The organism is Aeromonas sp. S15(2024) (assembly GCF_041402265.1).
In the GTDB taxonomy this organism is placed as follows: Bacteria; Pseudomonadota; Gammaproteobacteria; order Enterobacterales; family Aeromonadaceae; genus Aeromonas; species Aeromonas dhakensis.
Window position 1 is genome coordinate 56233 of the sequence record NZ_JBGLQY010000014.1, and the last position, 56598, is coordinate 112830.

The following is a 56598-nucleotide window of genomic DNA, read 5'->3' on the forward strand; positions in this document are numbered from 1 at the left end:
GATGCCGACGATGAGCAGCACGAACAGGGTGAGCAGGTCGCTGTGGCTGGCCACGCTGAGGGAGAAGTAGGGGACGGTGAACAACAGGTTGTGGCCGACGAAGCCCAGCACGGCTGCCAGGATGGCGGGCATCAGGCTGGTGGTGAGCGCGGTGGCCAGCACTCCCAGCACGAACAGCATGGGCAGGGAAGCGGGCGGCAGCCAGTGGGACAGCCCCCAGACGGCGGCTGAGGTGGTCCCCATGATGGCTACCGCCAGCAGGCTCTGGCGAATGTCCTTGGGGTGAAGCGGCTGCCAGTTCAGGCCGGGTTTGCGCTTCTCTGTGTCCACCAGGGTGATCTCGAGCCCCTGTGCCTGCCTGAGCAGATGCTGCACCAGCGAGCGGCGCCACGGCGCCTTGTGAGGTTTGCCCAGCAGCAGTTGCGACACCTGCTGCTGCTCGGCCGTCTCCAGCAGGGCGTCGGCCACCGCCGGGCTGGAGAGGGTCAGCACCTTGGCACCCAGCTGGGAGGCGAGCGCCAGCGCCTGCTCCTGCTCGGCGGAACGCTGCCCCTTGCTGTCGACGTGCACCACCAGCCAGGGCAACTGGCGGCGCTGGGCGAAGCGGTGGCCGTAGCGCACCAGGGCGGCGCCGTGCTCGTCGCCGAGGCAGACCATCAGCTTGCCCCTCAGTGGCAGCGTGGTCTTGCCGGCGGCCTGCCACTGCAGTTGCAGATCCCCCTCCACGTGGCTGGCGGCGGTCTGCATCGCCAGCTCCCGCAGGGCGGTCAGGTTGTTGAGGGAGAAGAAGGACTGCAGGGCGGCCTTGGCCTGGTGGGGCACATAGACCTTGCCCTCCTTGAGGCGGCCGAGCAGCTCCTTGGGGGGGAGGTCGATCAGCACCAGGCTGTCGGCCTCCAGCAGTACCTGGTCGGGCAGGGTCTCCTTGACCCTGACCCCGGTCAGCTGCCACACCAGATCGTTGAGGCTCTCCAGGTGCTGCACGTTGAGGGTGGTGTAGACGTCGATGCCGGCGCCGAGCAGCTCCTCCACATCCTGCCAGCGCTTCTCGTGGCGGCTGCCGGGGGCGTTGCTGTGGGCCAGCTCGTCCACCACGGCGATGGCGGGTTTGCGGGTCAGCAGGCCGTCCAGATCCATCTCCTCCAGCCGTTGCTGGCGGTGCAGGTGCAGCTTGCGCGGCTGGATGGCGAGCTTGTCGAGCAGGGCCAGGGTCTCCTGGCGACCGTGGGTCTCCACCACCCCGATCAGGATGTCGACCCCCTCTCTGGCCTGTTCCCGCACCGCCTGCAGCATGGCGTAGGTCTTGCCCACACCGGGGGCGGCGCCGAGAAACACCTTCAGCTTGCCCCTGTGCTCCTGTTCCAGGCTCGCCAGCAGGGCGTCCGCCCTCACTTCATCACGCATCCCCGCGCTCCCATTGCATCGGCCGAACCGCGGCCGTGACCTCATTGCTCATGCTTGTCCCCGTTGTCGAAAGGGAGCCTTCCCGAACGGCAAGGAGCGCCCTCAGGCGCCCTTTTGATGATCGAGTTGCAGGTTCAACTGGAGAATGTTGACCACCCGCGGGCCAAGGATACCAGCTTGTGCCGCCGACTTGACCTGCTCCGTCAGCCGAACGGGATCCAGCCCTCGTTGCCCGGCAACCCGCTCCACCTGAGCCAGCACCGCATCGAGGGGCAGATGGGGATCGAGGCCGGAGGCGGAGCGGGTCAGCAGGGCGGGGACCCTGGCTTCCGGCTGCGCCTTTGCCGCCGCTGCGGCAAACTCGGCTCGCAGCGGCGAGCTCATCCCCAGGTTGCTGGCGCCGCCACCTATGGTGGCGAAGTCGCTGGCGGAGGGGCGGGAGTGGAAGTAGTCGGCCCGCTCGAACTTCTGGGCCAGCAGGGCGCTGCCGACCACCTGCTGCTTGTCATTGGTGAGCAGGCTGCCGTTGGCCTGCCAGGGGAAAATGAGCTGGGCCAGCCCGGTGACGGCCAGCGGATAAGCCACTCCCAGCAGCAGGGTCAGGGTCAGCAGGGTTCTGATTGCGATCATGATGTGGTTACTCCAAATGCGTTGAGTGGATACGGGTCTGCCCCGCATCCGGTAATGCCGTTACACCAGCCCCAGGCCGGTGATGACCAGGTCGATCAACTTGATTCCGATAAAGGGCACAATCAGACCGCCGACACCGTAGATCAGTAGGTTGCGGCGCAGCAGGCTGGCTGCCGTGCCCTGCAGGCTGACCCCGCGCAGGGCCAACGGCACCAGCGCGACGATGATCAGGGCGTTGAAGATGATGGCCGACAGGATGGCACTCTCGGGGCTGCCCAGCTGCATCAGGTTCAGCGCCCCCAGCTGTGGATAGGCGGCGATGAACAGGGCCGGCAGGATGGCGAAGTACTTGGCCACGTCGTTGGCGATGGAGAAGGTGGTCAGGGCGCCACGGGTCACCAGCAGCTGCTTGCCTACCAGCACCACGTCCAGCAGCTTGGTGGGGTTGGAGTCGAGATCCACCAGGTTGCCCGCCTCCTTGGCGGCCTGGGTGCCCTCGTTCATGGCCAGCCCTACGTCGGCCTGAGCCAGCGCCGGGGCGTCGTTGGCGCCGTCCCCGCACATGGCCACCAGCCGGCCGTCGGCCTGCTCTTGGCGGATGTAGGCCAGCTTCTTCTCCGGTGTCGCCTCGGCGATGAAGTCGTCCACCCCGGCCTCGGCGGCGATGGCGGCGGCGGTCAGCGGGTTGTCGCCGGTGATCATCACGGTGCGGATCCCCATGTGGCGCAGGATCTGGAAGCGGGCCTTGATGCCCGGCTTGATGATGTCCTTGAGGAACACCACCCCCAGCAGCTTCTCGTGGGTGCAGACCAGCAGCGGGGTGCCGCCCTGGCGAGCTATGCTGTCCACCGACTTGAGAATGGGCTCGGGCACCGCCTTGCGATCGAGGGAGAGGTAGCGCAGCACCGCATCCACCGCCCCCTTGCGATATTGATGACCGTTGCGATCCAGCCCGCTCAGCCGGGTCTCGGCGCTGAAGGGGATCAGGATGTCGCTCTCCAGCTGGCTCGGTCTGGTGTGGCTCTTGCCAGCCAGGGTCAGGATGGATTTGCCCTCCGGCGTGTTGTCACCGAGCGAGGCCAGCATGGCGGCCTGGGCCAGCAGGGCCGGATCGATACCGGGGGCCGGGATCAGTTCATCCGCCATCCGGTTGCCGAAGGTGATGGTGCCGGTCTTGTCCAGCAGCAGGGTGCGCACGTCGCCGGCGGCCTCCACCGCCCGGCCGGACTTGGCTATCACGTTGAGCTTCACCAGCCGGTCCATGCCGGCGATGCCGATGGCGGAGAGCAGACCACCGATGGTGGTCGGGATCAGGGTGATGAACAGCGCCAGCAGGTAGAGCCGGGGCACCTGGGTGCCGTTGTAGTCGAGGAACCAGGGCAGGGTGGCCACCACCAGCAGGAAGATCAGGGTCAGCCCCACCAGCAGGGCGTCCAGCGCCATCTCGTTGGGGGTCTTCTGGCGCTTGGCCCCTTCCACCAGCGCAATCATCCGATCCAGGGTGCTTTCGCCCGGATTGTTGCTGATGCGCACCCAGATCTCGTCGGAGACGACGGTGGTGTTGCCGGTCACGCCGCTGCGGTCGGTGCCCGACTCGCGGATGACGGGGGCGGATTCCCCCGTGATGGCCGCCTCGTTGACCGAGGCGATGCCGGCGACCACTTCGCCGTCGGCGGGGATCATCTCGCCGCTGCGCACCAGCACCAGATCGCCCTTGCGCAGGCTGGTGGCTGGCACCCACTCCCCCTTGTCATCCTGCGGATGGGTGACCCGGCGCGCCCTGAGCTGGCTCATGCCCGCCTTCAGGCTGTCGGCCCGCGCCTTGCCGCGCCCCTCGGCCAGGGTCTCGGCGAAGTTGGCAAACCAGAGGGTGAGCCAGAGCCAGGCGGTCAGCTGCCAGGCCAGCGAAGGAGCGACGCCGGAGACAGGCTGCCCCAGCAGCGACTCCACGCTGGCCATCACGGCCGCCAGCCAGAGGGTGAACAGGATGGGGCTGCCGAGCAGCGCCCTGGGGTTGAAGCGATAGAGGGCTTCCACCATGGCCTGCATGATCTGTGATTTCTGTTTCTTGCCCTTCACCTTGAGGGTGTCGGTGCTCATTGAAGCGGACTTGCTCATTGGAAAGCTCCCAGCATCGAATAGTTGACCACGGCGATCAGTGAGGTGTGCAGCATCAGAAGGCACCTCCCAGCAGGCTCAGGTGTTCCGCCACCGGACCCAGCGCCAGCACCGGCAGGAAGGAGAGACCCCCCATCAGCAGCACGGTGACGATCAGCAGGGTGATGAAGAGCGGGCCGCTGACGGGGAAGTCCCCCTCGCTTCGCTCCTGGCGCGGGGTGCGGGCCAGCTGGCCGGCGATGGCCAGCACCGGAATGATGTAGCCGAAGCGGCCGAGCAGCATGGCCAGCCCGATGGCGATGCACTGCCAGCTGTCGGCGGCGGCCAGGCCGGCGAAGGCGGAGCCGTTGTTGCCGGCGGCCGAGGCGTAGGCATAGATCAGCCGGGACAGGCCGTGGGGGCCGTCGTGACCGATGACGGTGGCGGAGTCCGGCATCAGCAGGGTAATGCCGCCGATAACCAATACCCCGACCGGCATTACCAGCATGCTGGCGACCACCCATTTCATCTCGGTGATGCCGAGCCGTTTGCCCAGATAGGTCGGGGTACGCCCCACCATCAGGCCGCACAGGAATACGGTCAGCAGCACGAACAGCATCATGCCGTAGATGCCGGAGCCGACCCCGCCGAAGATGACCTCGCCGAGCAGCATGTTGATCATGCCGACCATGCCGCCGAGAGGTGTGAAGCTGTCGTGCATGGCGTTGACCGAGCCGTTGGAGGCGCTGGTGGTCGCCACTTCCCAGATGCTGGAGAGCAGGGGGCCGAAGCGGCTCTCCTTGCCTTCCCAGTTGCCGGCCATGTTGCTGGCGTCAGTGGTGAGCTGGGCGAGGGCAGGGTCTGGTTTCAGCTCCTGGGTGATGGAGACGAAGAGCCCGATCACCATCATCAGGGTCATGGCGACGAGGATGGCACGGCTGTGGGCCAGGTCCTTCACGTAGCGACCCAGGGTGCAGACCATGGCGGCGGCCAGCGTCAGCAGGGCGACCATCTCCAGCCAGTTGGAGAGGGCGGTCGGGTTCTCGAACGGATGGGCCGAGTTGACGCCGAAGAAGCCGCCGCCGTTGGAACCGAGCTGCTTGATGGCGATCTGCGAGGCAGCCGGGCCGAGCGGCAACAGTTGCTCCTGGCCTTCCAGCGCGTGGAACGGCAGGTAGGCCGACAGGCTCTGGGGTACCCCCTGCCAGACCAGCAGCAGCGCCAGGATCAATGCCATCGGCAGCAGCACGTAGAGGCAGAAGCGCACCAGATCCTGCCAGAAGTTGCCGAGGTGGGTGGTCTGCTGGCGGGCGATGCCGCGAAACAGGGCGATGGCGACGGCGGCGCCGGTGGCGGCCGAGACGAAGTTCTGGGTGGTCAGCCCCACCATCTGGCTGAAGTAGGAGAGGCTGGCCTCGCCGGAGTAGGCCTGCCAGTTGGTGTTGGTCATGAAGCTGACCGCGGTGTTGAAAGCGAGTTGCCAGTTCAACCCGGGCAGCTGTTGCGGGTTGAAGGGTAGCAGCCCCTGCGCCAGCAGGATCAGGAACAGCAGACCGAAGCCGGCGCCGTTGAAGGCCAGCAGGCTGAAGGCGTAGGACTTCCAGTCCTGCTCGCGCCCGTCCGTGCCACAGCAGGCCAGGGTGGCGCGCTCGACGGGAGCCAGCCAGCGACTCTTGCCCTCAAATACCCGATAGAGGTAGTTGCCAAGCAGAGGCGCCGGCAGCAGCACCAGCAGTACGAACGCGACGGGATAGATGATCTCTTGCCACATATCCGGTTCCTCACTCATGGGTGCGCGCAAGGGCGCGCAGCAGATAGCCCGCGAGGGCGAGGACCAGCAGCAGATATAGCCAATTCATATCGACTCCATTGGTGTAATTGACGACCAAATGGTAGGAATAACCGGCGTAAAGGCGCCATAAAGCCGGATTTGGCAGGCGTAAAATCGGCGTAAAAAAGCAGGTGTGGGCGCTATTTGGGGGAGGGGAAAGATCGAAAAACCCGGCCTGAGCCGGGTTTGGTAGCAAGTTGCTGAGGCTGACCTGATAGTGACAGGCCAGCTTCAAACATGCTTATCGCATGGTCACAAACTCTTCCGCGCTGGTGGGATGGGGAGTGGGAACGCAGTGGCCGGTTTGACCTCTATGCCCTAGCTCCCTCAGCGCATGGTGACAAACTCTTCCGCACTGGTCGGATGGATGGCGACGCAGTTGTCGAAGTCCGCCTTGGTGGCACCCATCTTCATGGCGACGCCGAAACCCTGCAGGATCTCGTCCATGGCAAAGCCGATGCCGTGCAGGCCGACCACCTTCTCTTCCGGGCCGACGCAGACCAGTTTCATCCGGGTGGGCTGGCGATGCTGGGTCAGCGCCGAGTACATGGCGGTGAACTGGCTGCGGTAGACCTTGACCTGATCTTCACCGTATTCGGCGATGGCTTCCGGCTCGGTCAGCCCTATGGTGCCGATGGGGGGGTGGCTGAATACCACGGTCGGCACCAGATCGTAGTTTAGGTGCTCGTTCGGCTTGTTGTTGAACAGCCGCTCGGAGAGACGACGGCCCGCCGCGACGGCCACCGGGGTGAGCTGGATCCGGCCGGTGTTGTCACCGACGGCATAGAGGTTGGCGACGGCGGTATTCTGGAACTTGTCGGTCGGGATAAAGCCCTTCTCGTCAAGCGCGATGCCGGTGGCGGCCAGGTTGAGGTTGTCGGTGGCCGGGACTCGGCCGATGGCCCAGATCAGGCAGTCGACGGTGAGGTGGCGACCATCTTCCAGCTGCAGAGTCAGGCTCTCATCGGCGTTCTTGACCACGGCTTTCGGAATGGCGTGGGTGTGCAGCTTGGGCCCTTCCTGCGCCATGATCTCCACCAGGGTCTCGTGGATCATGGGATCGAAGTTGCGCAGCGGCGCGTGCTTGCGCACCACCAGGTGGGTCTCGGAGCCGAGCGCCTGCATCACGCCGGCGATCTCCACCGCGATATAACCGGCACCCACCACGGCAACCCGTTTGGGTTGTTCTTGCAACTCGAAGAAGCCGTCGGAGTCGATGCCCAGCTCGGCACCCGGAATGGCCGGCACTTCGGGGCGGCCGCCGGTGGCGATCAGGATGTGATCGGCGCTGTACTGCTCGCCGTTCACCTCGATGGTGTTGCTGCTGACGAAGCGGGCGAAGCCCTTGATGACGGTGATCTGGTTCTTGCCCAGCACGTTCTGGTAGGACTGATGAATGCGGCCGATATAGGCCTGGCGGGACTCGACCAGCTTGGCCCAGCTGAAGTGGTTGAGAGTGGTGTCGAAGCCGTAGTCGGCGCCATATTTCAGGGCATCGGCGATCTGGCCGGCATACCACATGGCCTTCTTCGGCACGCAGCCGACGTTGACGCAGGTTCCACCCAACTCTTTGGCTTCAATCAGGGCAACTTTCTTACCGTACATGGCAGCCCGGTTGGCCGAGGCGATGCCGCCGCTGCCGCCGCCGATGGCGATATAGTCAAAATGCTGTGCCATTGCGAGGTTCTCCGCTCATTAAGAATGCAATCACAGCATGATGGGGATAAAGCGGCTGGCTCACAAGAGCCAGTACTCAGTTATGTTGGATCGGCAGGCGAATATGGAACTGGGCACCTTGCTCCGGTTCGCTGATGCAGTTGATGCGACCGCGCAGCAGCTGCACTACCAGGTTGTAGATGATGTGGGTGCCGAGCCCGCTGCCGCCTTGGCCCCGCTTGGAGGTGACGAAGGGATCGAAGATGCGCGGCAGTATCTCGGGCGGGATGCCGCGGCCGTTGTCGCTGTAGTCGATCAGCAGCTCTTCACCCTGTTGCTCTACCTTGATGGTGATCTTCTTGGGTTTGTCCCAGTTGTCGAAACCGTGGTTGATGGAGTTGAGGATCAGGTTCGAATAGATCTGGGTGAAGCTGCCGGGGAAGGAGAAGATCGACAGCTTGGGATCGCACTGGATATCCACCTCGCACTGGGCCTTCTTCAGCTTGTGGCCGAGGGAGACCACTACCTGATGCAAGTTGTCGGCGAGGCTGAAGTTGTAGCGCGCCTCGGACGACTGGTCCACCGCCACCTGCTTGAAGCTGGCTATGAGCTCGGAGGCGCGGCGCAGGTTGCCCTGCAGCAGCTGCATGGATTCATCCAGATTGACGGTGAATTCGGTGAGATAGGAGCGCGACAGCTGCTTGGATTCGATGTGCTGCTTGAAGTCGGCCACCCGCTCCTGCAGGTAGGAGGAGGCGGTCACGCTGATGCCGATGGGGGTGTTGATCTCGTGGGCCACGCCGGCCACCAGGGAACCGAGGGAGGCCATCTTCTCCGACTCCACCAGGGTCTGCTGGGCCTGTTTCAGATCGTCGTAGGCCTTGCCCAGCTGGTCGTTGGCATCGCTCAGGCTGCGGGTACGCTCCACCACCTTGCCTTCCAGCTGTTCGTTGAGCTGGATGATTTCCCGCTCCACTTTCTTGAGGCGGGTGATGTCGTAGCCGAAGCCGATCAGATACTTGAGGTTGGGCCCCTCGTAGAAGGGGGCGAAGGTCCACTGCAGCACCAGCTCGTGGCCCTGCTGGTCATGCATCATGACCTCTTTGTCTTCGATGGAGCCGTGATCGGCCAGGGTGGCCGCCAGCTGGTCGCGCTGCTCCTTGCTGACGAACAGATCCAGCCAGTTGTGCTGCAGTATCTCCTGCTGGTGGTAGCCGGTCAGCAGTATGGCCGCCGGGTTGATGCTGGCGATGTTGAGGTCCGGCTCCATGCAGCAGATGACCATGTTGGCGGAGTTGATCAGGGTGGCGGAGAAGTCCCGCTCCTGCTGCAGCTGTTCGGCGGCTTGATGGCGCGCCGCAAATTCGTCGAGCAGCCGGGTGCGCATCTGGTTGAGGGTGGCGACCAGGGTGTCGAGCTCGTCAGGTTTCTTGCGGGGCAGCTGGCGCCCCTCCAGGGTCAGCTCGTTGGTGAGCCGGTCCAGATTCAACTTCTGGGCGTAGTGGGCGATGCGGTTGAGGTGACGCACCACCAGGTAATAAATGATGATCAGGATGCAAAACGAGACCACCAGGGTCTTGATGGTCTGGCTGACCATGATCAGCACGGATTTTTCGATGAGGCGCTGGTAGATCTGCTCCAGCGAAGCGGCGACGAACAGCTTGCCCACCACCTCGCCCTGATAGGTGAGGTTGAACTCGCGGGAGATGTCGTAGCTTTCCCGCTCCACTCCCTGGGTCAGCAGCGGCACTTCCGAGTTGCCGAGCATCTCCTTCACCATCACGAACTGCATGTTGGGCAGGTTCATGATGCCCTCGATCTGCACCTTCACCTGCTCTTCATCCAGGTTCCACAGGCTGGCGGCGATGGGCTGCAGGAAGGAGGCCTCGATCTGGCCGATGCTGTCCTCGATGACGGCCACGTCCTTGCGGTAATCCCAGGCAAGCTGCAACACCGTAATGATCATCGCCAATACGGTACTGCACACCAGAATGTAGGAGAGCAGGCGGTATGAGAGTCCGTTACGGCCGACGGCCCTAGCGGTCTTGGAGAAGAGTCCTGACATGGCGTCCTTGCGGTCTGGATATATTGCCATTTAGTTTAACTGCTTCATGCACTTATGTCGTGTTTCGTTCGCGTGATAAAAACAAGGCCCCGAAATGGGGCCTTGTTGATTCAAAAAGGTTTTTAATGACTCCCTTTCGCCTTGGGCGGAATGGATTCATCAAATACCGGCAGCGGTTTGTGTTCGGAGGCCAGGTAGGTGTAGATCACCGGCAGTACGAACAGGGTGAACACGGTACCTATGGCCAGACCGGCCACGATCACGATGCCGATGCTGAAGCGCTGGGCAGCCCCGGCCCCCGTGGCATAGAGCAGCGGGATGAGACCGGCGATCATGGCGGCCGTGGTCATCAGGATGGGGCGCAGACGCACCTTGGCTGCGGTCATGACGGCTTCTATCCGGTTGCGGCCGTGCAGCAGCTGCTCCTCCTTCGCCACTTCACAGATCAGGATGCCGTGCTTGGTAATCAGGCCGACCAGGGTGATCAGACCCACCTGGGAGTAGATGTTCATGGTGGCGGCACCCCAGGCCAGGGCGATCAGTGCCCCGCTGATGGCCAGCGGCACGGAGACCATGATCACCAGCGGGTCACGGGCCGATTCGAACTGGATCGCCAGCACCAGGAAGATGATGGCCAGCGCCAGACCGAAGGTGGCGTACAGGGCGCTGCCCTCGGTCACGAACTGGCGGGCCTCGCCCATGAAGTCGTAACGGTAGCCCTGCGGCAGCTTCTCGTCCGCCGTGGTGTTGAGCCAGTTGATGGCATCACCCATGGTGGTGCCAGGCATCAGCACGGCACCTATGGTGGCGGAGTTGAGCTGGTTGAAGTGGGGCAGGGAGCGCGGTTCACCGATCACCTCGATGCTGATCAGGCTGCCGAGCGGGATGGATTTGCCATCGGCCGCCCGCACGTAGTAGCCCTTGATCGACTCGGGGTTGAGGCGGTATTTGCGCTCGACTTGCGGGATCACCTCGTAGGAGCGGCCATCCAGGTCGATGCGGTTGACGTAACCGTCCGACATCATGGTGCCCAGGGTGATGCCGATGTCCTGCATGGTGATGCCGTAGGCACCCGCCTTGTCCTTGTCGATCTTGATCTTCATGGTGGCGGAGTCGTACTGCAGGTCCAGCTCGGAGTAGACGAAGCGTCCGCTCCCCTGGGCTGCGGTCAGGATCTCGCTGGCCACCTGATAGAGGCTCTCGAAGTTGTTCGGCGTGGTGATGACGAACTGCACTGGCAGGCCGCTCGAGGCGCCTGGCAGTTCCGGGAACTGGAAGGTGGTGATGGACATGCCGGGCACGTCTTTCACCAGCCCGGCCACCCGGTCCAGCACCTCTTTCTGGCTCGCTTCACGCTGGCTCCACGGCACCATGGAGGCGATGCCGAACGCCTGGTTGGCGTTGAACACCCCGGAGAAGACCTGGGAGAAGGCCACTTCCGGCTGGGAGTCCAGCACCTTGTTCACCTGCTCCATGGTCCCCTGGATGTAGTCCAGGTTGACGTTGGAGGGGGCGGTCCCCAGCACGGCCATGACGCCCTTGTCCTCGTTCGGCGCGAGCTCGCTCGGGATGAACTTGAACAGCATCGGCAGGCTGGCGAACACGATAACGGCGAACAGCACCACCACGATGCGCTTTTGCATCACGGCGTGCAGCATGGCGTCGTAGCGTACCGTCATGCGCTCGAGCAGGTGGTGTACCGTGCTTTCGAACTTGCCCGGCTCCTCGTTGGCCTTGAGCATCTTGGCGCACATCATGGGCGACAGAGTCAGGGCTATGATGCCGGAGACGAACACGGCGCCCGCCAGGGTCAGCGCGAACTCCTTGAACAGGGAGCCGGTGATGCCCCCCATCAGGGCGATCGGCGCGTACACGGCGGCCAGGGTGACCGTCATGGCGATGACCGGCACGGCGATCTCGCGGGTGCCTATGATGGCGGCACGGAACGGATCTTCCCCCTCCTTGACGTGACGATCCACGTTCTCCAGCACCACGATGGCGTCATCCACCACCAGGCCGATGGCCAGCACCATGGCCAGCAGGGTCATCAGGTTGATGGAGAAGCCGAACATCTGCATCACCATCACCACGCCGATCAGACTGAGCGGGATGGTGATAATCGGGATGATGACCGCGCGGAACGAGCCGAGGAACAGGGTGATCACCACCAGCACGATGGCGGCTGCCTCGGCGATGGTCTTGATCACCTCGTGGATCGATTCGTTGATGGCCACGGTGGAGTCATAGAGGACGTTGGCCTCCATGGTGCTCGGCATGTTGCTCTTCAGGCTCGGCAGCATCGCCAGCACGTCGTGGGCGATGTTGATCGGGTTGGCGGTCGGCGCCGCGTTGATGGCCAGTACCACGGCCTCGCGGCCGTTGGCGGTGGCGCGATAGGTGTCGTGGCTCTTCTCCAGGGTCACCTTGGCGATGTCGGCCAGGCGGATCACCTTGCCGTCACGGGTGGAGACCACCAGGCGCTCGAGCTCCTCGGTGGTGTTGACCTGGGTCTCGGCGTTGCCGTTGTAGAGGGTGAAGTAGCCGGTAGCCTGGCCGGTGGCGGACTGATAGTTGTTGCTGTTGAGCACGTTCATCACGTCCGCGGCGGTCAGATTGAACGCCGCCATCTTGGCCGGATCCAGCCATACCCGCAGGGCGTACTTGGTACCGCCGTACATGTCGACCTTGGAGACGCCGCCGACGGTGAAGAGCTGGGGCTTGATGACCCGCTCCAGGTAGTCGGTGATCTGGCTGGCGTTGAGCTCTGGGCTGGTGAAGCCGATGTAGAGCACCGCCGTGGTGGAGCCGGTGGACATGGTGACCGAGGGGTCTTCCGACTCCTTGGGCAGCTGCGATCGCACCGAGTTGACCTTGGCCAGAATGTCGGACAGGGCGGCGTTGGGATCGGTGTTGAGCTTCATGTAAGCGGTGATGGTGGAGCTGCCGAGCTGGGTGGACGACGTCATGAAGTCGATGTTGTCCGCCTGGGCGATGGCCTGTTCCAGCGGCTGGGTGATGAAGCCCTGGATCAGGTCGGCACTCGCGCCGTAATAGCTGGTGCTGACCGTGACGACCGTGTTGGTCATCTCGGGGTATTCCCGCACCTGCATCTTGAACACGGCCTGCAAACCCAGCAACGCGATCAGGAAGCTGATCGAGATGGCCAGGATGGGCCGTTTGATGAATATGTCGGTAAAGCGCATCTGTCTCTCCGCGTTTTACAGCATGGGAGCCTGGTCAGGAACCTTCAGACCCTGGTCCTGCACGATTTTTACCTTGGCGCCGTTGCTCAGGCGTACCTGGCCTGACATGACCACTTCGTCACCCGCCTTGATGCCGGAGACCACGTGGGCATCGTTGCCCTTGCGCTCGCTCACCTTGACCACCACCTGCTCGACGCGCTTCACGCCGTCCTGCTCCTTGACCAGGTAGACGTTCTCGCCGTACAGGGTGAAGGTGATGGCGGTCTGCGGCAGCACTATCTGGTCTTTCTGGGCCGGCAGCAGGATGCTGGCGCGGGCAAACATGCCGGAGCGCAGCAGGCCGTCGTTGTTGGGGATGTTCGCCTGCACCTGGATCAGGCCGCTCTGGTAGTTGACGGCCGGCTCGATGGCGCTGATGTGACCCTTGAACTGGCGGTTCGGGTAGGCATCCACGTTGATCCGGATCTCCTGATTCAGGCTGATGCGGGAGATGTCGGTCTGCGGCACTGTGAAGCGCAGGCGCATCACGCTGGTGTCTTCCAGCCGCACTATGTCGGTGCCCGGTTGCAGGTACTGACCGAGGAAGACGTTGCGCAGGCCAACCACGCCGGCAAACGGTGCGCGCACTTCGCGGCGGGCGATGGTCGATTTCAGGCTCTCGATGTCGGCCTCGAGGGAACGATAGGTCGCCTCGGCATCATCCAGCTGGTCGCGGGAGATGGAACCCTTGGTAAACAGGTTCTGGTAGCGTTCGTACTTGGCCTTGGCCGCCGGCAGCTTGGCCATGGAGGCGCGCAGGTTGGCCTTCTCGACGCTGGCGTCCAGGCTCAGCAGCAGCTGGTCCAGCTTGACGGTGGCGCCGGATTCGAAGGAGATGCTGTCGATGGTACCGGACTGCTCGGTCGACAGGGTCACCCCCTGATTGGGTTCGATGAAGCCGATCGCCTCGATTGTCGGTACCCAGTCACGGGTCTCCACCTTGTGGGTGGTGACCGGGAACTCGGGCTCCGGCATGTTGGCCATGTAGTTGGCTATCATCTTTTGCTTGAACAGGTTGAAGCCAATCACGCTGCCGAACAGGGCCAGCGCGATGAGCAACATGATGCTCATCCACTTTTTCATGAACTCTCGCTCCTGAGATATGAGTGCAATGTTTAAGGGGTCAAAATGGCTCGCCAGCTGGCCCGGATCACGGCTTCCAGCTGCTCTTGCGTCAGTTCGAATTGGTGCACCTGGCTTTGCAACGCCAGGTTCGCCACACAGTCCAGGCTCAGCACCTGCAGTACCCGAACGGGCAGGTCGATAAACAGGCCCTGTTCTATCCCCCGTTCGTAGAAGCGATCCAGCGGGGCCCAGGCGGCCTGGATGACCGGGTCCTGCTCCAGCTCCGCTCCCAGCGGGGATGTTTCATACTGCAATTTGCATTTGAGCGCGTTCGGTTCGTCGACAAAGATGGCGTGGATGTTGAGCCACAGCCGCCGAAATTGTTCGAACGATACCTCCTCTGTCTGCACGCCTTCCATGACCAGGGGATGACACTGGAGGATGGTGTGCCGATAGAGTTGACGGATGAGGTCATCCTTGTCGCTGAAATAGCGATAGATGGTGCCTGCCGCCACTCTGGCTTTCTTGGCCACCACGGCAATGGAGAGGCCGTGGAAACCCTGTTCGCCGAGTACTTCATGAGCCGCATCGAAAATGCGTTCTTTCTTGTTCATGATTGGATGATCACAACGGCTGAATGAACGTTCATTCATTCTAGGGAGGCTTTGAGGCAAGTCAAGTTTTGCCCATCGCTGTCAGCAAGATGGGGTGGGGGCAAAAGTAGCGGGGAGGGGGCGGAACTGGCCTGAATAACACAAAATCGCTTAAAAAAAGCCAGAAACGATGGAAAAACAAGCGGTTGATTCGGCTTGATAAAAAAAGGGTAGACAAGGTGGGCCCTCATCATTAATATTGCGCCCCGTTCGACAGCGTAGCGCCCGTAGCTCAGCTGGATAGAGCGCTGCCCTCCGGAGGCAGAGGTCACAGGTTCGAATCCTGTCGGGCGCACCATCAAAAGTGCGCCGGTTAAACGGGCGAGTTGAAGAACGAAAACAGCTGTGGTGGCTGTAGCTCAGTTGGTAGAGTCCCGGATTGTGATTCCGGTTGTCGTGGGTTCGAGCCCCATCAGCCACCCCATTTTACAGCTTGTCAGGTACGCGAAGGTGGCGGAATTGGTAGACGCGCTAGCTTCAGGTGTTAGTGCCCCCCGGGTGTGAGGGTTCGAGTCCCTCTCTTCGCACCATACTTGCTGTATAACGAGGATGACCGCATGGTCGTCTTTGTTTTTTGTAGAATCAAAATATTCTCGGTGATTAGCGCAGCCCGGTAGCGCATCTGGTTTGGGACCAGAGGGTCAAAGGTTCGAATCCTTTATCACCGACCACATTCTGAAAAACCTCGCTTCGGCGGGGTTTTTTGCTTTCCGCCTTGCCTATCATCCCGGCTTGCCGCGTCGCTGTAACGTTTGTTTACACTCTATCCGGGCAGTCTTGTCCCCCCTTCAGTTATCCTGCCAGCTGGAGTCCTTGGTGACCGGATGTCACAGACCTCTTTCAGGCTTTTTTATGCATAACAAAATCTCGATTTTCTCCTGCAGACCCGCAGTCATGGCCGCCCTGCTGCTGGGCGGTTGTACCCTCAAGCCGCCGATGGATGAGGTGATGAACTCCATGGTCTCCCAATCGCAGAGCGAGTCTGCCTCCTCCCTCTTGCTGACCTACAACGGCTTCTGTGTCGGTGTTGCCGGGCAGCAGGCCGTCACCCAGGTGTGCGGTGGCAAAGACACCAGGTCGTTTGAGTGGGCGCTGGGGGAGCTGAAGATGCAGGAGACATGCCTGCAGGCCAGAAGCGGCAATGAGCTGATCCTGGCTCCCTGCGATGGTCATGCCCAGTGGGTGTGGCGGGAGGACAAGCTGTTCAACAACAAGGCCTCCCGTTGTCTGGATGTCGCGGGGAGGCGTCATACCCCGAATACGCCCTTGCGTTTGGCAGAGTGCTATGGCGGTGCCAATCAGAGCTTCCTGGTCGGGGGGATTGAGTGATGCGTCCATCTCCTTTGATTGCCGCCTGTCTCTCGCTTTCGCTGGGAGGGTGCCAGAGTCTGGACTCTTCGGATTTTCTGCTGGGGGCCGTGGTGATCGGTGCCATAGGTGCTGCCGCCTACTACGACCACAAGCAGGAGAAGAAGGAAGCCCGCAAGCGAGAAGAGTCGGGGGGGCAGTTGCTGGCAGCCAATGGCAAATGCCTCGACATTGCCGGTGGCGTGCGCAATGGCAACCAGTTGCAGCTTTGGGACTGCAACGGCGGAGAGAACCAGCGCTTTCGTCTGGATGGCAAGGCGGTGAAGGTCGGCGGCAAGTGCCTGGACGTGGCCGGCGGCGATCGCGACACCGGGGCCAGGGTGATCGCCTGGGATTGCCATGGCGGCAGCAATCAGCAGTGGCGCTGGGAGCGGGATCGGCTGGTCAGCCGCAGCAGTCACCTCTGTCTGGACGTATCCAAGGATGGCAGTGCCAATGGTACTCCCCTGATCCTCTGGCAGTGCCATGGGGGCGACAACCAGCGCTTTCGAAGAAAATAACCCCGGATTGCCAATGCCAGTCAGCATCAACTGACTGGCATTGTTTTTTGGCGTGTCCCGGTGAACGGGGATCAGTAGTTGACTACTTTTTTGGCGTTCCACACAGTCATGGCGAGCAGCATGGAGACCACGGAGGCACCTAGCCAGAAGTACTGGGCACTGCTGAAGTCATAGTGGGTCACGCCGTCGATCTCGCTGGTCTTGATGAGGGCCGCGGAGACCAGCTCCTGGATGGAGGCGGCGATGTAGGAGCAGAGGCCGATGAAGCCTTTCACGGCCCCGACCGCCGTCTTGGGCATCAGGTCGCAGGCGGTCAGACCGGCCAGGAACACCACCAGACCACCGATGGCGTAGCCGATCAGGGCCAGCGCGACGGCATCCATCATGCGGCTCTGCGGGCCCCAGAACATCAGGCACATGCCGGCCACGTTGGCCAATCCGTACAGCAGGGTAGGAATGTGACGGTTGGCGTTGAATACCTTGTCGGAGATGATCCCGGCCAGGATGGCGCCGAGGAAGCCGGCGATGGGGTAGGCCGACATGGCGAAACCGGCGTCGATCAGGCTGTAGCCCTTCTGCTCCTGCAGGTAGAGCACGGCCCAGGAGCTCATGGCGTAGCGGGACATGTACATGCAGGCGCAGGCGGCGGCGATGAGCCAGACGACGGGCTGCTTGAGCACGAACAGCTGGGCGCGGCGGATTTCGGCCGGATCCACTTTCTTGGCGATCTCGGGGGCTTCACCAAAGGCGACGGCCGGCTCCGGCAGGGCATAGGTCTGCGGCCGATCCTTCAGTACCAGATACATGCACAGGGCGGCGATCAGGGAGGCGATGCCGGCGCCGATGAAGCCGGCCTTCCAGCCGAAGTAGCTGACGATGGTGGCGGTCAGGATCCAGGAGATGCCTTCCCCTATGTTGCGCGAGCCACCCCAGACCGAGTAGACCGAACCCCGCTGCTTGGGGGAGAACCACTGGAAGATGGAGACGCAGGAGGGGGCGGAGCCGACGGACTGGAACCAGCCGTTCAGGCCCCACATCAGCACCAGGAAGAAGGTGGCGGTGTTCATACCCATCAGGATGGTGCAGATGGACGAGAGCCCCAGCGAGACCGACATGAAGCGGCCTATGTTGGCGTAGTCGGAGAGGAAGCCGTTGGAGAACTTGCCGACGGCGTAGGTGAACAGGAAGGCGGAGCCGATGACCCCCAGCTCCTCCAGGGTCACCACGCCGGAGTCCAGCATGGGTTTCTTGACCACGTTGAGGCTCATGCGCACGACATAGAACATGGCATAGCCCAGTACCAGCCCCAGGAAGACCTGCCACTGGTACTTGCGGTAAATCGAGCGGATTTTATCGGGCGAGGCATCCATGACCGGCAGGTCGGCTCGCGTCTTGAAGAAGTTGAACATGGGGTTCTCCGTTTCTATTTTGGCAGCATGGTTTCAGAGGGAGCTCTGATAGCGGCTGCCATCATATGAAGGGAGAAATTCAGCCGGCAAAAAGCCGGATATGGGTCAACTCTGACTCAATCATGGGAAAACCATGAGTCAAAAATGACATATTTGAACTGTCCTATTGATATTCGATGAATAACAATAGCCGCGTGCCGAGGCATAATGAGTCAGAACTGGCTCATCCTCGTGAAAATAAAAATTACGGCATGTGCCGAATATTAGATGTACTGCACATATTCCTGAATTAACGCGCGAGTCGACCGATAGTCATGCACCTCTTTTGCCGCCGGCTGGCCCTGTTCATGGGCAGCGTTTTGTTGCCATTCAGCACCCTGCAGGCCGCTTCACTGACGGTGCTCACCTCGTTTTCGGAGGCGCCGGTCAAGGCGGTGATCGAGGGCTTTGCCGAACAATATCCCGGGATCCGGGTCGAAGTTATTTATCGGCGCACCATTCCCTCCCTGCGCTTATTAACGGAGGCCGATGCACCGCAAGTCGATATTATCATGTCCTCTTCGCCGACTTTTTTTAACACGCTGGACAAAGCCGGTTTGTTGGCGGCTTTGCCAAATGAAACTATGCCGCCCAAATGGCTCGCTCCCCATACCCTGGGGCTGGGCAATAAAGTGGCCGTGGTCGGTTATTCCAGCAGTGGCATCATGTATAACCGCCATTATCTGGCCAAATATCAGCTGCCGCAGCCCACCAGTTGGCAGCAACTGGCGTCCCCGCTCTTCATGGGGCACGTGATGATGAGCTCCCCCTCCCAGTCCGGCACCACCCACATGATGGTGGAGAGCGTGCTGCAGCAATATGGCTGGCAGCAGGGCTGGGCCCTGCTGATGCGCCTGGGTGGCAATCTGTCGGCCATCACGGCGCGCAGCTTCGGGGTGAGCGACGGCATCAGCCGCGGTCTGGCGGGGGCCGGCCCGGTGATCGACAGCTACGCCCTCACCAGCCAGGCCCGCTTCGATCATGTCGGCTTCAACATCATGCCGGACTCGGTGATCCTGCCGACCTACCTGGGGGTACCCCGTCGCTCGGACAATCCGCACAGTGGCGCCCTCTTTATCCAGTACCTGCTCTCCGACAAGGGGCAGGGGATCCTCGCCACTCCCGGCATGGCCAAGGCCACCCTGAGCCAGCCCAGGCTGGCCAGGCAGACCCGTTACGTCACCGACAAGGCGCTGCTCTATCGACGGGCAGGCCTGCTCAAGGCCCTGTTCGAGCAGGCCATCACCCAGCAGCTGCCCAGGCTGAAGATGACCTGGCAGGGGATCAACGGGTTGAATACCCATGGCGAGCCCTGGCGGGTTGCACTGCTGGAGCAGGCCGTCGCCAAGGCGAGCACGCCGCCGCTGAGCGAGCAGGAGGCGCAGGACCCGGCCCTGCTGGCGCTGTTTGACGGCCTCTATGACCGGGAGCAGGGCAATCCGCAGGCGGAGCGGGTGATGCACCAGTGGCGCCAGGCGACCGAGGCGCGCCTGAACGAGGCGCAGCGGCTGGTCGAACAGGCGGCCAGGCCATGAGCCGGCTGGGGCACCTGCTGGCCATGCCGCGCAGCCTGGGGCGGCGGCTCATCCTCGCCTTCGTGGCCATCACTGCCCTGACCGGCGCCATGGGCATGGCCGCCTATGTGATGTGGGATCGGCTGGGCCGGCAGATCCACCTCATCGTGGAGGAGAGCCTGCCCGCCATCGACAACGCCTATCAGCTGGAGCGGGCCAGTTCCCGCCTGTTGCTGCTGCTGGCCCAGCTGCGCGACACCCGGGATCCGGTGCAGTACCAGCGCCTCTCCCACGCGGTGTCGACAACCCTGCGGGACATCCAGCGCGCCTACCGGCTGGGCACCCCGGGGGATCAGGAGACACCCTTGCAACGCCAGGCGTTCGAGGAGCTGAGCGCGCTGGTGGCGGATCACGGGCGCTACCTCAAGCAGCAGATCGAGCACGCCGAAACCCTGCAGCAACTGCAAAAGCGCAGCAACTGGCTGCATCAGGATCTGGTGGACGATGCCGCCCCTCTGCTGCAGGAGGTGGAGTGGCACCTGACCGGCATGGTGGCCAGCCCGGACGACATGAGCGAGTTTGGCAATGTCATCAAGGAGTTCTCCGCCCTGCAGGATCTCACCTTCAAGGAGAACGAGCTGCAGTCCCTGGTCGGCGAGGTGATCGCCCAGCGTTATCAGCAGGATCTGGAGAGCGCCTTCCTGTTCATCGGCTACAAGATCGACGAGATAGACGAGCTGACCTCGCGGCTGGCGGAGTACCCCTCGACCGTGAGCTACCGCCAGATCCTGCAGGACATCATCATCCTGGTAAAGCCGGATGGCCCGCTGCACCGGCTGCTGCTGGCGGATGTGCAGACCCATCAGCAGCTGACGGCCCTGCGCCCCCGGCTGGACGACGCCGTGTCGCGCTATCACCAGAAGGTCAGCCTGATGGTGAGCGACGCCAACCGCTCCCTCAGCGCGCTGGGGGAGGACAGCAGCCAGCAGGTGGCGACCGGCAAGCTGGTGATCCTGGTGGTGCTGGCGCTCACCCTGCTGCTCAGCATCTTCGTGTTGGTGGTGCTGATAGGCCGCCGGCTGATCAAGCGGCTCGACTTGTTGGGGCAGGAGCTGGACAGGGTCGCGGTAGGCCGGCTGGACGTGCCGGTCAGCACCAGCGGCCGGGACGAGATCGGCCGACTGGGCGACAGCCTGCGCCACTTCAGCCAGCAGTTGCAGCAGATGGAGCGGGCCAATGCCCTCAACCTCATCAACAACACCCAGGCCTGTCTCATCACCTGCCATCCTGATGGCACCATAGAGTCGGTCAACCCGAGCGCGCTCACCCTGTTCCGGCAGACCGGCGTCGAGCCGGGCCGGCCGTTGTGGCAGGCCTTTCCGGCAGAGGCGAGGGCGATGCTGGCGGAGCAGTTCGGGGCGGACCAGCCGCTGCACCGGCTCGGCCACAGCGAGTGCACCCTGGCCTGCGATCAGGACGAGACGCCCCGTTTCCTGCATCTCAACCTGCGCCGCTTCGAACAGGGGCGCGGGTACAGATTCATCATCACCATCACGGATGTCACCCGCCAGGAGCTGACGGCCAGGGAGCTCAGCCTGCGGGTGGCGGAGCGTACCCGCGAGTTGACCGAGAACAACCGGCTGCTGGCGGAGGAGGTGGTGCAGCGCCAGCAGGCGGAGCGCACCCTGCTGCAGACCCAGGATGAGCTGATCCAGGCGGCCAAGATGGCGGTGGTGGGGCAGGCGATGACCAGCCTGGCCCACGAGCTGAACCAGCCGCTGTCGGCGATGATGACCTACCTCTACACCAGCCGGGCGGCCCTCGCCGCCGGCCAGCTGCAGGCGCTGGACCAGGACCTGGGCAAGCTCGACAATCTGGGGCGGCGCATGAGCCGCATCATCAATGCGCTGCGCCATTTCGCCCGCAAGTCGCCGGCCGAGGAGGTGCGGGTCCGGCTCGAGCTGGGGGCGCTGGCCGAACAGGCCGTGTTGCTGCTGGAGACGCGGGCGAAACGCGATGGCTGCACCCTCTGCAACGAGTTGCCGGAGGGGCTCTGGCTCGAGACCGACCCAGTGCTGCTGGAGCAGGTGCTGGTGAACCTGCTGGTAAACGGGCTGGACGCGGTGGCCGGACTGGCGCGGCGGGAGATCCGGCTGCAGTTGCTGGCGCAGAGCGACGCCCGGCTGCGGCTGGCGGTGGTCGACAGCGGCGCCGGCTTCGGCGAGGCGATCCTGCCCAGGCTGTTCACCCCCTTCACCACCTCCAAGGAGGTCGGGCTGGGACTGGGGTTGACCATCTGCCGCTCCCTGCTGGCCCGCTGCGGCGGGGAGATCATGCTGGGCTCGGCGCTGACTGGCGGCGCCATGGTGATAGTGGAATTGGCGGCGGTCGACCCTGCCGGGTCGAACGCCCATCAGAACGAGGAGAGTGCCATCTATGCTGTTGCCCGCTAACCGTCCCGCCAACGTGCTGCTGGTGGACGATGACGAGGACGTGCTGGAGTCCTATTGCCACCTGTTGCGGCTCTCCGGCTACCAGCCGAGGGCGACCACCTCCCCCCACGAGGCGCTGGAACTGCTGGCCGGCCAGTGGCCCGGGGTGCTGGTCTCTGACATCTACATGCCCGCCATGAACGGCATGGAGCTGTTGGCCCGGGTGCACGAGATAGATGCCGAGATCCCGGTCATCATGATCACCGGCCACGGCGACATTCCGCTGGCGGTGAAGGCGGTGAAGCAGGGGGCGTTCGACTTTCTGGAGAAACCGCTTCATCCCCAGGATCTGCTGGGCCTGCTGGAGCGGGCCTGCCAGCAGCGCACCGCCGTGCTGGCGCGCCGCAGCGAGATCCAGGCGACGGTGGATGACGAACTGATCGGTACCAGCCCGCAGATAGTGGCGATCCGCGGCCAGCTCAACCAGCTGGCGCAGACCGACAAGGATCTGCTGCTGGAGGGGCCGGCCGGCTCTGGCCGCCACACCCTGGCCCGGCTGCTGCACAGGATCAGCGCCCGGCGGGAGCAGGCCTTCCAGCTGCACGACTGCGGGTCGGCACCCAGCCTGGCGGAAGTGCAGGCCAGCCTGGCACTGGCGGGGCAGGGTACCCTGGTGCTGCAATCCCCGGCCCGCCTGAGCGCCGACTGCCAGCGCTGGCTCGGCAACCACCTGCTGGATCAGGAGCGCAAGGGAGGCAAGTCGCTGCGCACCATAGCGCTGTTCGAGGAGTCGCCGGAGGCGCTGGTGGAGCGCCAGCAGCTGATGCCTGAGCTCTACTACTTCCTCTCCCAGGTGCGGCTCAGGCTGCCGCGGCTGGTGGAGCGCAGCTGCGACATCATTCCCCTGTTCCGGGCCTTTCTGCGACAGGGCTGCAAGCGCATCGGCCGGCCGGTGCCGGCGGTGGATCGCGCCTATCTGGAGACGCTCAAGCGGCATCAGTGGCCCGGCAATCTGCGTGAACTGCGCAACGTGGCCGAGCTCTATGCGGTGGGGATCGTCAAGCTGGCCGGTGCGGAGCGGGCCATGCCGCTGGCGAGCGGCAAAGAGCCGCTGGACGATCTGGTGGAGGAGTTCGAGCGGCGGGTGATCGAGGATACCCTGTTCCTCTTCTCCGGCCGGGTGACCGACGCCGCCCAGTACCTCGGCATTCCGCGCAAGAAGCTCTACCTGCGCATGAAGAAGCATCAGCTCGACAAGGAGCAGTTCAAGCCGGCCACCTGAGGGGTTGCCGGCCTGCTCGTTCGGAGGATTATCCGGGTGGGAGCACGCCATGAGCCGCAGCGTGGCTCATGGTGCCTTGTCTCAGGCGACGTCGACGCCTTGCAGGGCGAACAGCTGCTCCAGATAGACGGCGACGCCGTCCTCGTCGGAGCTCAGGGTCTGCTCGTGGCTGGCCAGCGCCAGCTTGAGCCGGTCGTGGGCATTGCCCATCACCACGCCGCGGCCGACCATGCTCAGCATCTCGAAGTCGTTCATACCGTCGCCGAAGGCCACTGCCTGGGACATCTCCAGCCCGTGCTGCTCCAGCACGGCGCGCACCGCATTGCCCTTGTGCACCCCGGCGTGCATCACCTCGAGGCAGTCCGGCAGGGAGAAGGTGACGTTGAGCCGATCACCATAACGCTGGTTCAGCTCTGTCTCGATCTGCAGCAGCTTCTCGTGCTCGCCGATGTAAAACACCTTGTTGACCTTGTCCAGCGGGTGGCTGGCGAGATCGGTCAGGCGGTAGCTGAAGCCGGATTCATGATGGAACTGCAGCAGCCAAGGCATCTCCTCTTCTACCAGCCACTCGTCGCCGTAGTAGAGGTTGATATGGATGGAGGGGTCTCGCTCCAGCGCGATCAGCTCGGCCGCCACGCTGTCCGGCAGGGCCTGGTTGAAGATCAGTTGATCCTGCTTGTCGTGCACCACGGCGCCATTGGAGGTGATGAGATAGATGTCGAGCCCGAGCGTGTCGCGGATGCTGCGCACATCCACATGGTGACGGCCGGTGGCCACTACGAACTTGACTCCCTGATCCACCAGACGGTGCAGGGTATCGCGGGTGCGGGGGGAGATCTGGTGCTGCCCGTTGAGCAGGGTGCCATCGAGATCAGATACAACGACCTTATACATCATCACCTCGGGGTTACGAATGAAAGCGGGAGCAGTGTACAGCAACCGCTCCCACGACCCCATTTATTTAGGGATACAAAAAATAACCAGCCGCTAGTAGCGCGCGAAGAAGGCCAAGGTGGCGTTGAGTGCGGCCTGGCGCTGGGGATCGGCCTCCATGAACAGCTCGTGCCAGGCTCCTTCGATGCGCAGCGGCTTGCCCCCTTCGCAGCGAGCGTGCGCGCAGAAGGCGTCCTGCGCGGCGTTGTCCACCACGCTGTCGTCACCAGCCTGCAGCAGCAGCAGCGGCGTCTTGATGGCGCCGGCCCCGGCCACGGCGGCGTCCGCCCCCGTCAGCCCCTGATAGATCCAGTGGGCGGTGGCGCCCCCCAGCTTGATCTGCGGGCGCTGCTCATAGAGCTCGCGGAAGGCCTGATAGCGGGCTTCGCTGTGGCTCAGACCGTTGTCAGCAAAGGCGTGGCTCTCGTACGGGCCCTGACCCGGGCCGTAGGGAGGCTCGCCCAGCCAGCAGCCGACCGTGCCTATGGTGGCCGCCAGCCCCTTGGCCAGCCACTTGGGCAGGCCGCCCAAGTTGATGCCCATCATGGGGGAGGAGAGCACGGCCGCCTCGATGTCACCGGGCCAGCGCTCCAGATAGCGGGCCGAGATGGCGCCGCCCATGGAGTGGGCCAGCAGGAACAGCTTGGCGGGTTGGTCCGGGGCGATCACCTCGTCATGAAACTGCTTGAGATCGAGCACATAATCGTCGAACTGGTCGACATATCCCTTCTCCGGGTCGGCCAGCAGCCGATCGGACAAGCCCTGGCCGCGGTGGTCGATGAGGTAGAGGCTGTAGCCCTGACGCCACAGATCCCAGGCCAGCTCCTGATACTTGAGGTAGCTTTCGACCCGGCCGTTGACGATGAGGATGGCGCGATCGACCTTGGCCTGGCGCAGGGCGGCATAGCGGATGGTGATGCCATCCTTGCCCTTGAAGGCGCTTTCGACGGCGTGCTGGCGCCAGAAGTCGGGCAGCGTCTGCTGATGGAGGGTGGCGACGTCGGCTTCCGGCGTCAGCTGGTAGGGATTGTTCACGGCGAGGGCTCCGGCAGAAAACAGGGTCAGGGCCAGCAGGGCGGGCGATATCAGCTTCATGATGCCGACTCTTGCTGCCAGTGCTGGTAAAGCCCCTCGATGTCGCCCGAGCAGAGCAGCGGCATGGCCGCCTGCAGGCGCGGCAGCGGCCAGTCCCACCACCGCATCTCTTGCAGCAGGGCAATCTGCTCATCGCCGAAGCGGCGACGGATCGGCTTGGCCGGGTTGCCGCCGACTATGGTGTAGGGCTCCACATCCCGGGTGACCACGGCGCGGGTGGCGATAACGGCGCCATCGCCTATGGTGATGCCGGGCATGATCATGGCTTCCGAGCCGATCCAGACATCATTGCCGACCCGGGTATCCCCCTTGCGCTGAAAGCCGCTCTGCACCCCGTCGCCAAAGGTGGCCGGATCGAACGGGAAGGTGGATACCCACTCCATGCGATGGCCCTGATTGCCGGCCAGCAGGAAGGTGGCACCCGAGCCGATGGAGCAGAACTTGCCGATGAGCAGGCGATCCACCTCGCCCCAGATGCCGCTCTCCCAGGTCTCCCGGGTCGAGCCGTCACCCAGCAGATAGCGTACGCAGTGATCCTCGAACGTCTTGCCATGGTAGTAGCCGGAGTAGTAGCTGTAGTCGCCCGCCTCGATATTGGGGTTGCTGAGATGCTCCCGTATTACCTGGGACTCCAGCCAGCTGCCAAAGGGACTATTCATTATTATTGCTCCTGTAATTGCTCATCTTGCTGTGCTGCCCAGCCTTTGCGGGTCAGCTGCATCTGCTGCCACCACTGCTCGTCAGCCAGGATCTCGCCGGCCGGGCCGAGCTGGGGATAGGGCATCTCCTTCTCCTTGCAGAGCTGGGCATAGATGGGATAGCCCCCCTCGAACAGAATGCTGTTCTGCTCTTCCAGACTTAAGGGGCAGCCGCGTTGATAACAGCCGGCCAGCTCGCGTTGGCGCTGGGCCTCGTAGAGGATGGCGGCGGCGGCCACCGAGACGTTGAGGGACTGCACCATGCCCACCATGGGGATGACGATATGGTGATCGGCCAGGGCCAGCGCCTCTTCGCCGATACCGTGCTTCTCCTGGCCCACCAGGATGGCGGTGGGTTTGGTGTAGTCGATGGCGCGAAAATCCACCGAGCTGTCGGAGAGGTGGGTCGCCAGGATCTGCATGCCGGAGGCCTTGAGCTCGGCCACCGCGCTGCCGATGTCCGGGTGCAGCTTCACGTCCACCCAGTTCTGGCTGCCGCGGGCGGTACCCTTGCGCTTGTGGATCCAGCTCTTGGGCCAGATCGCGTGTACCCGGTGGATGCCGATGGCATCGGCGGTGCGCACGATGGCGGCCAGGTTGTGCGGCTTGTGGACCTCTTCCATGCAGACGGTCAGATCGAGCTGGCGCTGGGCCAGCATGTCGGAAATTCGTTTGAAGCGTTCAGGTGTCATGTCAGTTTCTATCGGGTGAGGCAGGTGCGCGCATCGCTTGCATGCACAGGGTCAAATCGGGCTGGCGCCGGGCCAGCATGTCTCTTGAAAAGCAGCAGGCGGCTTGCGCCGCCTGTGTTCAGTTTTTCTGCCGGCTCACCTTGAGCACGTTCGGCATCACCCGGATCTTGCGCATGATGTTGGCGAGGTGGATCCGGCTCTTGGTGGTGATGAGCAGGGTGACCAGATAGACCCGGCCATCTTTCTCTTCGGTGCTGATGGCGTGAATGTTGGCGCCGGTGGCGGCAATCACGTTGGCCAGCTCCGCCAGGGCGCCCTGGTGGTTGACGATCTCGATGCTGATGCCGGTACGGAACTCCTGTTCCTGCTCCTTGTCCACTTCCCACTGCACCGGCAGGTACTTGTCCGGCTCCTTGCTGTAGCCCTTGATGTTGCGGCAGGCTTCCTGGTGGATCACCAGCCCCTTGCCCGGGCTGATGTGGGCGATGATGGCGTCCCCTGGGATGGGGCGGCAGCAGTTGGCAAAGGTGACCAGCATGCCGTCGGCACCCTTGATCGGCATCTTCTTGCTGCTGGACTTGGGCTGCTCTTCCGGCGGCAGTTCATCCCCCAGCATGCGGCGCGCCACCATCACGCTCATGGCGTTGCCAAGACCCACGTCGGCCAGCAGGCCCTGCAGGTTCTCGTGCTTGGTGTCGGCCAGCACCTGCTTGATGCGCGGCTCGGGGATGTCTTCGATGTTCTTGGCGCCGAGCGCATGGTTGAGCAGGCGGCGACCCAGCACCACCGACTCCTCGGTGCGCAGGTTCTTGAGGAACTGGCGGATCTTGGAGCGGGCCTTGGTGGTCACCACGAAGTTGAGCCAGGCCGCGTTCGGGCGGGCCCCCGGTGCCGTGATGATCTCCACCGTCTGGCCGGAGTGCAGCGGGCTGCTCAGCGGATAGGGGTGGCGGTCGACCCGCGAGCCGACGCAGGCGTGGCCGATGTCGGTGTGTACCGTGTAGGCGAAATCCACCGGAGTGGCCCCAGCGGGCAGCTCCATGATGCGCCCTTCCGGCGTGAACACGTAGATCTCGTCGGGGAAGAGGTCGGTCTTGACCCCCTCGATGAATTCAAAGGAGCTGCCGGCGCTCTGCTGCAGCTCGAGCAGGCTCTGCATCCAGCGCTGGGCGCGGATCTGGGCGGTAGTACCCGAGCTGTCGCCATCCTGTTTGTAGGCCCAGTGGGCGGCGACGCCCTTGTCGGCCATCTGATCCATGAATTCGGTGCGGATCTGCACCTCCACCGGCACCCCGTGCGGCCCCACCAGCGAGGTGTGCAGCGACTGGTAGCCGTTGGTCTTGGGGATGGCGATGTAATCCTTGAAGCGGCCGGGGCGGGGCTTGTAGAGGCTGTGCATCTGGCCCAGCACCCGGTAACAGGTATCTATGTCCTTCACCCTCACACGAAAGGCGTAGATATCCATTACCTCATGAAATTGCAGCTCTTTTTTCTCCATCTTGTTGTAGATGGAGAACAGGTTCTTCTCGCGGCCGCTGACCTGGGATTCGATGCCAGCCTCACGCAGCCGGCCTTCAATCTCGCTCTGGATGGAGTCGATGATCTCGCGGCGATTGCCGCGGGCGCGCCGTACCGATTCGCGCAACACCCGCGAGCGCATGGGGTAGAGCGCCTCGAAGCCCAGCTCTTCCAGCTCGTTCTTCATGGTGTGAATACCGAGGCGGTTGGCGATGGGGGCGAAGATCTCGAGGGTTTCCCGGGCGATGCGGCGGCGCTTGTCCGGTCGCAGGGAGCCCAGGGTGCGCATGTTGTGGGTGCGGTCGGCCAGCTTGATCAGGATGACCCGGATATCCTGGGTCATGGCCATCACCATCTTGCGGAAGTTCTCGGCCTGGGCCTCCTTGCGATCGCGAAACTTCAGCTTGTCGAGCTTGGAGACGCCTGATACCAGCTCGGCGACGGCATCGCCAAACAGTTCGGCCAGGTCGGCCTTGGTGACAGGGGTATCTTCGATGACGTCGTGCAGCACGGCGGCCATCAGGGTCTCGTGATCGAGGCGCATGTCACCGAGAATGCGGGCAACGGCAACCGGGTGGGTGATGTAGGGCTCGCCGCTGGAACGCATCTGTCCCTGGTGAGCATCACGGGCCACCACATAGGCTTGCCTGAGCTTCTCCACCTGCTCGGGTGGCAGGTAGGAACTGGCTATTTCTTTAAGATTTTCAAATAAATACAAGACAGTCCCCGCAGCGGTGAAACGGCAATCCGTGGATATAGAGGGTATAGTCCTGAGTTTGCGAGGTTTTCGAGCGGTTGTAAATGGGAGAGAACAGTCGGCACCCGGGCGGGCGCCGACTATAGGAAACAGCTGACTTAACCGCGGCCTTCGGCGATGGCAGCAACGGCAGCCAGCTCGGCGGCTTCCTGCTCTTGCTGCTCATAACGGTCCTGGGTGTCCATCACCTGGTTGTTCACCAGACCCAGTTCGATCTCACGCAGGGCGATCACGGTCGGCTTGTCGTTCTCTTCGTCAACCAGGGGATCTTTGCCTTGAACCGCGATTTGACGGGCGCGGCGTGCGGCGACCAGCACCAGGTCAAAACGGTTACCTACCTGTTTTACAGCATCTTCTACAGTAACGCGTGCCATGCAGGACTCCAGTGTTTGGGCTTTCTCGGTTTAAAAAAGCGGTGTTTAAAAATGACGCAAAAGTTTACTTGTTTTTGGCCTATTCTGCCAGTAGCTGTTGCAGCAAGTTTTGTTGGGCCTGCTGCTGCTGGCGCAATTCCAGCCGTTGGCACTCGATGATGGCCCTGAGCTGGAACAGCGCCTGCTCAAAGTCTTCGTTGATGATGACATAGTCATACTCGTCGTAGTGCACCATTTCGGCAATGGCTTTATCCATCCGGCCCTTGATCACCTCGGCACTGTCCTGGCCGCGGCCGATCAGGCGGCGCTCCAGCTCTTCGCGGCTGGGGGGCAGGATGAAGATGGACTTGGTCGGCATCTGCTCGCGGATCTGGCGGGCACCCTGCCAGTCGATGTCGAGGAAGACGTCGATGCCCTGCGCCAGGCAGGCTTCGATGGCGGCGCGGGAGGTGCCGTAGTAGTTGCCGAACACCTCTGCCCACTCCAGAAAGTCGCCACGCTCGATCAGCGCCTTGAATTCTTCCACCTTGACGAAGTGGTAGTGTACCCCGTGCTCTTCACCGGGACGGGTGGCGCGGGTGGTGTGGGAGACCGACAGCTGCATCTTGCCTGCGCTGTTGTGCTTGGTCAGCAAGGCATTGAGCAGGCTGGATTTACCCGCTCCGCTCGGGGAGGAGATGATATAGAGAGTGCCTTGTTGCGCCATGTCTGTACCTTTAATCTAAACCCGTGTTTTGGTTGTAGCAGAGGCCGCCGTCTTGTGCCCGAAAGGGAGACAGCCAAATCCGAAACGCGGAAAATTCTTGAAGAAGAGGGATGTAAAGGCGGCGAATTTTAACAGAAGGCGGCGGATAAAAAAACGGCCGGAATCATATTCCAGCCGATCAAAGTATTCGTAGCTTGCTGCGGGAGCGTAACCCACATCAGCCCTCATTCTGCCTGCCGTTGCGGGGGCGGGCCAGCAGATTATCCCTGCCGCTGGCTTCGGGATTTCCGAGTTACGCGCATCATCAGCGCGGCAGTTGACGCTCGATGCAGAGGCGGTCGAAGGCGGCGATGACCCGTTCGCTGGTGATTTTGCCCATGGCGTCCGGATCCTTGAGGCGGGTGCGCCAGCCAAGCTCGGCCAGCGGCTTGCCGGTCTCCTGCTCAATCAGCTCCTGATAGACGCTGACCGCGTAGTCGCGGCACAGATAGGGGCCGGTACGATCCGGGTTGTGATGGGCATAGAGGCCGAGCACCGGCGTACCCACCAGGGTGGCCATGTGAGCCGGGCCGGTATCGGGAGCCAGCACCAGGCTGGCCTCCTTGATCAGCGCCAGCAGTTGCTTGAGGTTGGTCTGCCCCACCAGATCCACCGGCTTGCTGTGGCTTAAGCGCTGAATATTGGCGGCCAGATCCTGTTCCAGCTTGGCCGGCCCGCCACACAGATAGACCTGAAACCCCTTGCTGGCGGCGTGATCCGCCAGTGCGGCATAGCCGGCGGCAGTCCAGTTCTTGAAGGCCTTGCTGGCGGCGGCACAGATGAGCAGGGTCGGCTTGCCGCCGATCTTCTCCTTCGCCCAGGCCTGGTGCTCGGCGCTGATGGGCAGTTGCCAGTCAGGGGTCAGATCCTGGATGCCAAGCTCTTTGGCGAAGGCGAGGAAACCGTCCAGCACGTGAGGCGAGGCGGGGGATGGCACCTTGTGATTGGTGAACAACCACTGGCCGTCGCTGGCCCGTTCCCGATCAAACCCGAGCTTGACCTTGGCCTTGATGCCGAGGGTGGCGATGCTGGCCCGCATGGCCGCCTGCAGGTGCAACAGGGCATCGAACCTGCGCCCCTTGAGGGCCTGCCAGAGCTCGCGATAGCCGCGCCAGCCCTTGCTCTTGTCGAAGGGGATGACCTCGACCCCGGGCAGATCGGCAAACAGGGTCGCCTCAATCTTGCCGGTGATCCAGGTGATGCGGGTCTGGGGCCAGGCCCGCTGGATGACGCGCACCAGCGCCAGCGCGTGGCAGCAGTCGCCGATGGCGGAGAGCCGCAGGATGCAGATGGAGGAGGGCGGCGTTTGGAACAGCGGCATGATGTGGCGCAACGATGGCAAAATGGATGGATGGCATTATGCAAACTCCCCTGTGGATTGTAAAATTGCGCACGACTGGCAGCCGGCCCCACCGGGCCCCTGTTGCCCTGGCCCTGAGCGCCAACCCGTAGCGATGACCGACCGGAATGACCAAGATGCAAATTCAGACCGAACACAACCAGATCTGCTGGTATGCCGAAGGGGCGTTTCGCGACCCTTCTCCCGAGCTGTTTGATCCGGCCTGGTGGCAGAACAACCGGCAGGTGGTGGGTACCTCCATCGGCCGCGGTGTGACCTGGTTCGTGAAGGATGAATCCCGCCACCTGGTGCTGCGTCACTACTATCGCGGCGGCATGGTGGGCAAGGTGGTGCGGGATCGCTTCTGGTTCGAGGGAGTGGAGTCTAGCCGGGCCATGGCCGAATACAGCCTGCTGGCCAAGTTGAGCGCCCAGGGGTTGCCGGTGCCGCGCCCGTTTGCCGCCCGCATGGCCAAACAGGGCCCCTTCTACCGGGCCGACATCCTGATCGAGCGCATCCGCGGCGCCAAGGATCTGGTCGCCCTGCTCAAGCAGGGGCCGATCGCCGGCGAGGTGTGGCACAAGGTGGGCCAGACGGTGCGCCAGTTGCACGACGCCGGGGTCTATCACGCCGATCTCAACAGCCACAACCTGTTGCTCGACAAGGAGGGCAAGGTGTGGGTGATCGACTTCGACAAGGGGGCCATCCGCTCGCCCGGCAACTGGCAGCAGGCCAACCTGGAACGCTTGCTGCGCTCCTTCAACAAGGAGTCCCAGCTGCATACCAGTTTTCACTTCGTACCGGAGAACTGGCAGGCCCTGATGAACGGCTATCAAGGAAAAGCGAGCTGACCCTGTTGCTCGGCGCGAGAGCCAATGTTACTTATTGAGAAGGTCTTCAGATTCGGTGTCGAGGCGCTCGATGGACATGCTCAAGGCTCCCCTCAGGGAGGCAATTACCCGGTTTGATCTGGCGCTGATGGCGGATGCCATCGCCTTGCTGGAGGCAGGGCTCTGGAGCTGGAGTCCGCAGCAGGGCGTGCAGCGAGATCTCTCCTGTCTGCGGCTACTGGGATTGAACGAAGCCGGTCTGGATGATCTCGGCTGGCTGGAGCGGGTGCACCCCGACGATCTGGGGAGCCTGCAGGAGGCGCAACTGGCCTGCCAGAGCGGGCGGGTGGCCCAGATCCGGCTCGAATACCGGATCCTGCATCACGATGGCCACTATGTTCGGCTGGAAGAGCGGGCCAGGCGCGATGTCCACGGCCAGGTGCTGGGGGTGGTGCGTCTGCTCGAACCGCAGGCAGTGCAGGTGGAGGAGCGGCACGGTACCGATCCCCTCACCGGGCTGGAGAGCCGCAGCCGCTTCGAACAGCTGCTCGATGAGCGGCTGGCCAGCGCCAGCGGCAGTTTCAGCCTGCTGCAATTCACCGTCGATCACAGAGCCAAGATCCAGCAGCTGTTTGGCGAGGCGGCCTGCGACGCCATGCTGGCCAAGCTGGCCCGCATCGTGCGCCACGAACTGCGGCGGGAAGATCCCTTCGCCCGCTGGGACGAAGACGGCTTCATCCTGATGCTCTCCCAGACCGACCGACTGAGCGGCCTCGAGATTGCCGAGCGACTGCGGATGGAGATCGCCGATGCCAGCCTGTTGCCGCAACGGCCGGTGACCGTCAGCATCGGGCTGGTGCAGAGTCAGGCCGGCGAGCAGATCGATCACCTGCTGGCCCGACTGGCCACCTGTCACGGTCAGGCCAGACGGGAGCACAACACAGTCGTTGGCTGATTTTTAGTCAGCGTTCACTTACCCCATGACGCTGGCACACCCAGAGGGAGGCCAGCATCAGCAGGCCGCCCAGGCTGAGCCTGAGCAGGTCGGTATCCTTGCCCCACAGCACTAGGTTGACCAGAAGACCCGCCGGGATCAGGGCGTTGTTCATGATCGCCAGCACCCCGCTGCTGACCTGGGTCGCCCCCTTGTTCCACAGGAAGTAACCAAGGCCCGAGGCACCGATCCCCAGCCACAGCAATATGCCCCACTGCAGGGCGCTGGTGGGGTATTGCGGCGTGCCGAGCAGCCACCAGGCGGGCAGGGCCACAGCCAGGGCGCCCAGATAGAAGCAGCCGAACACCGCCAGTTGCGGCGGTTGCTGTTCCTCCCGCGCCAGCAGTACCTTGTAGCCCACCTGACCCAGGGCGAAGCAGACGTTGGCACCCTGCACCACCAGGAAGCCCAGCACGTAGCTTTCGGTCAGCCCGTCGAAGCGGATGACGGCCGCCCCCAGCACCGCCAGCAGTGCTCCCCACAGATAGACCGGCTTGAAGCGCCGCTCCAGCAGATCGTGGATCAGGGTGACGTAGATGGGGGTGAAGATGGTGAACACCAGAACTTCCGGCACCGTCAGCAGCAGGAAAGAGTGGTAATAGAACAGATACATGATGCCGAGCTGGGTGGCGCCGAGGGCCATCAGCTTGGCCACCAGGTCGGGCCGCAACCAGCGTCGTCTGAGAAAAGGCAGAAACACCAGGCTGGCGAGCACGATGCGGGTCAGCACCGAAAAGTAGGCATCCACCTGGCCGGCGAGATAGACCCCGATCAGGCTGAAGGAGAATGACCAGAGCAGGGTAACCCCTATCAAGTAGTTCATGTGGTTGATTTGTCGTCAGTTGTCAATTTTGAAGGGGGCTATGATGGCCGAGAAGGAAGCCTTGATCCAGCGTTTATGGCGCCAGTTGCCACAGATCGGAGCATTTGCCTTTAGCGCGAGCAACGGGGCAGGCTCCGCCACCGACTGGAGTGGCAGCGGCGAGGGGGAGGTGGTGGTGACCGATCACCAGGGCGGCTGGTTGTTTGTCGAGACGGGTCGCTATACCACGCCCCATGGCCGGGTGCTGACCATGCACAATCGTTTCTGGTGGCAGCGCGGCGAGCAGGGGATCCGGCTCTCCCATCTGCGCTATGAACAGCCGGTGGTGCTGTTCGAGCTGCTGCCTCAGACGGATGGTCGCTGGCTCACCGCCGAACCCCATCTGTGTGGCCAGGATCACTACAGCGCCGAGCTGACGCCGACCGAGGGCGGTTTTCTGCTCGGCTGGCAGATCACAGGCCCGCGCAAGAACGAGCGGCTGAGTTATCGCTATCTGGCGTGATGGGACGGCAAGGTTGCCAGGCGGGCATAAAAAAACCGGCGCAGAGCGCCGGTAGAGGGGACAAATCGGAGGTTTTTTTAAAACGGTCCCAAAAACAGGAGAGATACACTCTCGTCACACATTCAGAAACAGAGGTCAGGCGCTCAACGCATAGCTCAGCATGGCTTGCAGCTTGCTGTCGAAGAACCAGGGCAGCAGCACCATCAACAGCCCGAGCAGACCCACCAGCCGCTGGCGATACTGCCAGCCGGCGATCACCACCAGGCCGCCGCAGAGCGTGGTCAGGATGCCTGACATAGGGCAGCCTCCCGCTGGACGCGGCGCTGCTGGGCCCACTGGTTGAGGGCGACCGAGCCCAGGATCAGGGCCAGTGCCACGCCGGTGGTGGACTGGATCTGCTCGCCGAGGAACAGGGCACCCAGCATGACGCCGAACAGCGGCACCAGGTAGTTGCTGAAGGAGGCGAAGGTCGGGCCCGCCTTCTGGATCAGCGCCATGTAGAGGAAGTAGACCAGACCGGTACAGAACACCCCGAGCACCGCGACGGCGCCGATGGCCTGCTGGCTCGGCAGGGTGAGCGCGCTCAGATCGGTGACGAACGGTGCGGCCAGCAGCAGCTGGATGGCCGAGGAGATCAGGATGTTGCGTGCCACGACCACCGGGTGGTCCTTGGCGAAGCGCTTGATCATCAGCAGGCCGATGGCGAAGCAGCTGGCACCGAACAGGATGGCCATGGCGCCGAGCAGGCCGGCATTCATCCCGCTGGCCAGTTTCGGCCAGAACAGCACCAGTACGCCGACGAAGCCGATGATCACGGAGACGAGACCGCCCTTGGTGATTTTTTCACCGGAAACCAACAAGGGTGCCATCAGGATGGTGACAAACGGGATACAACCCATTACCACGGCGGCGATGGCGCTATCCACATACTGTTGACCCCAGGCCACCATGATGAAGGGCAGGGTGGCATCGAGCAGGGCGATCAACATGTAGGTACGCCACGGGGTGTGCTCGCTCTTGAGACGCATGAACAGGCAGAGCAGACCCAGGGTCAGGCTGCCACACAAGGCGCGACCCGCTGCCACCATGATGGGGGGCAATTCGGTCACGGCCTGATGCATGAAAATGAACTGGGAGCCCCACAACAGGCCAATCGCCAGCAACAACAGATAGCTACGCATTTTAATCTCCGATGTAATTCGCCTGCGCATTCTATGCAATCTGCTACTATGCCAAAAATGAATTGTCGTCATCCAACCATGGTCAATATCGATGGAACTGCCCCTTTCCCGCCTAGACCTCAACCTGCTCACCGTGTTCGACATGCTGATGCAGGAGCGCAACGTCACCCGTGCCGCCGAGCGGCTGCACCTCTCCCAATCCACCGTCAGTCATGCGCTGGGGCGGCTGCGAACGGCGCTGGACGACCCTCTGTTCGTGATGAGCCGTCGCGAGATGATGCCGACCGAGCGCGCCAAGGCGCTGGCCGGTCCGGTGCGCCAGGCGCTGGCCATGTTGGAGCAGGGGTTGCGGCAGGCCAAGGGGTTCGACCCCGCCAGTGCGCGGCGGATCTTTCGTATCGCCACCCCGGGCTCGGTGGAGCATGGCCTGGTGCCGGCACTGGTGGAGCGGTTGCACCGGCATGCCCCTCACTGCCGGCTGGAGGTGTGCGAGCTGGCCAATAGCGACTACGAGCGGGAGCTGGAGAAGGGGGAGCTGGATCTGGTGATCGGTTTCGCCGATGCCAACCACCTCTCGCCCCGGCTGTGGCGCGAACCCTGGTTCAACAACCCGCTGGTCTGTCTGTCGCCCCTTGGCAGCGAGCTGCCGGACGTGCTGGGGCCGGACGATCTGGTCAGCCGGCCCCATATCCACACTTCCAGCTGGGGTCACAGCCAGGCCATGGTGGATCTCTGGCTGGCCCGCTTCGGGGTGGAGCGGGAATTGGGTGTCCGCCTGCCGAGCTTTATGGCGGTGCCGCCGCTGATGGCCACCGGCCGCTATTTGGTGGTGGTGCCCGAGATGATCGGGCGCCACTTCTGCCGCTACTATCCGCTGCGGCTGCACCAGCTGGACCCCGCCATCCCCATCGTCTATCTGATGGCGGGCCACCCGCTCACCGCCCATGACGAGGCGATCGGCTGGTTCAAGGGGCTGTTGCACCGGCTGGCGTTCGAGCGCTACGGCGCGGATGCGCTCGGCAGCCCGGCGCAGCGCGGGGCGGATCAGTTCAATCCGGCGAAGTAGTCGAGCCCCATCGCTCCCTTCACCTCGGCCAGCACCTCGTCGGTCAGGGCGCGCGCCTGCTCGGTGCCCTGCTGCAACAGGCGCAGCAGCTGGCGCTTGTCGGCGATGGCCGCCTCGCGCCGTTCCCGCATCGGGGCGAGCAGGGTCTGCAGGCAGTCGTTGAGCACCTGCTTGCAGCGCATGTCCCCCAGCCCGCCGCCCTGATAATGGGCCTTCATCTCGGCCACCAGTGCCTTGTCGGGGTGGAAGGCATCCAGATAGGCGAACACCGTATTGCCCTCCACCTGACCCGGATCGCTCACCTTGAGGTGGTTGGGGTCTGTATACATGGCGAACACCGCCTGCTTGATCTCGTCGCTCGACATGCCGAGCTCTATGGTGTTGCCGAGGGACTTGGACATCTTGGCCTTGCCGTCGATGCCGGGCAGGCGGCCGGTGTCGCTCAGAATGGGCTGGCACTCGGTCAGCACCTCCTTGCCAACCAGAGAGTTGAAGCGGCGCACTATCTCGTTGGTCTGCTCCAACATGGGCAGCTGATCCTCGCCCACCGGCACATGGGTGGCGCGAAAGGCGGTGATGTCGGCGGCCTGGCTGACCGGATAGATCAGGAAGCCGGCCGGCAGGCTGCGCTCGAACCCTTTCTGCTGGATCTCCGCCTTGACGGTGGGGTTGCGCTCCAGCCGGGCGACGCTGACCAGGTTGAGGTAATAGGTCGTCAACTCGGCGAGGGCGGGCAGGGCGCTCTGCAGGCAGAAGGTGGTCTTGGCCGGGTCGAGGCCGGCGGCCAGGTAGTCGGCCATCACCTCCAGCACATGGTCGGTCACCTTGGCCGGGTTGTGGCCGTTGTCGGTCAGCGCCTGCAGATCGGCGATCATCACGAACTGACGGTAATTGTGCTGGGCGGCCACGCGCTGGCGCAGCGAGCCGACGTAGTGGCCGATGTGCAGTTTGCCGGTGGGGCGGTCGCCGGTCAGGATAACGGGGTTGTGCATGTCACTCTCTCCAGTTGGGTGAGCCGGGAGGCGACAAAGGGATGAAAACAATGACCGCCTCTCGGCGGTCACGGTGTTTTCTTTGGGAAATTTTACATAGAAAAGCAGTGCCGCCTGTTTAAGAGCAGCACCACCAGTAGTTGTGATTGAACGAGGTCATATTCATGGCAAATCAAACTACGCCTGTTCGGTTATTTCTGCAAGGGGACGACCAGCAGATCGCAGGGCACGGTATTCATCAGCTGGCGCGCACTCGAAGTGAGCAGGCTCCAGAAGCTCTGGCGGTGGCCGCACACCAGCAGGTCGATCTGATAATCCCTGACCGCCTGGTTGACCCGCTCGCTCAAATCGCCGCAGATCACCAGCTTCTTCTCGATGGGGTAGTCCACCGAGGCCAGGAAGGCTTCCAGCTTCTCTTTCGCCTCGGCGATCACCTGGTCCTGCACGTTGTCGATGTCGATATCGATCATCTCGGTGTAGAGATCCTTGAGGTCCACATCGACATGGATCACCGACAGCTTGGCGCCGTTGGAGCGGGCCCGGTCGACCGCCTTCTCGATCACCTTGCGGTTGTCTTCCGAGAGGTCGATCGCGGCCAGTATGTGTTTGTAATAGGTTCCATTCATGGGAGTTCTCCTCACTGATCCTGAGTCCACTATACCAATGTCTGCTGAAACTAAAATGGTGTCCCCGGCACAGTTTTGGGATTTAAAAGAGTGTCCTATGGAGCTTGCTGTCGATGATGGGCAATAAACTGGCGATAAATCGAACAGGAGTTTGAAGCAGGTCACACCCGCCGGCTTGCCCGTAGCCGGTGACAGGCATAGGATGTGCCCGTGTTTCGCAATGAACACAAAACAACAAAAAGCATCTGAATACCGCTTTGGGGAGCCTCGCGCTCCCTTTTGTTTTTCTGCCCTCTTCCCGCCGATATTCCGCCCGACATCAAGGTAATCCCGCCCCGCTTGGTTATGCTGTAGCCAGTTCCCTTGGCAAACCGTGGCGCGCCGCTGCGTCCCACGGTCGTTCCTGCTGTCGTGTTCCTTTCCCGGAGACTCCTTGATGATCATTCATCCGCAAATCCAGGGCTGCGTCGCCCGCAACTGTCACCCCATCGGCTGCCGCGCCGCCGTGCTGCAGCAGATCGCGCGGATCCGGGCGGCGGGCCCGTTCAACGGGCCGAAACGGGTGCTGGTGCTGGGGGCCTCGTCCGGCTTCGGGCTGGCGTCGCGCATCGCCCTGGCCTTCGGGGCCGGGGCCGACACCATTGGCGTGTCGTTCGAACGCGGCCCCTCCGACAAGGGGCTGGGCAGCGCCGGCTGGTACAACAACATCTGGTTTCGCACGGAGGCGGAACAGGCTGGCCGCGTGGCCATCAACCTGATCGGCGACGCTTTCTCAGACCAGATGCGTCAGCAGGCCATCGACGTCATCCGCCAGCAGCTCGGGCAGGTGGATCTGGTGATCTACTCGCTGGCGAGCGGCATCCGGGTACTGCCGGACGGTACTCAGGTGCGCTCCGTGCTCAAGACCACCGGCCAGCCATTCAGCGGCTGGGGGCTGGATCTGGAACAGGACACCCTGGTGCAGCAGTCGCTGGATCCGGCCACCCCGGAGGAGATCCGCGACACCGTCAGCGTGATGGGGGGCGAGGATTGGCAGCTCTGGCTGCAGGCACTGCTGCAGGCAGATTGCCTGGCGCCCGGCGCCCAGACGGTGGCCTACTCCTATATCGGCCCCGAATCGACCTACCCCCTCTATCGGGACGGCACCATCGGTTACGCCAAGGAGCACCTGCACGCCACCGCCGAGACCATCAACCTGCAGCTGGCGGAGATTGGCGGCCACGCCTGGGTGTCGGTTTGCAAGGCGCTGGTGACCAAGGCGAGCGCCTTTATTCCGGTGTTGCCTGTCTATCTGGGCTTGTTGATGGGGGTGATGAAGGAGCGCGGGGTGCACGAAGGCTGCATCGAGCAGATGCAGCGGCTGTTCGCCAGCAAGATATACGGCCCGCAAGGGGTGGTGGCTGACGGCAACCGACTGATCCGGATGGATGACCACGAGCTCGACCCGGCCGTGCAGGCCGCCGTCTCGGCGCTCTGGTCCAAGGTGACGCCGGACAACTTCCACGCGCTGGGGGATTTTGCCGGGCTGCGGCAGGACTTCATGCAGCTCAACGGCTTCGAGCTGGCGGGGGTGGACTATGGCGAGCCGGTGGATGTCGCCTCCTTCACCGAGTTGCAGCCCTGAGTCAGGGGAGGCTGTGGCTCAGGCCACGCTGCTGGCCAGTGCCTCCGGTTCTTCGGGGTTGCCAGGCTCCGCGGCCAGTATGGTCTGATTGCGGCCCTGGCGCTTGGCCTGATACATGGCCATGTCGGCCCGGTGGATGAGCTGGCCCAGCCCGTCATCGGCGGCCGAGCGGCCGGCCACCCCGATGCTGATGGTCATGCGCGGCTGTTCGATCTGGCCGATGCGCTGGCGCAGTTGCTCTGCCAGATACCAGCAATCCGCCGCCGGCAGCGGCACCGCTACCAGAAACTCCTCGCCACCCCAGCGCCCGACCAGCTGCAGGTCGGGTGCCCAGGATCTCAGCTCCCGCGCCAGCCGCTGAATAGCCCTGTCCCCTGCCTGATGGCCATGACGGTCGTTGATCTGCTTGAAGTGATCGATGTCGATGATGATCAGGGTGAGCGGTCCCTCCTGCTGCCAGCGGCTGGCCAGCCGCTCCAGCAGGGCACGGCGATTGGGCAGCTCGGTCAGCTGATCGAAGGTGGCCAGCTTGTAGAGGTGGCGTGAGCTGCGGTGCAGCCGATGGGTGGTGAGTCCGAGCAGCAGCAGGGCACCGGCCAGCAGGCCGACCAGCATCAGCTGGTAGTGGCGGGCACTCTGTTGATGCAGCAGCTGCTGGCGCTTGTTCTCGTTCTCCTGCTGCAGCACCCGGTTGCTGGCCTCGCTGCGGGCCAGATCCATCTCGGCCTGGAAGGCGGCGGCATGCTGGCTCAGGGTCTGGTTGAAGTGCTGCTTGTAGTCGCTCACGTATTCGCTGAGCGCCTGGTAGGCCTCCGGGTAGCGCCCCTGGTCCGCCAGCAGACTGGCCTGCAGCGCCTTGCTGGCGGCCCCCGCACTCCCCTGGCTGGTCAGCACCTGCAGCGCCAGCTGTTTCTCGCCGCTGCCCTGCAGCGCCCGGGCCCGGGTCTCCTGCAGGCGCATGCCGGCTTCCGGGTAGCCCAGCTGCCGATACAACGCCTGTGCCTCGTCCAGGGTGCGCAGGGCGCCGACCCAGTCGTGCTGGGCGTTGAGCGCCATGGCCTGATAGCCGAGGATGATGGCACGGTAATCCGGCGCCAGATCCGGGTTGCTGAGCAGATTGTCCAGCAGCCGCCTGGCCTGGGCGGGGCGATCCGTGTCTATGTAGAGCCGCGCCATGTTGGCGCGGATGATGATCTGGTTGTTGGGCTCGCCCAGCTGCACCATGCGTTGCAGCGCCTCCAGATAGTAGCCTTCGGCTTCCCGCGCTAGGTTCAGATCGGCATAGAGGTTGCCGAGGGTCATCAGCAGGCGGGCACACTGCAAGCTGGCGATGGGGGAGTCCGGTACCGATTGTTTGAGGCGAAAGGCGGTCTTGAGTTCGGCGATGGCCGGGCTCAGTTGCTGGGTGCGGTAGAGGGCGAGCCCGTTCAGGGCGTGCCACTCCGAGGTCTGTTGCGGATGGCCGGCAACGGCGGGTCTGAGCTGCTCCAGCAGGGTGAGCGCCTGATCCGGCGCCTCGGTATCCAGGGTGAGGGCGATCTGCTGCAAGCGGAAGTCGAGCAGGCGCAGGGTCTCCTGCTGGGCGCTGGCCAGCCCGCGGGCCCGGGCGTTGTCGAGCAGGGCCTGTGGATAGCGCCCCAGCGCGGCCTGGGCCAGGGACCTGGCGTAGAACAGTTCCATATCCTGCTGGGGACTGGCGTCGAGGCGCTGCAGATAGCCGACGGGATCGCGCGCCGCCTGCAATTCAGCCTCTTTCAGCAAGGAGGGAGCTGCCTGCAACTGGGTCATCCAGAGCAGCGCCAGTGCCATTATGAATCTCATTGAATCCTTTCCCCGACCACTGGCGCCATCATAATGGCTGAATCCGCTTACACCATGTTTCTTTGCTTCTCTATAACCGTATGGGGGATAGGATGAGGCGAAAAGCTGTCACAACTGGGATCTTCGGCCGCGCTATCTGGTTGCGTCGGGCTGCAACTGTGGCGACAATCGTGACCAAATCACAGTGGAGAATCATCATGTTGGCCAAAGCCATGATCGAGAAGTTGAACGAGCAGATTAATCTTGAATTCTATTCCTCCAACCTCTACCTGCAGATGAGCGCCTGGTGCGAGGACAAGGGCTTCGAGGGGGCCGCCACCTTCCTGCGCCAGCATGCGGTCGAGGAGCGCCAGCACATGGAGCGCCTGTTCACCTACGTGAGCGAGACCGGTGCCATGCCGCTGCTGGGTGCCATCGATGCCCCTCCCCACGAGTTCAAGTCGCTGGGCGACATCTTCCGCACCACCCTCGAGCATGAATACCACATCACCAAGTGCATCAACGGCCTGGCTCACGTGGCGTTCACCACTCAGGACTACTCCACCTTCAACTTCCTGCAGTGGTACGTGGCCGAGCAGCACGAAGAGGAGAAGCTGTTCAAGAGCATCGTCGATCGTCTGAGCCTGGTGGGCGAGGACGGCAAGGGCCTCTACTTCATCGACAAGGAGCTGGCCGAGCTGGCCAAGGGCGCCCCGGCCAGCATCATGGATGGCAACGCCTGATAGTCGTGGACACTTAGTGTTCAGCCAGTACAATGACGGCCCCTCTTAACAGGGGCCGTTTTCTGTTGCAAATGTCCTGCAACCGCTGGGCTGGTGTCTGCCGGGTACAATGACGGTCTCTCGTTTGAACAGGGGCCGTTTTTCTTTTGATGGGTGAGTGATGATGAAGCAGTTTGATGTGGTGGTGATCGGCGCCGGGGCGGCCGGCTTGATGTGTGCGGCCCAGGCCGGTTATCGGGGCCGCTCCGTGCTGGTGCTCGACAATGCCAAGAAGCCGGGCCGCAAGATCCTCATCAGCGGCGGCGGCCGCTGCAACTTCACTAACCATCAGGCCGGCCCCCACGCCTTTCTCTCGGCCAACCCCCACTTCTGCAAGTCGGCGCTGGCGCGCTACACCCAGCAGGATTTCATCGATCTGGTAGACCGGCACGGCCTGAACTATCACGAGAAGACCCTGGGCCAGCTCTTTTGTGACGAGAGCGCCAAGGAGATCGTCGACATCCTGCTGACCGAGTGCGACTGGGCGGGCGTGGCCCTGCAGTTCCAGACCGAGATCCTCACCGTCAGCAAGGGCGAAGAGGGCTTCGTGCTGACCACCAGTCAGGGAGAGATAACCTGCCACTCGCTGGTGGTGGCCACCGGCGGCCTCTCCATGCCGAAGCTCGGTGCCACCCCCTACGGCTTCAAGCTGGCGGAGCAGTTCGGCCTCAAGGTGCTGCCGACCCGTGCCGGGCTGGTGCCCTTCACCCTGCATCAGGCAGATAAAGAGGCCTTCGCCGATCTGGCCGGGGTCAGCCTGCCGGTGGCGGTGACCGCCGAGGATGGCACCTGCTTCAAGGAGGCCATGCTGTTCACCCATCGCGGTCTCTCCGGCCCCGCCATCCTGCAGGTCTCCTCCTTCTGGCTGGCGGGGGAGAAGATCCACATCAACCTGCTGCCGGAGCTCGACATCGCCGCTACCCTCAGGGAGTGGGCCCAGGCCCATCCGGCACAGGAGCTGAAAACCGTGCTGGGGCGCGAGCTGCCCAAGCGCTTCGTCGACAAGCTGGTGGAGCTGGGCCAGCTGGTCAGCAAGCCGATGCGCCAGTACAACGAGCGGGAGCTGGAGGCGGTAGCCACCCTGCTGGGGGATTGGCAGATCCTGCCGAACGGCACCGAGGGTTATCGCACCGCCGAAGTGACCCTGGGGGGAGTGGATACCAACGAACTCTCCTCCAAGACCATGGAGGCGCGCAAGGTGGCCGGCCTCTACTTCATCGGCGAAGTGGTGGACGTGACCGGCTGGCTCGGTGGCTACAACTTCCAGTGGGCCTGGTCCTCCGGTTGGGTCGCCGGGAAGTACTGCTGACCACCCCTTGTTCTCATCCACTTCAGACGCGGCCGCTCAGGCCGCGTTTTTTATGGGTTGCATTCCTCGCGGGGTGGCCCGCTATCCCTTTCTAAGAGTCGGCAAGAACACGGTCAGCAGGCCGATGAGCGGCAGATAGGCGCAGACCCGGTACACGGTTTCGATGCTGGTGGCATCGGCGAGCTGGCCGAGCAGAGCCGCCCCTATGCCCCCCATGCCGAAGGCGATACCGAAGAACAGGCCGGAGATGGTGCCGACCTTGCCGGGGACCAGCTCCTGGGCGTAGACCAGGATGGCGGAGAAGGCCGAGGCCAGGATCAGGCCGATGATGACCGAGAGCACCGAGGTCCAGAACAGGTCGACATGGGGCAGCAGCAGGGTGAAGGGGGCGACGCCGAGGATGGAGATCCAGATCACCCGCTTGCGGCCGATGCGATCGCCGATCGGCCCGCCGAGCACGGTACCTGCCGCGACCGCAAACAGGAAGGCGAACAGATAGAGCTGGGCGCTCTCCAGCGACAGGCTGAACTTGTCCATCAGGTAGAAGGTGTAATAGCTGCTGAGACTGGCCATGTAGAAGAATTTGGAGAACATCAGTAGGCCGAGGATGGCCAGCGACCAGCCGATCTGGCGGCGGCTCAGACCGTGACCGAGGTGCGACTTCATCCGTTTGTGGAAGTTGGCGGCGTGGTGGCTGGACCAGCGTCCGACCAGGCTGAGCACGATGACGCCGACCAGCGCGAACAGCGAGAACCAGGCCGCGCTGCCCTGGCCTTGCGGCACTACGATCAGCGCGGCGAGCAGCGGGCCTATGGCCGACCCCAGATTGCCGCCGATTTGGAACAGCGATTGCGCCAGCCCGGGCTGACTGCCGGCCGCCATGCGGGCGACTCGGGACGATTCCGGGTGGAACACTGACGAGCCGATGCCGATCAGCATGGCCGACAGCAGCACGGCACCGAAACTGGCCGCCTGCGACAACGACAGCAAGCCGATCATCGTAAAACCCATGCCGAATGGCAATGAATAGGGCATGGGCCGGCGGTCGGTGTAGAGGCCGATGAGCGGCTGCAACAGCGAGCCGGTGAACTGGTAGGTGAGGGTGATGAGGCCGATCTGGGTGAATGACAGGTTGAGGCCGAGCTTGAGCAGCGGATAGATGGCCAGCAGCACCGACTGCATCATGTCGTTCAACAGGTGCGAGAAGCTGATGGCGGCGATCACCGGATAGCTGGTGCGATTCAAGGCATCGTGCGCGGCAGCGGCGGCGAGTGGCTGATCGGTACTGAGGCTCTTTTCCATGAGGGCGGGTTCTGTGAGTCTGGGTATGGCTTAACATGCCTGATCCCGACGCGTCTGGACACCACAAAGTGGTGAGTGCGGGGATGTGCAGTCCAGATATGAACGGATCATTGCTCGGTGCTTGTGCTTGTGCTTGTGCTCGGCGGGCGGAGGATTAGTATAGAAACCTCGTCGTCGCATTATGTGGGTCGCTACCCGCCATGGAGGGATCATGTTTGAGAGCCTGGGAGTCATCAACGTCTGGACCTACCTGAGCTGGCTGTTTTCCAGGTCCAGAGGGGCGCGCCATGTTTGAGAGCCTGGGTGTCATCAATGTCTGGACTTATCTGGTCGGGCTCTTCTTCATCATCATAGCGCCGGGGCCCAACTCGATTTATGTGCTGCGCACCGGGGCTAGCCGCGGCGTCGGCCCGGGCTACCAGGCGGCCCTCGGTGTCTTCGTCGGCGACGCCATCCTGATCTTCTGCGCCTATCTGGGCATCGCCTCCCTCATTCGCACCACCCCCTTGCTGTTTACCCTGGTGCGCTACCTGGGGGCCATCTACCTGCTCTATCTCGGGGTGAAGATCCTGCACGCCAACTTTATCGCCAGGCGGGAAGGGCAGGCGTCCGTGGTCGAGCACGGCGAGCGCTACTTCTCCAAGGCGCTTACCTTAAGCCTCACCAACCCCAAGGCGATCCTGTTCTACGTCTCCTTCTTCGTGCAGTTCGTCGACTTCAACTATGCCCACACCTGGCTCTCCTACCTGGTGCTGGCGAGCATGCTGGAGGCCATGAGCTTCGTCTATCTGACCCTGCTGATCTTCGGCGGCACCCTGATGGCCCGCTTCTTTGCACGCAAGGTACGCCTCGCCAGACTCGGCAACGGCCTCATTGGCCTCTTCTTCATGGGCTTCGCCGCCCGGCTGGCCACGTTGTCATCCTGAACCCCGACAAGGGGAAGTCGCGGCCTTCCCTATCCGGTCGGCTGGGGTAAACTACTGCGCTTTATCATGAGGGGATCAGTCCCTCATGCTTGCCTTCCACGTGTCATGGCGAGAGATAATTCAGTTGTGTTCCCTGGTTGCAATCGGTCGGATGGTCTCATGCTCGAAAATCAGATGATGTTGTTGGCGGTGTTCGAACGGGCGGCGCTGATGCTGATGACCCTGTTCTTCCTGACCCGTACCCGGCCGTTCCAGCGGTTGTTCCAGAAGCGGGACCACACCCCGGCCGAACTGGTGCTGGTCGCCGCCATCTTCTGCCTGTTTGCGGTGTTCAGCACCTATACCGGCATCCCCATAGAGGGGGCGCTCATCAACGTGCGGATCATCGCCATCATCTCGGGCGGCATCCTGTTCGGCCCCTGGGTCGGCATTCCGGCCGGGGTCATCTCCGGCCTGCACCGCTACCTCATCGACATGGATGGCCACACCTCTATCCCGTGTCTCATCGCCAGCATCATCGCCGGCCTGCTCGCCACCTGGCTGCACCTGCGCTGCCGCAAGTCGCGGCTCTGGCTCTACGGCATCCTGGCGGGCATGGCCTGCGAGGGGCTGACCATGCTGCTTATCTGGCAGCTGACCGAGCCCCATGCAGTGGGGGTCGAGATCGTCAGCCACATCGCCTATCCGATGATCGCCGGGGCGCTCTGTATCGGCCTCATCATCAAGCTGGTGCAGGACCTGGACGACGAGAAGGAGCTGATTGCCGCCAAGCAGGCCAAGCTGGCGCTGGACATCGCCAACAAGACGCTGCCGTTTTTCCAGAACATCGATCGTCACTCACTGAGCCAGGTGTGCGCCATCATTCGCAGCGAGATCAGCGCCGATGCGGTGGCCATCACCGACACCCGCGACGTGCTGGCCTATGTTGGGGTGGGCAAGGATTACTACGAGCTGGACGAGCACCACGCCATCAGCGCCATGACCCAGCGGGCGGTGCTGCTGGATCAGATCATCATCAACAACGATCTGCGCCAGTACCACCTGGCCGATTTCCACTCGGTCATCATTATTCCGCTGCGGGAGAACGGCGCCGTCAGTGGCACCCTCAAGATCTACTACCGCCGCACCCACAGCATCACCAGCTCCCTCAAGGAGATGGCGGTGGGCCTCTCCCAGCTCATCTCCACCCAGATGGAGGTGTCGCGCATCGAGCAACTGAAAGAGATGACTCGCAAGGCGGAGTTCACCGCGCTGCAGAGCAAGATCAACCCGCACTTCCTGTTCAACGCCCTCAACGCCATCTCGTCGTTGATCCGCATCCGGCCCCAGCAGGCGCGCCAGCTCATCGCCAATCTGGCGGACTACCTGCGCTACAACCTCAACAAGGGGGACACCCTCATCGACATCCAGGAGGAGCTGCAGCAGGTGCGCGACTACGTGGCCATCGAGCAGGCCCGCTTCGGCGACAAGCTGGAGGTGGTGTTCGAGGTGGATGACGTGCACATTCAGGTGCCGAGCCTGCTGTTGCAGCCGCTGGTGGAAAACGCCATCCTGCACGGCATCCAGCCCCGCAGTGCGCCGGGCAGGGTCACCATCGAGGTGAAACAGCTGGCGGGCGGCATTCGGGTAGCGGTGCGCGATACCGGTTACGGCATCAGCCAGGAGGTGATCGATGGGGTCGCCGCCGGGCGGGTGGAGAGCCGCAGCATCGGCCTGATGAACGTGCATCAGCGGGTAAAGCTGCTCTATGGCGACGGGCTGCACCTCAAGCGGCTGGAGCCGGGTACCGAAGTGAGTTTCTATCTGCCGGATCAGGAGTCGATGCCATGCTGAAAGCCATCATAGTGGAAGATGAATACCTCGCCCGCGAGGAGCTCATCTATCTGGTAAATCAGCACAGCCAGATCGAGATAGTGGCGAGCTTCGAGGACGGGCTGGAGGCGTTCAAATACCTGCAGGATCACGAGGTGGACGTGGTCTTCCTCGACATCCAGATCCCCTCCATCGACGGCCTGCTGCTGGCCAAGAATCTGCACAAGTCGAGCCATCCGCCCCACATCGTCTTCGTCACCGCCTACAAGGAGTTCGCAGTGGAGGCGTTCGAGCTGGAGGCGTTCGACTACATCCTCAAACCCTACAACGAGCCGCGCCTCATCAGCCTGCTGCAAAAGCTCGAGCTGGCGGGCAAGTCGCAGACAGGGCAGGGGAGCGAGCCGGGCACGCCACACAATCGCACCGTCAACCTGGTGAAGGGGGAGCGCATCATAGTCACCCCCTGCGAGCAGATCTATTACGCGGAAGCCGACGAGAAGCTGACTCATGTCTACACCCGCGATGATCGCTACGTGATGACCATGACCCTCAGCGAGTTCGTCAGCCGGCTGCCCGCCGAGGGGTTCTTCCGTTGCCACCGCTCCTACTGCGTCAACATCAACAAGATCCGCGAGATAGTGCCCTGGTTCAACAGCACCTATCTCATCCGGCTCCATGACCTGCCGTTTGAGGTGCCGGTCAGCCGCAGCAACATCAAGGCGTTCCGTCAGCTGATGCGGCTCTGATTGTCATTCATTCCCGCCGATCTGCATTTCATGCCTTAATCGGTCGGCGGGAGTGGCGTCTTGCCTATAGTGGCCCCAGTTTCCTTAAGGCCATTGACCGAGACGCATCATGACCATCGATCTGAATCGCACCCGCTATCTCACCCTGTTGGGGACCATCATCACCCAGTTCGCGCTGGGATCCGTTTACACCTGGAGCCTGTTCAACGCCCAGCTCTCCGACAAGCTGGACGAGCCGGTCAGCCAGGTCGCCTTCGCCTTCGGCCTGCTCAGCCTCTCCCTGGCGGTGGCCTCCTCCCTGGCGGGCAAGCTGCAGGAGCGGTTCGGGGTGCGCAACGTCACCCTGGGTGCCGGCGTGCTGCTCGGCATCGGCTTCTTCCTCACCGCCCACGCCAGCAACCTGGCGATGCTCTACCTCTGTGCCGGCATCCTGGTCGGTTTTGCCGACGGTACCGGCTACCTGATGACCCTCTCCAACTGCGTGAAGTGGTTCCCGGAGCGCAAGGGGCTGATCTCCGCCTGTTCCATCGGTGCCTATGGCCTCGGCAGCCTGGGCTTCAAGTACATCAACCTGCTGCTGCTCTCCAGCAACGGCCTGGAGACCACCTTCCAGCTGTGGGGGCTGATCGCCATGTCCATGGTGCTGGTGGGTGGCATGCTGATGAAGGATGCGCCCAAGCAGGCCACCGCCGTGCAGCAGAGCGAGAGCCGCGACTTCACCCTGGCCGAGGCGATGCGCAAGCCGCAGTACTGGATGCTGGCGCTGATGTTCCTCACCGCCTGCATGAGCGGTCTCTACGTCATCGGCGTGGCCAAGGACATCGGCGAGAACATGGTGGGCCTGCCGGCCGTGGTCGCCGCCAACGCCGTCGCCATCATCGCCATGGCCAACCTGGGTGGCCGGCTGGTGCTGGGCATCCTCTCCGACAAGATGTCCCGCATCCGGGTCATCACCATCGCCCAGCTGATTACCCTGGCGGGCATGGCGCTGCTGCTGTTCGTGCCGCTCAACGCCAACCTCTTCTTCGTGGCGGTGGCCTGCGTGGCGTTCAGCTTCGGTGGCACCATCACCGTCTACCCCTCCCTAGTGAGCGACTTCTTCGGTCTCAACAACCTGACCAAGAACTACGGCGTCATCTATCTGGGCTTTGGTCTGGGCAGCATCATCGGCTCCATCGTCGCCTCCCTGTTCGGCGGCTTCATGGCGACCTTCAACCTGATCCTGGTGTTGCTGGTGGTGGCGCTGGTGCTCTCCCTCACCATCCGCCTGCCGGCGCCGGTATCGGTGGAGCGGGCCTGATCACCTTCTTACCGCAGCAAGCAATGAAAAGACCCGGGCCTGGCCCGGGTCTTTTTTTGTGCGCGGCTCAGGGCTCAGCGTGGCGGCAGCCCCAACAGCTGGCGCACCCGCTGGCAGGTCTCTTCCACCGTTGGCCAGTCGGCGGCGGTGATGGTGACATGGCCCATCTTGCGGCCGGGGCGGGGCTCTCCCTTGCCGTAGAGGTGCAGATGCACGCCGGGCAGTACCAGCAGGGCGGCCCAGTCAGGCGTGCCGTTTTGCCAGAGATCCCCCAGCAGGTTGAGCAACATGGCGGGGCGCACGGCGATCCGGGCGGGCAGCGGCAGATCGCACAGGGCGCGCACCTGCAGCTCGAACTGGCTGCACTCGGCGTTGTCGAGGCTGGGGTGGCCCGAGTTGTGGGGGCGGGGTGCCAGCTCGTTGACCAGCAGTTTGCCTGCCACCAGGAAGAACTCCACCGTCAGCACGCCGACGTAGTCGAGGGCGGCGATCAGCTGTTCGGCGATACGTCTGGCGTCGGCCTCCAGCGCTGGTACGTTGGCCGGGGAGCGGGTCTGATCCAGAATGCCGCCGCTGTGCCAGTTCTGCACCAGCGGCAGGGCACCGATGGCACCGCTCGGGCTGCGGGCCAGGGTCAGGGAAAACTCACCCTCCAGCGGCAGGCGCTTCTCCAGCACGCAGGGCACGCCGCTGGCGGCCAGCACAGCCGGCAGCTGGTCGGCGGCCTGAATGGTCCACTGGCCTTTGCCGTCGTACCCTTCGCGGGCAGTCTTGAGGATGGCGGGGAAGAGGTCGTTGGGCAGGGCCAGCAGCGGCTCGCCCGGCTGCAGGGTCTGGTTGGGGGCGACCGGGATGCCGGCTCTGCTCAGGAAGGCCTTCTCTTCGCGGCGATCCTGACAGATGCGCACGGCACCGGCGGCCGGTCGTACCGGCTTGTACTGCTCCAGCAGGGCCAGGGCGGTGGCCGGTACGTTCTCGAACTCGCAGGTGACGGCGGCGCAGCGGCTGGCCAGATCGTGCAGCGCCGTCGGGTCGTCATAGGCGGCGACAATATGGTGATCGGCAGCCGCACCGGCGATGCTGGCAGGATCGGGGTCCAGTACCGCCACCTTGTAACCGAGGCGGTGGGCGGCCATCACGAAGTAGCGGCCGAGCTGGCCGCCCCCCAGCATACCGAGGGTGGCGGGTGGCAGTATCATGCCGGGTCCTCCAGGGTGAGGGCCAGCACCCGGTCGCGTTCGTTGGCGCGAAAACCGTCGAGCTGCTGCTGGTAGCGAGGGGCATCGCCGTCTTGCGCGACGGAGAGCAGGGAGACCGCGAACAGGCCGGCGTTGGCGGCGCCCGCCTCGCCGATGGCGAAGGTGGCGACCGGCACCCCCTTGGGCATCTGCACGATGGAGAGCAGGGAGTCCATCCCCTTGAGCTGGCGGGTCGGGATGGGCACACCCAGCACCGGAAGGGTGGTCTTGGCGGCCACCATGCCCGGCAGATGGGCGGCGCCGCCAGCCCCGGCGATGATGGCGCGCAGGCCACGCTCACGGGCGCTGGCGGCATATTCAAACAGCAGATCCGGGGTGCGGTGGGCCGAGACCACGCGCGCCTCATAGGGGACGCCATGCTCCTTGAGGATGCGGGCGGCAGCCTGCATCACGGGCCAGTCGGAGTCGGATCCCATTACCAGGCCGATCAGGGGAGGGGTGTTCATGGCTATGACTCCTTGCAGTAAAACGTTTGTCTCTGGGTGGCAAAAAGAGCCGGCAAGCCGGCTCAGAATTTTTCGGGTCGGACGATCTCGACCGGTTGTAAAAAGGCGACCATGGCATAGTCGGGGTAGTAGCGACTCTGCAGGTGGGCGAGCAGGCGCTCCGCCTGTTCGCGGCTGCAGATCGCTTCCAGCCGGATGTTGCCGCTCTCGCTCCAGCTGGCGTTGCGCTCACCGTGGTCACCGCGGCCTCTGGCATCGGTGATGGTGTAGCCGCGCAGCCCCTCGCGGGTGAGGGTGCGCAGCAGGGTGGGTTCCAGGTTTGCTTCCGTGATGACGGTGAGCAGGGTGCGGATCTCGGTCTGCATGTGGCTACTCCGTGAAGTGGCGGGCCCAGCTGTGGTAGAGCGGGATCCCCAGCATGATGTTGAACGGGAAGGTGACCCCCAATACGGCGCTGAGCGACAGGCCCGGATTGGCCTGAGGCACGGCGATGCGCATGGTGGCCGGCACGGCGATATAGGAGGCGCTGGCTGCCAGGGTGGCCAGCAGGGTCAGGCCACCCAGGGAGAGCCCCATCAGTTGGCCGATCACCAGGCCGAGGCCAGCCGAGGCGAGCGGCATCAGCAGGGCGAAGCCGAGCAGGAACAGGCCATGGCGGCGCAGGTCCTGGCACTGGCGGGCGACGATGAGGCCCATCTCCAGCAGGAACAGCGCCAGCGCCCCCTTGAACAGGTCGACAAACAGGGGCTTGAGCGGGGCAATCCCGTCGGGACCGGCCAGATAACCGATGGCCATGCCGCCCAGCAGCAAGGTGACCCCCTTGCCGAGGAAGGTTTCATGGGCCAGTCGGCGCCAGCGGGTCTGCCGGCTCACTCCCTGGGCCAGTACGATGCCAACCAGGATGGCGGGGATCTCCATCACCGCCAGGAAGATGGAGAGCTGGGATTCGAAGTTGATGCCGCGTTCGGTGAGCCAGTTCACCCCGACCGCAAAGGTCGCCACGCTGACCGAGCCGTAGTGGGCGGCGGTGGCGGCGGCATCGACCCGGCTCATCTTGAGGCGCAGCACGGCGAACCCGGCCAGGGTCTGCAGCATGCCGAGCAGGATCACCAGCGCCAGCTGGGGTAATAAAGGTTGCAGGGATTGCTGCGCCAGACCGACGCCGCCCTTGAGGCCGATGGCCAGCAACAGAAAGAGGGAGAGAGTATCGTAGAGCGCGGGCGGCAGCTTGAGCTCGGAGCGCACCAGACCGGCCAGCAGACCAAACAGGAAAAAGAGTACAACAACATCCAGCATGGGAGTTCGCAGGAGGCAATTCACAGGGTGGTTGCATGCTAGAGTGCAAGATGTTTCGATAAAATCAGATTTTGATTGATGATTGTTCGGTAGAAACTGATAAGGGACCCGATGCTCAACTATAAACAGCTCTATTACTTCTGGCACGTGGCGCGCAGCGGTAGTGTGACGCGTGCCGCCGAACAGTTGCACCTCACGCCGCAGACCGTCAGTGGTCAGGTGGCCGAGCTTGAGCTCTCCCTCGGGGTGGCGCTGTTCAACCGGGTGGGGCGGCGGCTTGCCCTGACCGCCGCCGGTCGCCAGGCACTCGAACAGGCCGGCGCCATCTTCTCGCTCGGCGCCGATCTCGAGCATACCCTGCGCCATGCCAGCCAGGAGCTGACCATGCAGGTGGGGATCGCCGACTCAGTGCCCCGTACCCTGGCGTTCGAGCTGCTGGCGCCTGCCATGGCGCTGGCCACCCCGCTGCGCCTGGTGTGCCATGAAGAGCGGGCGGAACAGCTGTTCAGCGAGCTGGCCAGCCACAAGCTCGACATGGTGCTGATCGATCGCCCGCTTCCTCCCGACAGCGGGGTGCGCGGCTACAACCACGAACTGGGGCGCAGCCCGCTGGCGCTGTTTGCCAGCCCCGAGCTGGCTGCCCGGGCACGACAGGGTTTTCCTGCTTCCCTCGAAGGCTTGCCCCTGCTGATCCCCGGAGAGAAGTCGGCGACCCATGACAGCCTGCTGGCCTGGTATCGTCAGCAGGGCATTCATCCTCATCTGGTCGGCCAGTTTGATGACTCCACCCTGATGAAGTCGTTTGGCAAGGCGGGGATGGGGATCTTCCCGGCGCCGCTGGCCATGGCCGAGGAGATAGCGCGGCTTTATGGTGTCGAACGGGTTGTAACCCTGACCGAAGTGACGCTCTCCTACTATCTGGTGTCGGCTGGTCGTCATCTCTCCCATCCCGGTGTGCAGGCGGTGATGGCAGGGGCGAAGCAGAGATTGGCGGCATTGGGTGGCAAGAAATAGAAATCTGGATGGCTATACATCCACCTCTGCTCTGCCTATAATCCCTGCGCTTTGGCGCATCATGCTTAATAGGGAATCCGGTGAAAATCCGGAGCTGGCGCGCAGCGGTAAGGGGGAACGAAGCGACATCAGGGCACTGCCATCGGGTGGGAAGCCGTCGCCGTAGGCCATCAGCCCCCCAGCCCGAAGACCTGCCAAAGTTCGTATTTCGGGCCGAGAGAAACCGGCCACGAAGTAGATGCTTACGCGAACTTAAGGATCTCTCATGTCCAAGAAATTATTGGCGGCTGCCCTGTTGCCAACGGCGGCCTTTGCCCAGCCACTGACCATCCCCGTCAACCCCACCATGGTGGTGACCGCCACCCGTGTCGCCCAACCTGCCTCCAGCGTGCTTGCTCCCGTCAACGTGGTGGCCCGTGACGAGATCGACCGTCTGCAAGCCCAGACCGTGACCGATGTGGTCAAGACCCTGCCCGGCGTGGAAGTGGTGAGCAATGGCGGCCGTGGCCAACTGAGCTCGCTGCGGGTGCGTGGCGGCACCTCTTCCCAGACCCTGGTGCTGGTGGACGGGGTGCGTAGTGCCTCCCTGACTGCCGGGATGACGGAGCTCAACAACCTGCCGCTCAATCAGGTGGAGCGCATCGAATATATCCGCGGCGCGCGTGCCACTATCTATGGTTCGGATGCCATCGGCGGGGTGATCAACATCATCACCCGTCCCGATCCCGCGACCAACAAGCACAAATTCAATGTCGGTGCCGGCTCCCACAAACAGCGCCAGGCCGCCTTCAGCAGCGCCAGCCAGATCGGTGAAGCTGGCCAGCTCAAGGTTGCCGGGGGCTTCGATGACGAGACCGGCTACAACGTCCACCCCATCGCAGGGGTGAACGATGGCGACAAGCACGGTCACCGGGGCTATAACGCCATGCTGGACTATCAGCATGCGCTGACCGGCAACTGGGATCTGTTCGGCACGACCCGCTGGTTCCGCAACATTGCCCAGTACGACCGATCGTCCGCCGCTTCTGCCTGGGGCCCGGCCTACCATCAGCGCAACGAAACCTGGACCGAGAACCAGAGCTACCAGCTGGGGGCCCGTTATCATGACGAGCGTTACCTGAGCGAACTGCGCGGTGCCTTCTCCAAACAGGATGCCTACGACTACCCGGACAGCAGCGGCCGCGATCAGGCCACTGACCGGCTCTATACCCGTCAGTACACCCTGAACTGGGTCAACAACGTCAAGCTGGACGAGAACTGGACCCTGGGTGGCGGCGCCGACTGGCAGCGCGACATGCTGGATGCCAGTTCCCGCTCCTCCGGCACCGCCTTCCCGAGCGATGCCGACGAGCGCGACAACACCGGGCTCTATGCTCTGGCCCAGTTTGACAACCAGACGTGGCAGGCCGAGCTGAGCGGTCGCAGTGACGACAACAAGCAGTTTGGGCGTCACAACACCTGGCAGACCGGGGCTGGTTGGCGCTTCGCGGAGGATTATCGCCTCAGTGCCCGTTACGGCACCGGCTTCCGCGCCCCCTCTTTTAATGACCTCTACTACCCGAGCTCAGGCAACCCTGACTTGAAGCCGGAAGAGTCGAAGAGCCGCGAGCTGATGCTCGATGGCCAGACTGCCGGCGTCGAGTGGCGTGTGACCGGTTATCGCAACGACTTCGAGCAGATGATCCAGTGGGCACCCACTAATCCGAGTGATCCCAACAGTTTCTGGAGCCCTCAGAACGTTGGCAAGGCGCGGATCGAGGGTGTCGAGCTGGAAGGGGAATTTGACACCGGCTGGCTGAGCCACCGGGTCTCTGCCGAGTACAAGGATCCCAAGGACAAGGTGACCGACAAACAGCTGCAGCTGATCTCCCGCAAGGGGGCCAAGTGGGTGACCCAGGCACAGTGGCAGCAGTTCGATGGCTCCCTGAGCTGGATCTATCAGGGCGAGCGCTATGGCGATGCGGCCAACACGACCCAGCTGGGGGGCTACAGTGTCTGGAACCTGGCAGTAGGTTATCAGGTCGCGCCTTCCTGGAAGGTCTCCGGCAAGATCAACAACCTGTTGGACAAGGAGTACCAGACTGCGGTGGGTTACCCGGCCGACGAGCGTGCCTATTACGTGACGGTCGACTACTCACTCTGATCCAGACCGTGATTGTATAAATGAGGGGCCCCGCCATTGGTGGGGCCTTTTCTATTGGCGGTGGGCGGGAGTATGATCGCCGACTTGCACCAAAGGGGAGCTCAAGTGGCCAATATTCTCGTGTTCGACTCCGGTATGGGTGGGCTGACCATCTACCGCGAGATCCGCCGCGCATTGCCGGCACACAACTATCTCTATTGCTTCGACAACGCCAACTTCCCCTATGGTGAGCTGAGCGAGCCTGCCCTGATTGCTGCCTGCACCCGACTGGTCACTACCATGGTGGCTCGTCATCATATCGATCTGGTGGTGATCGCCTGCAACACCGCCAGCACCATAGCGCTGCCTGCCCTGCGCGAGGCTCTGGCTATTCCCGTGGTAGGGGTGGTGCCTGCCATCAAGCCCGCGGCCGCGCTCACCCGCAACGGTTGCATCGGTCTGCTGGCGACACCGGGTACCGTCAGCCGTGAATACACCCACGAGCTCA

49 protein-coding genes, 4 tRNA genes and 1 riboswitch (2 of these 54 cut by a window edge) are annotated in these 56598 nt (G+C 63.2%); of the genes, 23 read left to right on the forward strand and 30 right to left on the reverse strand.

Features of this window, described 5'->3' with window-relative positions:
• From ACB033_RS20480 to ACB033_RS20525, 10 genes are all read right to left on the reverse strand, one after another.
• Window positions 1-1404, reverse strand: the 5' portion of a protein-coding gene (locus ACB033_RS20480) for a sensor histidine kinase KdpD (RefSeq protein WP_139725596.1). 1185 nt of this gene lie to the left of the window's left edge; only the first 1404 of its 2589 coding nucleotides appear in the window; its start codon is at window positions 1402-1404; its stop codon lies off the left edge, out of view.
• Window positions 1405-1506: 102 nt separating this feature from the next.
• Window positions 1507-2034 (reverse strand): potassium-transporting ATPase subunit C, encoded by a 528-nt coding sequence (locus ACB033_RS20485; RefSeq protein ID WP_139725595.1) that lies wholly within the window; start codon window positions 2032-2034, stop codon window positions 1507-1509.
• A 60-nt stretch (window positions 2035-2094) separates the two neighbouring features.
• Window positions 2095-4152, reverse strand: a complete 2058-nt coding sequence (kdpB, locus tag ACB033_RS20490; RefSeq protein WP_139725594.1) for a potassium-transporting ATPase subunit KdpB — start codon at window positions 4150-4152, stop codon at window positions 2095-2097.
• A 55-nt stretch (window positions 4153-4207) separates the two neighbouring features.
• The gene (kdpA, locus tag ACB033_RS20495; RefSeq protein WP_139725593.1) at window positions 4208-5902 is read right to left on the reverse strand and encodes a potassium-transporting ATPase subunit KdpA; all 1695 of its coding nucleotides are present in this window, start codon (window positions 5900-5902) and stop codon (window positions 4208-4210) included.
• Window positions 5903-5912: 10 nt separating this feature from the next.
• Window positions 5913-6197 (reverse strand): hypothetical protein, encoded by a 285-nt coding sequence (locus ACB033_RS20500; protein ID WP_240041765.1) that lies wholly within the window; start codon window positions 6195-6197, stop codon window positions 5913-5915.
• Between the two features lie 92 nt (window positions 6198-6289).
• Window positions 6290-7639: a glutathione-disulfide reductase gene (gorA, locus tag ACB033_RS20505; protein ID WP_010635624.1), complete on the reverse strand. Its 1350-nt coding sequence runs from the start codon at window positions 7637-7639 to the stop codon at window positions 6290-6292.
• 76 nt (window positions 7640-7715) lie between these two features.
• Window positions 7716-9683, reverse strand: coding sequence for an ATP-binding protein (locus ACB033_RS20510; RefSeq protein ID WP_185450505.1), 1968 nt, complete (start codon window positions 9681-9683; stop codon window positions 7716-7718).
• 122 nt (window positions 9684-9805) lie between these two features.
• Window positions 9806-12886 carry a multidrug efflux RND transporter permease subunit gene (locus tag ACB033_RS20515; RefSeq protein WP_010635626.1) on the reverse strand — a complete coding sequence of 1027 codons (3081 nt, stop codon included), beginning with the start codon at window positions 12884-12886 and terminating at the stop codon, window positions 9806-9808.
• 15 nt (window positions 12887-12901) lie between these two features.
• The gene (locus tag ACB033_RS20520; protein WP_005307097.1) at window positions 12902-14008 is read right to left on the reverse strand and encodes an efflux RND transporter periplasmic adaptor subunit; all 1107 of its coding nucleotides are present in this window, start codon (window positions 14006-14008) and stop codon (window positions 12902-12904) included.
• Window positions 14009-14040: 32 nt separating this feature from the next.
• Entirely contained in the window at window positions 14041-14604 is a 564-nt protein-coding gene (locus tag ACB033_RS20525) for a TetR/AcrR family transcriptional regulator (protein WP_019839352.1), read from the reverse strand.
• Between the two features lie 260 nt (window positions 14605-14864).
• Between ACB033_RS20525 and ACB033_RS20530 the strand changes: the two genes are divergently transcribed.
• The 6 genes from ACB033_RS20530 to ACB033_RS20555 all read left to right on the forward strand — a co-directional run bounded on the left by ACB033_RS20530 (window position 14865) and on the right by ACB033_RS20555 (window position 16511).
• A tRNA-Arg gene (locus tag ACB033_RS20530) sits at window positions 14865-14941 on the forward strand.
• Between the two features lie 50 nt (window positions 14942-14991).
• A tRNA-His gene (locus ACB033_RS20535) sits at window positions 14992-15067 on the forward strand.
• A 20-nt stretch (window positions 15068-15087) separates the two neighbouring features.
• Window positions 15088-15173 (forward strand) — tRNA-Leu (locus ACB033_RS20540).
• Window positions 15174-15237: 64 nt separating this feature from the next.
• A tRNA-Pro gene (locus ACB033_RS20545) sits at window positions 15238-15314 on the forward strand.
• Between the two features lie 181 nt (window positions 15315-15495).
• A complete protein-coding gene (locus tag ACB033_RS20550) occupies window positions 15496-15972 on the forward strand; it encodes a ricin-type beta-trefoil lectin domain protein (protein WP_306729537.1) in 477 nt (158 codons plus the stop codon).
• Window positions 15973-15986: 14 nt separating this feature from the next.
• Window positions 15987-16511: a lectin gene (locus tag ACB033_RS20555; protein ID WP_017766490.1), complete on the forward strand. Its 525-nt coding sequence runs from the start codon at window positions 15987-15989 to the stop codon at window positions 16509-16511.
• 71 nt (window positions 16512-16582) lie between these two features.
• Here ACB033_RS20555 and ACB033_RS20560 read toward each other — a convergent pair whose 3' ends face one another.
• The gene (locus tag ACB033_RS20560) at window positions 16583-17920 is read right to left on the reverse strand and encodes an MFS transporter (RefSeq protein WP_005307086.1); all 1338 of its coding nucleotides are present in this window, start codon (window positions 17918-17920) and stop codon (window positions 16583-16585) included.
• A gap of 347 nt (window positions 17921-18267) precedes the next feature.
• Between ACB033_RS20560 and ACB033_RS20565 the strand changes: the two genes are divergently transcribed.
• Genes ACB033_RS20565 through ACB033_RS20575 form a run of 3 tightly spaced genes read left to right on the forward strand, consistent with a single transcriptional unit; the run spans window position 18268 to window position 23187 of the window.
• Entirely contained in the window at window positions 18268-19494 is a 1227-nt protein-coding gene (locus tag ACB033_RS20565; RefSeq protein WP_371140722.1) for an ABC transporter substrate-binding protein, read from the forward strand.
• On the forward strand, window positions 19491-21926 hold the full coding sequence (locus tag ACB033_RS20570; RefSeq protein ID WP_139725592.1) for an ATP-binding protein: 2436 nt from the start codon (window positions 19491-19493) through the stop codon (window positions 21924-21926). Before ACB033_RS20565 ends, ACB033_RS20570 begins: the two co-directional genes overlap by 4 nt.
• On the forward strand, window positions 21910-23187 hold the full coding sequence (locus ACB033_RS20575) for a sigma-54 dependent transcriptional regulator (protein ID WP_139725591.1): 1278 nt from the start codon (window positions 21910-21912) through the stop codon (window positions 23185-23187). The genes ACB033_RS20570 and ACB033_RS20575 overlap by 17 nt, the downstream gene beginning before the upstream one ends.
• Before the next feature lie 81 nt (window positions 23188-23268).
• Here ACB033_RS20575 and ACB033_RS20580 read toward each other — a convergent pair whose 3' ends face one another.
• The 8 genes from ACB033_RS20580 to ACB033_RS20615 form a co-directional block, all read right to left on the reverse strand.
• The gene (locus ACB033_RS20580) at window positions 23269-24081 is read right to left on the reverse strand and encodes a Cof-type HAD-IIB family hydrolase (RefSeq protein WP_017780337.1); all 813 of its coding nucleotides are present in this window, start codon (window positions 24079-24081) and stop codon (window positions 23269-23271) included.
• 93 nt (window positions 24082-24174) lie between these two features.
• Entirely contained in the window at window positions 24175-25215 is a 1041-nt protein-coding gene (locus tag ACB033_RS20585; protein WP_139725590.1) for an alpha/beta fold hydrolase, read from the reverse strand.
• Window positions 25212-25874, reverse strand: coding sequence for a CatB-related O-acetyltransferase (locus tag ACB033_RS20590; RefSeq protein ID WP_019839357.1), 663 nt, complete (start codon window positions 25872-25874; stop codon window positions 25212-25214). The genes ACB033_RS20585 and ACB033_RS20590 overlap by 4 nt, the downstream gene beginning before the upstream one ends.
• Window positions 25875-25876: 2 nt before the next feature.
• Entirely contained in the window at window positions 25877-26605 is a 729-nt protein-coding gene (gene trmH, locus ACB033_RS20595) for a tRNA (guanosine(18)-2'-O)-methyltransferase TrmH (RefSeq protein WP_117405690.1), read from the reverse strand.
• A 118-nt stretch (window positions 26606-26723) separates the two neighbouring features.
• The gene (gene spoT, locus ACB033_RS20600; RefSeq protein ID WP_005307064.1) at window positions 26724-28841 is read right to left on the reverse strand and encodes a bifunctional GTP diphosphokinase/guanosine-3',5'-bis pyrophosphate 3'-pyrophosphohydrolase; all 2118 of its coding nucleotides are present in this window, start codon (window positions 28839-28841) and stop codon (window positions 26724-26726) included.
• Between the two features lie 137 nt (window positions 28842-28978).
• Complete coding sequence (gene rpoZ / locus ACB033_RS20605; RefSeq protein WP_005307060.1) at window positions 28979-29254, reverse strand: DNA-directed RNA polymerase subunit omega; 276 nt, start codon at window positions 29252-29254, stop codon at window positions 28979-28981.
• A 79-nt stretch (window positions 29255-29333) separates the two neighbouring features.
• Window positions 29334-29960: a guanylate kinase gene (gene gmk, locus ACB033_RS20610; protein WP_010635638.1), complete on the reverse strand. Its 627-nt coding sequence runs from the start codon at window positions 29958-29960 to the stop codon at window positions 29334-29336.
• A 304-nt stretch (window positions 29961-30264) separates the two neighbouring features.
• A complete protein-coding gene (locus tag ACB033_RS20615; RefSeq protein ID WP_139725589.1) occupies window positions 30265-31320 on the reverse strand; it encodes a glycosyltransferase family 9 protein in 1056 nt (351 codons plus the stop codon).
• 155 nt (window positions 31321-31475) lie between these two features.
• On the opposite strand from ACB033_RS20615, the gene ACB033_RS20620 reads away from it, so the two are divergent.
• Window positions 31476-32189 (forward strand): 3-deoxy-D-manno-octulosonic acid kinase, encoded by a 714-nt coding sequence (locus ACB033_RS20620; RefSeq protein ID WP_026141425.1) that lies wholly within the window; start codon window positions 31476-31478, stop codon window positions 32187-32189.
• A 70-nt stretch (window positions 32190-32259) separates the two neighbouring features.
• Complete coding sequence (locus ACB033_RS20625) at window positions 32260-33123, forward strand: sensor domain-containing diguanylate cyclase (RefSeq protein ID WP_010635641.1); 864 nt, start codon at window positions 32260-32262, stop codon at window positions 33121-33123.
• 7 nt (window positions 33124-33130) lie between these two features.
• On the opposite strand, the gene ACB033_RS20630 is transcribed toward ACB033_RS20625, so the two are convergent.
• The gene (locus ACB033_RS20630; protein ID WP_025202468.1) at window positions 33131-33985 is read right to left on the reverse strand and encodes a DMT family transporter; all 855 of its coding nucleotides are present in this window, start codon (window positions 33983-33985) and stop codon (window positions 33131-33133) included.
• A gap of 43 nt (window positions 33986-34028) precedes the next feature.
• Between ACB033_RS20630 and ACB033_RS20635 the strand changes: the two genes are divergently transcribed.
• The gene (locus ACB033_RS20635; RefSeq protein WP_139725588.1) at window positions 34029-34487 is read left to right on the forward strand and encodes a DUF6314 family protein; all 459 of its coding nucleotides are present in this window, start codon (window positions 34029-34031) and stop codon (window positions 34485-34487) included.
• Between the two features lie 135 nt (window positions 34488-34622).
• Here the strand turns inward: ACB033_RS20635 and ACB033_RS20640 are convergent, their stop codons facing one another.
• Both ACB033_RS20640 and ACB033_RS20645 read right to left on the reverse strand, forming a co-directional pair.
• Window positions 34623-34784 carry a hypothetical protein gene (locus ACB033_RS20640; RefSeq protein WP_005307030.1) on the reverse strand — a complete coding sequence of 54 codons (162 nt, stop codon included), beginning with the start codon at window positions 34782-34784 and terminating at the stop codon, window positions 34623-34625.
• Window positions 34769-35668 (reverse strand): DMT family transporter, encoded by a 900-nt coding sequence (locus ACB033_RS20645; protein ID WP_010635645.1) that lies wholly within the window; start codon window positions 35666-35668, stop codon window positions 34769-34771. The genes ACB033_RS20640 and ACB033_RS20645 overlap by 16 nt, the downstream gene beginning before the upstream one ends.
• A gap of 91 nt (window positions 35669-35759) precedes the next feature.
• Between ACB033_RS20645 and ACB033_RS20650 the strand changes: the two genes are divergently transcribed.
• Window positions 35760-36734 carry a LysR family transcriptional regulator gene (locus tag ACB033_RS20650; RefSeq protein WP_095591711.1) on the forward strand — a complete coding sequence of 325 codons (975 nt, stop codon included), beginning with the start codon at window positions 35760-35762 and terminating at the stop codon, window positions 36732-36734.
• On the opposite strand, the gene trpS is transcribed toward ACB033_RS20650, so the two are convergent.
• Window positions 36713-37726 (reverse strand): tryptophan--tRNA ligase, encoded by a 1014-nt coding sequence (gene trpS, locus ACB033_RS20655; RefSeq protein ID WP_139725587.1) that lies wholly within the window; start codon window positions 37724-37726, stop codon window positions 36713-36715. The two genes, ACB033_RS20650 and trpS, sit on opposite strands and share 22 nt — an antisense overlap.
• 191 nt (window positions 37727-37917) lie before the next feature.
• Window positions 37918-38352 (reverse strand): universal stress protein, encoded by a 435-nt coding sequence (locus ACB033_RS20660; protein ID WP_010635648.1) that lies wholly within the window; start codon window positions 38350-38352, stop codon window positions 37918-37920.
• Window positions 38353-38788: 436 nt separating this feature from the next.
• Here ACB033_RS20660 and fabV point away from each other — a divergent pair, with 436 nt between their 5' ends.
• Window positions 38789-39976 carry an enoyl-ACP reductase FabV gene (gene fabV / locus ACB033_RS20665; RefSeq protein WP_139725586.1) on the forward strand — a complete coding sequence of 396 codons (1188 nt, stop codon included), beginning with the start codon at window positions 38789-38791 and terminating at the stop codon, window positions 39974-39976.
• Between the two features lie 18 nt (window positions 39977-39994).
• Here the strand turns inward: fabV and ACB033_RS20670 are convergent, their stop codons facing one another.
• The gene (locus ACB033_RS20670; RefSeq protein ID WP_139725585.1) at window positions 39995-41785 is read right to left on the reverse strand and encodes a GGDEF domain-containing protein; all 1791 of its coding nucleotides are present in this window, start codon (window positions 41783-41785) and stop codon (window positions 39995-39997) included.
• A 209-nt stretch (window positions 41786-41994) separates the two neighbouring features.
• Here ACB033_RS20670 and ftnA point away from each other — a divergent pair, with 209 nt between their 5' ends.
• Together ftnA and ACB033_RS20680 are read left to right on the forward strand one after the other, a co-directional pair.
• Complete coding sequence (ftnA, locus tag ACB033_RS20675; RefSeq protein ID WP_005307011.1) at window positions 41995-42519, forward strand: non-heme ferritin; 525 nt, start codon at window positions 41995-41997, stop codon at window positions 42517-42519.
• A gap of 163 nt (window positions 42520-42682) precedes the next feature.
• Entirely contained in the window at window positions 42683-43867 is a 1185-nt protein-coding gene (locus ACB033_RS20680; protein WP_162519892.1) for an NAD(P)/FAD-dependent oxidoreductase, read from the forward strand.
• A gap of 81 nt (window positions 43868-43948) precedes the next feature.
• Here the strand turns inward: ACB033_RS20680 and ACB033_RS20685 are convergent, their stop codons facing one another.
• Window positions 43949-45169 (reverse strand): MFS transporter, encoded by a 1221-nt coding sequence (locus tag ACB033_RS20685; RefSeq protein WP_139725583.1) that lies wholly within the window; start codon window positions 45167-45169, stop codon window positions 43949-43951.
• 287 nt (window positions 45170-45456) lie between these two features.
• Between ACB033_RS20685 and leuE the strand changes: the two genes are divergently transcribed.
• From leuE to ACB033_RS20705, 4 genes are all read left to right on the forward strand, one after another.
• A complete protein-coding gene (gene leuE / locus ACB033_RS20690; RefSeq protein WP_025202475.1) occupies window positions 45457-46095 on the forward strand; it encodes a leucine efflux protein LeuE in 639 nt (212 codons plus the stop codon).
• Between the two features lie 159 nt (window positions 46096-46254).
• The gene (locus ACB033_RS20695; RefSeq protein ID WP_162519891.1) at window positions 46255-47928 is read left to right on the forward strand and encodes a sensor histidine kinase; all 1674 of its coding nucleotides are present in this window, start codon (window positions 46255-46257) and stop codon (window positions 47926-47928) included.
• Window positions 47922-48653 (forward strand): LytTR family DNA-binding domain-containing protein, encoded by a 732-nt coding sequence (locus ACB033_RS20700; RefSeq protein ID WP_005306995.1) that lies wholly within the window; start codon window positions 47922-47924, stop codon window positions 48651-48653. Before ACB033_RS20695 ends, ACB033_RS20700 begins: the two co-directional genes overlap by 7 nt.
• Window positions 48654-48762: 109 nt before the next feature.
• On the forward strand, window positions 48763-49953 hold the full coding sequence (locus ACB033_RS20705; protein WP_019839374.1) for an MFS transporter: 1191 nt from the start codon (window positions 48763-48765) through the stop codon (window positions 49951-49953).
• 74 nt (window positions 49954-50027) lie between these two features.
• On the opposite strand, the gene ACB033_RS20710 is transcribed toward ACB033_RS20705, so the two are convergent.
• The 4 genes from ACB033_RS20710 to ACB033_RS20725 all read right to left on the reverse strand — a co-directional run bounded on the left by ACB033_RS20710 (window position 50028) and on the right by ACB033_RS20725 (window position 52954).
• Entirely contained in the window at window positions 50028-51152 is a 1125-nt protein-coding gene (locus ACB033_RS20710) for a 5-(carboxyamino)imidazole ribonucleotide synthase (RefSeq protein ID WP_139725582.1), read from the reverse strand.
• The gene (gene purE / locus ACB033_RS20715; RefSeq protein ID WP_005306988.1) at window positions 51149-51658 is read right to left on the reverse strand and encodes a 5-(carboxyamino)imidazole ribonucleotide mutase; all 510 of its coding nucleotides are present in this window, start codon (window positions 51656-51658) and stop codon (window positions 51149-51151) included. Before purE ends, ACB033_RS20710 begins: the two co-directional genes overlap by 4 nt.
• Before the next feature lie 62 nt (window positions 51659-51720).
• On the reverse strand, window positions 51721-52023 hold the full coding sequence (locus ACB033_RS20720) for a P-II family nitrogen regulator (RefSeq protein ID WP_005306985.1): 303 nt from the start codon (window positions 52021-52023) through the stop codon (window positions 51721-51723).
• Between the two features lie 4 nt (window positions 52024-52027).
• A complete protein-coding gene (locus tag ACB033_RS20725) occupies window positions 52028-52954 on the reverse strand; it encodes a sodium-dependent bicarbonate transport family permease (protein ID WP_162513139.1) in 927 nt (308 codons plus the stop codon).
• A 111-nt stretch (window positions 52955-53065) separates the two neighbouring features.
• Between ACB033_RS20725 and ACB033_RS20730 the strand changes: the two genes are divergently transcribed.
• From ACB033_RS20730 to murI, 3 genes are all read left to right on the forward strand, one after another.
• Window positions 53066-53968 (forward strand): LysR family transcriptional regulator, encoded by a 903-nt coding sequence (locus tag ACB033_RS20730; protein ID WP_139725580.1) that lies wholly within the window; start codon window positions 53066-53068, stop codon window positions 53966-53968.
• A gap of 35 nt (window positions 53969-54003) precedes the next feature.
• A riboswitch (cobalamin riboswitch) is annotated at window positions 54004-54182 on the forward strand.
• A gap of 51 nt (window positions 54183-54233) precedes the next feature.
• Window positions 54234-56111, forward strand: coding sequence for a TonB-dependent receptor domain-containing protein (locus tag ACB033_RS20735; protein WP_139725579.1), 1878 nt, complete (start codon window positions 54234-54236; stop codon window positions 56109-56111).
• Between the two features lie 105 nt (window positions 56112-56216).
• Window positions 56217-56598, forward strand: partial view of a glutamate racemase gene (gene murI / locus ACB033_RS20740; RefSeq protein ID WP_005306974.1) — the 5' end (the start) only. 413 nt of this gene lie beyond the right edge of the window; the window shows 382 of its 795 coding nt (coding positions 1-382); the start codon lies at window positions 56217-56219; its stop codon lies beyond the right edge, outside the window.

Bases quoted from the DNA above. Each gene is read 5' to 3' on its own strand.
- ACB033_RS20485 (WP_139725595.1), bottom strand. From the start codon at position 2,034: ATGATCGCAATCAGAACCCTGCTGACCCTGACCCTGCTGCTGGGAGTG.
- kdpB (WP_139725594.1), bottom strand. From the start codon at position 4,152: ATGAGCAAGTCCGCTTCAATGAGCACCGACACCCTCAAGGTGAAGGGC.
- kdpA (WP_139725593.1), bottom strand. From the start codon at position 5,902: ATGTGGCAAGAGATCATCTATCCCGTCGCGTTCGTACTGCTGGTGCTG.
- gorA (WP_010635624.1), bottom strand. From the start codon at position 7,639: ATGGCACAGCATTTTGACTATATCGCCATCGGCGGCGGCAGCGGCGGC.
- ACB033_RS20510 (WP_185450505.1), bottom strand. From the start codon at position 9,683: ATGTCAGGACTCTTCTCCAAGACCGCTAGGGCCGTCGGCCGTAACGGA.
- ACB033_RS20515 (WP_010635626.1), bottom strand. From the start codon at position 12,886: ATGCGCTTTACCGACATATTCATCAAACGGCCCATCCTGGCCATCTCG.
- ACB033_RS20520 (WP_005307097.1), bottom strand. From the start codon at position 14,008: ATGAAAAAGTGGATGAGCATCATGTTGCTCATCGCGCTGGCCCTGTTC.
- ACB033_RS20525 (WP_019839352.1), bottom strand. From the start codon at position 14,604: ATGAACAAGAAAGAACGCATTTTCGATGCGGCTCATGAAGTACTCGGC.
- ACB033_RS20550 (WP_306729537.1), top strand. From the start codon at position 15,496: ATGCATAACAAAATCTCGATTTTCTCCTGCAGACCCGCAGTCATGGCC.
- ACB033_RS20560 (WP_005307086.1), bottom strand. From the start codon at position 17,920: ATGTTCAACTTCTTCAAGACGCGAGCCGACCTGCCGGTCATGGATGCC.
- ACB033_RS20565 (WP_371140722.1), top strand. From the start codon at position 18,268: ATGGGCAGCGTTTTGTTGCCATTCAGCACCCTGCAGGCCGCTTCACTG.
- ACB033_RS20570 (WP_139725592.1), top strand. From the start codon at position 19,491: ATGAGCCGGCTGGGGCACCTGCTGGCCATGCCGCGCAGCCTGGGGCGG.
- ACB033_RS20575 (WP_139725591.1), top strand. From the start codon at position 21,910: ATGCTGTTGCCCGCTAACCGTCCCGCCAACGTGCTGCTGGTGGACGAT.
- ACB033_RS20580 (WP_017780337.1), bottom strand. From the start codon at position 24,081: ATGTATAAGGTCGTTGTATCTGATCTCGATGGCACCCTGCTCAACGGG.
- ACB033_RS20585 (WP_139725590.1), bottom strand. From the start codon at position 25,215: ATGAAGCTGATATCGCCCGCCCTGCTGGCCCTGACCCTGTTTTCTGCC.
- ACB033_RS20590 (WP_019839357.1), bottom strand. From the start codon at position 25,874: ATGAATAGTCCCTTTGGCAGCTGGCTGGAGTCCCAGGTAATACGGGAG.
- trmH (WP_117405690.1), bottom strand. From the start codon at position 26,605: ATGACACCTGAACGCTTCAAACGAATTTCCGACATGCTGGCCCAGCGC.
- rpoZ (WP_005307060.1), bottom strand. From the start codon at position 29,254: ATGGCACGCGTTACTGTAGAAGATGCTGTAAAACAGGTAGGTAACCGT.
- gmk (WP_010635638.1), bottom strand. From the start codon at position 29,960: ATGGCGCAACAAGGCACTCTCTATATCATCTCCTCCCCGAGCGGAGCG.
- ACB033_RS20615 (WP_139725589.1), bottom strand. From the start codon at position 31,320: ATGCCGCTGTTCCAAACGCCGCCCTCCTCCATCTGCATCCTGCGGCTC.
- ACB033_RS20620 (WP_026141425.1), top strand. From the start codon at position 31,476: ATGCAAATTCAGACCGAACACAACCAGATCTGCTGGTATGCCGAAGGG.
- ACB033_RS20625 (WP_010635641.1), top strand. From the start codon at position 32,260: ATGGACATGCTCAAGGCTCCCCTCAGGGAGGCAATTACCCGGTTTGAT.
- ACB033_RS20630 (WP_025202468.1), bottom strand. From the start codon at position 33,985: ATGAACTACTTGATAGGGGTTACCCTGCTCTGGTCATTCTCCTTCAGC.
- ACB033_RS20635 (WP_139725588.1), top strand. From the start codon at position 34,029: ATGGCCGAGAAGGAAGCCTTGATCCAGCGTTTATGGCGCCAGTTGCCA.
- ACB033_RS20640 (WP_005307030.1), bottom strand. From the start codon at position 34,784: ATGTCAGGCATCCTGACCACGCTCTGCGGCGGCCTGGTGGTGATCGCC.
- ACB033_RS20645 (WP_010635645.1), bottom strand. From the start codon at position 35,668: ATGCGTAGCTATCTGTTGTTGCTGGCGATTGGCCTGTTGTGGGGCTCC.
- ACB033_RS20650 (WP_095591711.1), top strand. From the start codon at position 35,760: ATGGAACTGCCCCTTTCCCGCCTAGACCTCAACCTGCTCACCGTGTTC.
- trpS (WP_139725587.1), bottom strand. From the start codon at position 37,726: ATGCACAACCCCGTTATCCTGACCGGCGACCGCCCCACCGGCAAACTG.
- ACB033_RS20660 (WP_010635648.1), bottom strand. From the start codon at position 38,352: ATGAATGGAACCTATTACAAACACATACTGGCCGCGATCGACCTCTCG.
- fabV (WP_139725586.1), top strand. From the start codon at position 38,789: ATGATCATTCATCCGCAAATCCAGGGCTGCGTCGCCCGCAACTGTCAC.
- ACB033_RS20670 (WP_139725585.1), bottom strand. From the start codon at position 41,785: ATGGCACTGGCGCTGCTCTGGATGACCCAGTTGCAGGCAGCTCCCTCC.
- ftnA (WP_005307011.1), top strand. From the start codon at position 41,995: ATGTTGGCCAAAGCCATGATCGAGAAGTTGAACGAGCAGATTAATCTT.
- ACB033_RS20680 (WP_162519892.1), top strand. From the start codon at position 42,683: ATGAAGCAGTTTGATGTGGTGGTGATCGGCGCCGGGGCGGCCGGCTTG.
- ACB033_RS20685 (WP_139725583.1), bottom strand. From the start codon at position 45,169: ATGGAAAAGAGCCTCAGTACCGATCAGCCACTCGCCGCCGCTGCCGCG.
- leuE (WP_025202475.1), top strand. From the start codon at position 45,457: ATGTTTGAGAGCCTGGGTGTCATCAATGTCTGGACTTATCTGGTCGGG.
- ACB033_RS20695 (WP_162519891.1), top strand. From the start codon at position 46,255: ATGCTCGAAAATCAGATGATGTTGTTGGCGGTGTTCGAACGGGCGGCG.
- ACB033_RS20700 (WP_005306995.1), top strand. From the start codon at position 47,922: ATGCTGAAAGCCATCATAGTGGAAGATGAATACCTCGCCCGCGAGGAG.
- ACB033_RS20705 (WP_019839374.1), top strand. From the start codon at position 48,763: ATGACCATCGATCTGAATCGCACCCGCTATCTCACCCTGTTGGGGACC.
- ACB033_RS20710 (WP_139725582.1), bottom strand. From the start codon at position 51,152: ATGATACTGCCACCCGCCACCCTCGGTATGCTGGGGGGCGGCCAGCTC.
- purE (WP_005306988.1), bottom strand. From the start codon at position 51,658: ATGAACACCCCTCCCCTGATCGGCCTGGTAATGGGATCCGACTCCGAC.
- ACB033_RS20720 (WP_005306985.1), bottom strand. From the start codon at position 52,023: ATGCAGACCGAGATCCGCACCCTGCTCACCGTCATCACGGAAGCAAAC.
- ACB033_RS20725 (WP_162513139.1), bottom strand. From the start codon at position 52,954: ATGCTGGATGTTGTTGTACTCTTTTTCCTGTTTGGTCTGCTGGCCGGT.
- ACB033_RS20730 (WP_139725580.1), top strand. From the start codon at position 53,066: ATGCTCAACTATAAACAGCTCTATTACTTCTGGCACGTGGCGCGCAGC.
- ACB033_RS20735 (WP_139725579.1), top strand. From the start codon at position 54,234: ATGTCCAAGAAATTATTGGCGGCTGCCCTGTTGCCAACGGCGGCCTTT.